This is a genomic window from Acrocarpospora phusangensis, assembly GCF_016862995.1.
In the GTDB taxonomy this organism is placed as follows: Bacteria; Actinomycetota; Actinomycetes; order Streptosporangiales; family Streptosporangiaceae; genus Acrocarpospora; species Acrocarpospora phusangensis.
The window spans coordinates 56320-113070 of the sequence record NZ_BOOA01000018.1 but is presented as its reverse complement, the minus strand read 5'-3'; the positions used below and the strand labels follow the sequence as shown (position 1 = coordinate 113070).

Here is a 56751-nt window from a genome sequence, read left to right as displayed (position 1 = left end):
GTGACCCTGACGCTATGACGAGCCTCGACACAACCCCCCGCTCCGGCGCCGACACCTTCGCCCGCTACGCCATGGTCGCCGGAGCCTTCCTGTCCCCCCTGCTCATCGCCCTCGCCCTGCTCCTGTCCCCCATCCCGATCGGCGTCGAGGGCGAACCGTACGTCCAGGAATTCGCCGCCGCCGTCGACAGCTACCCCACCTCGGCCTGGCTGGGCGCGCTGAGCGCGGTCCTGCTCGTGCCCGGCCTGCTCGGCGCGGCCCGGGTGGCCCGGTCGGGCAAGCCGGTCCTGGGGCTGGCCGGCCTGATCCTGGCGTTCACACTGGCCCTGCCGACCGGCAACAGCGACGACGTGATCTACGCGGCGCTGAAGAGCGGCGTCGACCAGGCCACCACGGTCAGGCTGCTGGACGCGTACGAGAACGCCCTGCCGACGTCCGTGCTGGGCGCGAGCTTCTTCCTGGGCCTGATCGGCGCGGTCCTGCTCGGGATCGCCGTGCTGCTCGGCCGGTCCGCGCCCGTCTGGGCGGGCGCCACGCTGGCGGTCGCGCCGATCCTCATCCCGGTGGCCTGGTTCGCGGGGCTGCCGACGATCGCGGCGGTCATCCCGTGGGCGCTGTTCGCGATCGGCCTCGGCGGGGTGACGCTCCCGCTCCTCGGCGACCGGCGCCGATGACGCGGATGAGCCCGCCGGGCCGGGGCATGATGGGAGACCTATGGAACTCATACTGCTGCGGCACGGCGAGACCGAATGGAGCAGGGCGGGCCGGCACACCGGCCGGACCGACCTGCCGCTGACCGAGCACGGCGAGGCGCAGGCCAAGCTGCTCGCCCCGCTGGTCGAGGGGCGCAGGTTCGACCTGGTCCTGGTCAGCCCGGCGCGGCGGGCCCGGCACACGGCCGAACTCGCCGGGTTCGCCTCCTACGAGGTCGAGCCGGACCTGTGGGAATGGGACTACGGCGGCTACGAGGGCATCACCACGGCCGAGGTCAGGCAGTCCCGGCCGGGGTGGTATCTCTGGCGGGACGGCGTGGTGCCGGGCGACGAGGCCCATCCGGGCGAGGACATCGAACACGTCGGGCTGCGCGCGGACCGGGTGGTCGCCCGGGTGCTGGCGGCGATGCGGACCGGCCACGGCGAGCCGGGTCCCGCCATCGCGGTCGTGGCCCACGGCCACCTGCTGCGCGTGCTGGCCGCCCGCTGGCTCGGCCTGCCGCCCGCCGACGGGCGGCTGCTGCGCCTGGACACGGGCACCTACTCCACGCTCGGCCTGGAGCACGACCAGCACGTGATCCTGCGCTGGAACGCCCCGGCCGGCGGCTGAGGCGCCTGGTTCGAGGGGATGTGCGGAGCTACGCGGAGGCGACGGGCACCGGGGGCGCGGGCTGCGGACCCCGGCCGGTGAGCCACTCCAGGACCTTGCGGTGCCCTCGGCGGGCGTCCTCGAAGTGACCCCAGTGCCAGTACCTCGGCTGATCCCGCACACCGGTGACCCAGGTCCGATAGGCCACCGGTCGCGGCCGGCCGTCGCTCGGCTCCGTCGCCGACGCGACGCCGTACGTTCTGATCACGACGCGACCGCCGGGCGCGAAAAGCACGTCGTCCGCCACCGGGTACAGGGTCATCTGGTCCAGCATCACAAGCCCCCTCTTTGAGTGGGGTCTACTCTGCCGGATCCGTGTTACACCCCTCGCCCCGACGGGTTACGCGCGTGCGCGTCGTGTAAAAACGGCGTTACACGAGCAGGGTGTCGAATTCGCCGTCCTTGACCCCGAGCACCAGGGCGCGGATCTCGTCCCGGGTGTAGATCAGGGCGGGACCTTCGGGGAAACGGGAGTTCCGGACGGCCACACCGCCGTCGGGAAGCTCGGCGAGCTCCACGCAGTTGCCGGTGGAGTTGCTGTAGAGGCTCTTCCGCCATAGGACGCCGTAGAGGTCGTTCGACGGCATGCCGTTATATGTCTGCATACAAGTTCTCTCTCAGAAGATCTTCGAGCAGATCCCGGGTGCCGCCCGGCGTGGTGCTCTCCACGCACAGCTGTTCCATGGCCGTGAGGTACGGATCGATGTCCTCACGTTTGTCCAGGTACAGAGCACCCCAGAGTTGCTCGACATAGACCACGTCCGACAGGTCGGACTCCGGAAAGCGCAGGATCGTGAACGCCCCGCCTTCGGCAGCGTGCATCCCGAAGCGGAACGGCATCACCTGCAGCGTGATGTTGGGCAGCCTGGCCACCTCGAGCAGATGCTCGATCTGCTCGTGCATGATCTTCGGCCCCCCGATGGGCCGGCGGAGCGCCGCCTCGTCGATGACCGCCCACAGTCTCGGCCCGTCCTTCATCTTGAGCCGTTCCTGTCGCTGCATGCGCAGATGCACGCGCTGTTCGATCGTGCTCTCCGGGGCGTCCGGAAAACCGAGCTGGACGACGGCTCGCGTGTACGCGGCGGTCTGCAGCAGGCCGGGCACGAACTGCACCTCGTAGGTGCGGATCACACTCGCCGCCTCCTCCAGTCCCACGTACGTGACGAACCAGTTCGGCAGCACCTCGCCGAACTTGTGCCACCAACCCGGCGTGTTCGCCTCCCGGACCATCTCCAGGAGGCCACGTCGATCGGCGTCGTCTAGGACGCCGTACAGCGTGAGCAGGTCTTCGACATCACGTGTCTTGAATCCGACCCGCCCGAGCTCCATTCGACTGATCTTGGATTCGGAGGCGCGGATGTGGAATCCGGCCTCCTCTCGGGTGAGGTCCCGCTCCTCGCGCAGCCTCCGCAGGCTGGCGCCCAGCATGATGCGCCGAACAGTGGAGCCGGACCCCGGCGGATCGATGGACACGTGATCATTCCTCCGGTATGTGGACTGAACACCAGTCTGTCAAAGATCGCCCCCTCCGTCCCAGGGTCGTTTTGGTAAACCGTAGCGCGTGCCGCGCCCATATGCACGTGCATTCGCTATTGCACATGCACGGGAGCTTGCACCATCATGATCTCGTGCACTCCATGCTTCAGTGGTCCACGCTCGACTGGTGGCCCCCCGTGGGCTGGTGGCCGCACCCCGCGCGGGACCTGCTGGCCGGCGGCACGGGGTGTACGGCCAGCGCCACGTTCGTACTGCCCCCGCGCGCCGAGTCGATTCACTCGGCCAGAAGCTTCGCGATCGGCACCCTGACCGGCTGGGATCTGGCCGATCTGGCCGACAACATGGAACTCGTCGTCTCCGAACTCGCCACCAACGCGCTCCGCCACGGCATGGAGCTCGGGGCGCCCCGCCGCCGCGAGGTCATCCGTCTCTCCCTGGTCCGCCGCGGCTCCCTGGTCACGTGCGCCCTCACCGACCCCGGCTCCGCCGAACCGGTGATGCGCGACCCGTCCCCCTTCGAAGCCGGCGGCCTCGGCCTCCACATCGTCGAATCCCTGAGCGTGCGCTGGGGCTGGTGCCCGCTCACCCCCCAGGGCAAAGCAGTCTGGGCGGTTTTATCCGCATCTTTATCGGCATCGTAGCGGGATCATCCGCCGAGGGGCGTTCCCGTGCGGCCCGGACTCCACGGGAACGCCCCTTGGCGGATGAGACGGGTGTGGCGGATGGGGGTTTCCTCACGGGAATTCCCGGGCGTATATCCGGGAATCCCTTCCGATCGCGTCCTGGTGTGCTGAGGTGGAGTCGAGCACGCTGCGGGGAGGGAGCGGGAGAACAGGAGAATGACCTTTTCGGAGCGAACTGCGCAGAATATCTTGATCTCAAGTGCGTCTCCACCACCGCGGCTTCCCGATGGCCTGAGAGATCTGTGATGGACGATCACCTAATCGCCTGGCTGACAACTCTCGACGAAGATCGACTCGCCCGCGTCCTGGCCAACCGCCCGGACGCCATCGCCGCGCCCTGGCCCCGGCGGCTGGACGCGCTGGCGCACCGCCTCGGCAACACCTTCGCCGTCATGGAGGTCATGCGCGGCCTGCCCCTGCCGCCGCTGGAGCTCCTGCAGGCCTGCCTGGTGATCGGCGGCCGGCCCACCGAGGACGAGCTGGCCCGCTTCCTCGGGGTGAGCACCTCCGAGGTGATCCCCTGGCTGGACCGCCTGTACGACTGCGCGCTGGCCTGGCCGGGACAGGACGGCCGGATCCACCTGGCGGAGGCCGTCGCCCGCTGGTGGACGGCGCCCTGCGGCCTCGGCGAGCCGCTCTCGACGTACCTCGACTCCTGGATGCTCAACACCGAGGGGCTGCGGCGGATCTGCCGCACGCTGGGCCTGGCCCCGCAGGGCGGCAAGCGCCAGATGGTGGCCCGCGCGACCGCCCTGCTGAGCGACCCCGAGCGCCTCACCGAGCTGGTCTCCGGCGCGCCGGACGGCACGGTCGGCGTGCTCGACGACTTCGCCTGGGACGGGCCGGTCCGCAGCGTGGACGGCAACCGCTTCCTCAACCCGGGCACGCCCGAGAAGTGGGCCGCCGACCGGGGGCTGCTGTTCCGCACGCAGTGGGACGTGGCCGAGATGCCGCGCGAGGTGGCGCTGGCGCTGCGCGGGCCGGAGTATCACGGGCCGTTCACGCCGTACCCGCCGGATCTGGCCACCATCGGGGTGGACCGGGACGCGGTCGAGTACGCGATGTGCCTGGCCGCCCCGCACGTGCTGGACCGGGCCACCGCGCTGCTGGAGAACACGGACAAGACGCCGCTGCCGCTGCTGAAGAACGGCGGGATCGGGGTGCGCGAGGTGCGCCGGGTGGCCAAGGAGACCGGCTGCTCGGAGGAGGAGACCCGGCTGCTGCTGGAGGTCACGGCGGTGGCCCGGCTGATCGCGCTGGACGAGGCGGCGGGCGGCCTGGTCCCGACCGACCGGTTCGACGCCTGGCGGCTGGAGGACGCGCCGGCCCGGCTGCGCACGCTGCTGGCGGCCTGGTGGCGGATGGAGCGCTCGTCGCTGCGCCGCACCGAGGGCCGTTACCCGGCGGTGCTCGGCGACGACCCGTCCGGGGAGACCATCGCCCGCATCCGCTGGGCGGTGCTCGGCGCGCTCACCGAAGTCCCCGCCGGATACGCCTTCGCCACCCTGCAGGAGCTCGTGCAGTCGGTGCACTGGCGGGCCCCGCTGCTGGACCGCGAGCTGCTGGCCGAGTGCGCGCCCGGCATCCTGGAGGAGGCCCGCCTGCTCGGGCTGGCCGCGCACGACTCGCTCACCGATCTCGGCCGCGCGCTCGCCGCGCTCGGGCAGGTCGCCGGGAACGAGAACGACGACCTGGTGCCCGAGGTCGAGTACGACCCGGTCCTGGCCGAACGTTCCATCCGCGCCCTGGCCAGCGCCCAGCGCACCGCCCTGTTCGGCGCCGACCTGACCGCGGTGGTCACCGGGCCGCCCGCGGCCGAGCTGGCCTCGCTGCTGGACCGGGTGGCCGACCGCGAGTCCAAGGGCGCCGCGTCGGTCTGGCGCTTCACCCCGGCCACGGTCCGCCGCGCGCTCGACGCCGGAGCGGGCGCGGACACGCTCCTGGACCAGCTGGCCCAGGTCGGCACGCTCCCCCAGCCGCTCGTCTACCTGATCAGGGACGTGGCCCGCCGCCACGGCGAGGTCACGGTGACCACGGTCGGCTGCATCATCCAGGGCAGCGACCCGGCCCTGCTGGCCGAGATCGCCGGTCACCGCCGCCTGGCCAAGCTCGGCCTGCGGCTGCTCGCCTCCTCGGTGCTGGCCAGTTCCGCTCCGGCCGACCGTACGCTCGCCGCGCTGCGCGAGGCGGGCTACGCGCCGGTCCCGGTCAACGACACCGGTGAGATCGAGATCCGCCGCGAGCCGCAGAGCGGACGGCTGATCCTGCTCCCCGGCGGCCGGGTGGCCGAGCTGGACCCGCTGCCGATGCTGACCGAGCCGCCGCCCGACCCGCACGAGCACGCCAAACGCCTGATCACCACCCGCGAGGAGGCCAGGCAGAACGGCCAGACCTGGGCGCTGATCGGCCGCATGGCCACCCGCCTGCCCACCGCGGAGCAGTCCCTGCTCGGTTTCGTGGTGGATCGCGGCGTCCGCGCGCTGATCACTCTCTCCGACGGCGTCACGGCCACCGTCAGCCACGGTGAGCTGCACTCCGGCGTCCTGGACGCCTGGTGTGAGGAGGCGGGCGACTACTTAGAATTCCCGCTCAACGAGATCGCCTCGGTGACCGCCTCCACGTAGCTTCCCGGCTCAGGGGTGCAATGTGAGGGTCTGGGTGGCCGCGGCCTTGACGGCCTTTTCGGTGGACGGCCACGGGGTCGTCTCGCCGTTCGCCCAGAGTTCGGCCTGGTCGGCGTAGTTCGGGTGGTAGGCGTGCCCGGACGCGCCGGTGAGGTTGACCCAGCGGGACCGGTCGAGGTCGGCCAGGTCCACGACCATGCGCATGGACGGGACCCAGTTGACGGCGTACCCCTCGGTGCTGTCCCAGCCGGTGGCGTTGACGGCGTCCTTGCCGCCGGAGGCGCTGAGCGGTCCCCGGTTGAAGAGGGCCTCGATGGGGGCGATGCCGGAGGTGCCGAAGGTCTCGTGGGTGAGGTCGAGGGTGTGCAGGTCGCCCCAGCGCCAGCCGGCGGGGTCGTCGCCGAGCAGCTCGCCGATCTCGGCGTCGGCGTCGGCGAGGGCCGCGCGCAGGATGTCGTCCCTCGTCTCCACCCCGTTCTTGGTACGGACGTCGTCCCACCAGGCCGAGTCCTCGTCCTCCAGCAGGGTGCGCATGATCTCGAACCAGCGGTCGCCGCCGGTCGGGCGGGCCCCCTCGGGCAGCTCGTCGTCGAAGACGCGGGCGAGCAGGTTCTTCCAGACGACGTTGAAGTAGGCGGCCGCGGCCGAGTCGCGATCCTGCTGGAAGTGCCAGCTCTCGAACAGCTCGGTGCCCCGGCCGACGAGGCGCGTCAGGTGCGGCACCAGCAGGGGCGCGAACCCGTGGGCGGAGTCCATCTGGATCTCGCCCATCTTGGCGGCGGTCATCTTGCCGGCGGCGAGCGTGTCCTCGATGCGGGTCACGATGCGCTGGGAGCGGTAGCCGTACGCCCAGTCGGAGGTCAGGAAGGGGCCGTTGCCGGGGGCGATGGCGGCGTTGTTGGCGGTGGCGATGAAGCCCTCGGGCGGGTTGTACGCGTACGGCAGTTCGGCGAACGGGATGTAGCCGGTCCACTCCTGCTCACCGGTCCAGCCGGCGGCGGGCCACTGCCCGTTGCCCTCGCTCCGCACCGGGATCTTCCCCGGCGCCTGATACCCGATATTTCCATCGACGTCGGCATATATCAGGTTCTGGGCGGGGGCTTCGAACAGGGCAGCGGCGGCCCGGAACTGGTCCCAGTTCTCGGCCTTGTTCAGCAGGACCATGGAGTTCGCGGTCTGCCCGGGGTCCAGGGCGGTCCAGCGGAGCGCCACCGCGTGCTCGATTCCCTGGTCGGCGGCCGGTGGCCGGGCGAGGCTCCGTACCGCGCCGGACAGGGCGTCGGTGGCGCTTTCGTACACCTCGGAGATGATCGGCCCGTGCTTGGTGGACCGCACCTTCAGGTCCACCGGGGCTCCCCCGGCGACCTTGATCCGCTCGGTCCGGGTCTGGAGGGGCGTCCAGGTGCCCTCGACCTCGTAGGTGTCCCCCTTGACCCGCTCGACGTACAGGTCGGAGACGTCGGAGCCGAGGTTGGTGAACCCCCACGCGATGCGGTGGTTGTGCCCGATGACGACCCCGGGCAGCCCAGAGAACGTGTACCCGGACACGTCGTAGGGACAGGCCGCCGACCTCGTACGGCAGTGCAGCCCCGCCTGGTACCAGATGGACGGGATGCGCGGCCCGAGATGCGGATCGTTGGCGAGCAGCGGCTTCCCCGTGTCGGTGTGCTCCCCGCTCACGACCCACGAGTTGGACCCGATGCCCTTACGGTCGGTCCCCTCCGTCCCGATCAGGGAGGGTACCTTGCGAAGGGCCTCGGAAACCCGCCGCAGCGCCGACGTCGCGGCCACGGTCGGCGCGCCGGGATCGAACTCCCCGTCCTTGACGGACCCCGTGCCGACGATCGGCTGGTGCCGGTCGAAGGGGTAGGCGGGGAAGAGCTGGTTGACCCGCTCCACCGGGAGCACGCTCGCGTCCAGGGCGCGTTCGAGCTCCTCGTCCATGTTGGAGCGCAGGTCCCAGGCCATGGCCTTCAGCCAGGCGAGCGAGTCGGCGGGCGTCCACGGCTCGGGCGTGTAGTCGCCGTTGGTGAGCGCCAGCACCGCGTACTCCAGGCTCCGCGAGCCGAAGCCGTCGTGCTGGGTCAGCCAGGCGTTCACGCCCGCCGCGTACGCGTCCAGGGCGCGCCTGGCCTCCGGGGTGAGCAGGGCGAGCTCCTGCTCGGCGACGCGCCGCCAGCCCAGCGTCCGTACGACCTTGTCGATGTCCAGGGTGGCGGAGCCGAACAGCTCCGACAGCCGCCCGGCGGTGGTCTTGCGGCGGAAGTCCATCTCCCAGAAGCGGTCCTGGGCGTGGGTGTAGCCCTGCGCCCGGAACAGGTCGTCGGGGGTGTCGGCGAAGATCTGCGGGATGCCATGGGCGTCGCGGTACACGGTCACCGGCGCGGTCAGGCCGGGCAGGGCCAGCTGCCCGTCCGTCTGCGGGAACGACTGCCGGACGACCCACGTCCCGGCGCCCGCCAGCACGACGGCCAGGACCAGCAACACGGTCAGCACCCGGAACAGCCAGCGGATCGGCCAAGCAAATCGTGCAAAGGGCGCAAACTTGACCATTCCCTGACCTTTCCTGGTAGTGCGGGTCACAGTATCCAGGTCTGGGATGTGAGCTTGATTACCCGGGGGTAGCTATTCGGACACGAGCGCGCGGGCCAGCAGCACGCTCTCGGTCCTGGCCCGCTCCGGCCCGGCCTCCGACAAAACCGCCGCCGCGTGCTCGGCCCCGAGCGGGGCCAGCAGGGCGTGCGCGAGCAGCGTCGGATCGTCGGCCGGCCGCGCCTCGGCCAGCAGCATGCGCAGATGCGCGTGCCAGAACCGGTAGACGCCCACCCGGTACCGCGCGCCGGGGCTGGAGGTCTCCGAGACCCGCAGCAGGTCGATGTTGTCGAACAGGTACGCCGCGTACGCCTCCACGAAGGCGACGATCCGCTCCTTCGCCGGGGCCCCGGGCCCGACCGGGGGCGGCCCGGACAGGACCGCCTCCTGAAGGATCTTCTCCTTGTTGTCCAGCAGCGCGAAGACCAGGCCGGACTTGTCGCCGAACCGCCGGAACAGCGTGCCCTTGCCGACCCCGGCCTCCGCGGCGACCGCGTCCATGGTGACGTTGTCCACCCCGTGCTCCCGGAACAGCTTGACGGCCGCCGCCAGCACCTTCTCGCGGTTCCTGGCCGCGTCCGCCCGCTCCTTGGGCGGCTCCTCCCGGAAGATCTGCAACAACCGCGGCTCGTCCATGCACGGACTCTAGCCCCGCGCGGCAGGGGCGTGTCAGTGGTCTGTCAGCGCACGCCGCACCTGCGCAGGACCAGCAGCGCCAGCGCGCGCGTCACGTCCCGCAGTTCGCCCAGGTCCACCTGCTCCCGCGGCGCGTGCGCGAACCGTACGTCACCGGGGCCGTAGTGCAGGGTGGGGATGCCCGCCCCCGCGTAGATCCGCAGGTCGCTGCCGTACGGCGCGGCGGTCGTGCCGGGCCGGGCTCCCGTGACGTCCTCGACCGCCTGGGCCGTCTCGTCCAGCAGCGGATGGCCGGCGGGAAGCCTGCCGCTGGCGAACCGGCCGCCCGGCCAGGTGACCGTGACGGGGTTGTCGCGCAGCCACGGGTCGTCGATGCCGGCCAGCGCCTCCTCCAGCGCCGCCGCCGCGTCGGCGGGATCCTCGTCCAGCCGGACCCCGAGGCGGCCCTCGGCCACCAGCAGGTCCGGCACGCTGCTCGCCCAGTCCCCGGCCCGCACCGTCCCCACCTCGATCGGGTACGGCGTGGCGTTCCCCGCGAACAGCCGGTCGGGATCGCGGTTGCGCTCGGCCTCCAGCCTTCTGATCGCGGTGAACACCGGCCAGAACGCCTCCAGCGCGTTGACCCCCTCGTGGCGGGTCGCCCCGTGCGCGGCCCGGCCCGCCACCTCCAGCCGGAACGTCAGCGATCCCGCGTTGGCCGTGATGATCTTCCCGCTGGTGGGCTCGGTGATCACGGCCGCCTCGCCGGTGTGGCCGCGCAGCATGGTGGCGAACGCACCCAGGCCGCCGTCCTCCTCGCTCACCACGCAGTGCACGGCGAGCGGGCGGGCCAGCCGTACGCCGGCGGTGCGCAGGGCGGTCACCACGGCCAGGTTGGCGGCCAGCCCGGCCTTCATGTCGCAGGCGCCGCGCCCGTGCAGGGTGGTGGCGGTGATCCGGGCCCCGAACGGGTCGTTGCCCTCCCATTTGGCCAGATCGCCGGTCGGCACGACGTCCACGTGGCCCTGCAGGATCAGCGCGGGTTCGCCCTCGCCCTCGGTCGTGGCGACGACGCCGTATCCCTCCGCGCGGGGGGCCTCCGCCCCGGGGTAGTCCGGGTGGGCGCGCAGCGTATCCAGGTCCAGCTTCCACAGGTCCACGTCGAGCCCGAGCTCGCCCAGCCGCCGGGCGCACTCGTTCTGCAACTCCGACTCGGCGTCCCCGCCGGTGACGCTCGGCACCCGGACCAGGTCGGCCAGCGAGCGCACGGTCGCGGCCTCGTCGATGGCGTCCAGAACACGCGCTTCCACACTCATGCGCAAACTTTACGACCCAGGGACAATTCGGTTATTTCAGGCCCGGGCTGACCTCCAGGGCGGCCTGGCGGGCGGCGGCCAGGCTCTCGTCCAGGGCCTCGCGCAGCTGGTCGGCGTTGCGGGACAGGCGCGCCAGCTCGCCGATGGCCAGGTCGTCCCGGACCGTGCCGGCGAGCAGGTCGCGGTACTCGTCGGCCTGGTCGGCCAGGGCGCGGAGCTGGTGGTGGGCCTGGAACAGGCGGTCGGCCTGCTGGACCTTGGCCGCGTAGCGCTCCAGCGCCTCGATCCGGGCGGTCACCGAGGCGACCACGGTGTCCAGGGTCTCCCGCATCGGCGCCAGCGCCCGCTCGACCGGGTCCGCCACGCCGCCGGCCACCAGCTTGGCCTGGTCGGCGCGCAGGCTCGTCACCTTGCTCAGCGCCTTGGCGATCTCCCACTCCTCCCGGGGCAGCATCAGCTCGTGGTCGGCGACGTCCAGGAGGCCCTCCCGGTAGACCTCGGCCTTGCGCACCCGGCGGACGGCCTTCTGGGCGCGGACCACCAGCGCCCGGCAGTCGTCGTCGAAGTCCTGGTCCACGCGGAACCAGTCCGGATTGGCGCGCGCGAGTTCGGCCAGCCGCTGCCGGGGCGCGCTCCGCCTGCGGCGGATCCCCGACAGGGCGGCGATCCCCAGAATGATCAGCAGCACGGTCCCGAGCCCGCCGAGCTGGGGCCAGGCCCAGGAGACGACCATCATGAGGGCGACGAAGAACCCCGGCAGCCGCCAGCCGTCCTGCCGGGCCGACCCGTAGCGGGACCACGGGCTGCCCGTGCGGACGTGCCGGACGAGCGCCATGTCGGCCTGGAGGGCCTTTCTGGTCTCCGGGGGAATGTCCGGGTCCAGCACGGTCCGTACGCGCTTGAGCGGGCGCACGGGCTTACGGTCGCCCGCCGAAGGGAGCCGGTCGCGGCGCACCACGACCCGCACCCAGTCGGCGGGCATGTGGCTGTCGAAGGCGGTGTCGTCGGGCTCGATGACGACCGCCACCTCGCCGGCCCCCTGGTGGCGGGTGGTCACCGGGCCGACCATGGAGGCCGGGTAGCGCACCCAGTAGCCCTCGCCCGGGCTCCGGCACGTGTACTGGCCCGGCGCGACGTCGACCCCGACGACGTACATGCCGTCGCCGGGAATACGGTCCTGATATTTCACCGCCACCCGCAACGCCCCCTTTAACGTGACTTTACCCAGCGCCACGCGGGAACACGCGGATCGCTCAGCTGATCGACACCTTCGAGAAACGCACCTCGAATCCCTTACCCACGGGGGCCGCCGCCATGGCTCCGGCGAGGGCGGGAACCTGCGGCGGGAAGTACGCCAGGCGGATCATGTTGGTGGGCTCGGCTCCGTCGAGGCCGTACCGGACGGTGACGGCGTCGCCCTCCCGGTGCAGGTCGATGGTGACCGAGGACGGGGAGCCGGGGGCCGGCTGCACCGACCAGTCCGACACCTCGCGGGTGACGACCACGCTGATCTGCAGGGCTCCGTCGACGAACTCGACCCCCGCCTTGATCCAGTTCTTCTCGTCGATGCGCAGGATGGCGCCCGCCTGGTCGTACTGCTCGGCGTAGTCGGCGTCGAAGGTGACGGTCACCCGCAGGTCGCCCTCGACCGTGCGGCCGTACATGGGGGCGTTGTCGAAGGAGTAGCCGTAGTGGGTCTGCTGCCACAGGTCGGTCTTGGGGTCGACGTGGACGGTCAGGGTGTCGTCGGCGGCGGTCCAGGAGTTAGGTTCGTTGATCCAATCCATGGTCCGAATTGTCCCATGAGAGCGCTCTCAGGCGCATCCCTGGGGCGGATGGCACGGGGTCAGCGGGCGATCAACGGGTGAGGGACGCGTCGCCCCAGACCGCGCCCACCGCGCTGCGGGAGCCCTCGCCGCCGACCCGCGTCGCGGCGATGCGGAGTTTGACGTTGCCCTCGACGGGGACCGAGATCTTGACCTGCTGGGCGTACTTGACGCGTTTCTTCTCCAGTTCGCGGCCGTTGCCGAGGACGGTGAACTCGACCACCGTGTCGGTGCTCATCACGTCGTTGACGCCCAGGGTCGCGACCAGGGTCTTGTACCGTCCGTCGACCGTGTATTCGGCCCAGTGGGTCGAGCCGATGTCGTAGACGCCGAGGCCCACGCTGTGCAGGAAGGACTGGCCGTTGACGGGGAGCGCGTCGTAGTCGGCCTGCCCGTTGTACTCGCTCATGTCGAGGCTGGTCAGGTAGTCGCTGCTCCCGAGGGGGCCGGCGCTGGCGACGTCGTCGCCGGTGGCCGTCGCGGCCGGGGCGGGGGTGGTCTCGCCCGGCAGCGGCGCGATCACGGCCGGGGACGGCGAGATACTCGGTGAAACAATCATCGTCTCGGTGGCCGTGGCGGTCACGGTGACGGTCGGGGCGGGCGCCGCGGCGGCCGTCTCGATCCCGGCCGTCCGGACCGGGCCCCAGAGGTACATGCCGAGCCCGACGGCCACGGCGGTCACCACGACGGCCACGATGATGGCGATCTTGTTCAGCCCGCCGGATTTGGGGGCGTCGTCCCTCTGATAGGGAACCGGCAAATTCGCGGTCACCGTTCACATCCCATTCCTCGCGGCGAGTACGACGAACGTAGCCGCGCGGACAGGGAACGCGTCCCCCAATTATCCAACCCGTTATCCGGACATAAATCCCGATATCACGAAATTTCGTGAACTAGTGGGTGGGTGTGAGTCGGGGCCGGGGGTTAATTTGAAGCCCCGATCTCCTTTTTCGTCACGACCTCAAGGGCGCGACCCCGAGGCGTGGCCGCGATCACGCGTCGAGAGGCAGAGCCGCCGCCAGCTGCCGCCACGCCTCCCGGGGCAGATCGTGCTCAGGATCCTCGCTCACCACCTGAATGGCGATGTGGTCCGCTCCCGCCGCCAGGAATTCCGCCGCCCGTACGGCCACGCCGTCCGCGTCCCCGATCGCGAACAAGGCGTCCACGAGCCGGTCGCTCCCCCCTTCCATGAAATCCGTATCATCGAATCCGATTCTGCGGAGATTGCGGGTGTAGTTCGGCAGTCCCAGATAGAGACTCAGATACTGCCGCGCGAGGGCGCGCGCCTTTTCCGGATCGCCGTCCAGAACCACCATGAGTTCCGGCGCCAGCAGCGCCTCCGCCCCGAGGATCTCCCGGGCCCGCCGCGTGTACCCGGGCGTCACCAGGTACGGATGCGCCCCCGCCGACCGGTCCCTGGCCAGCGCCAGCATCCTCGGCCCGAGCGCGGCCAGCACCCGGTCCGCCGCCGGCACCGGCTCCGCCGCCTCGTCGAGCGCCGTCAGGTAGTCCCGCATCGCCTCGTACGGCCGCGCGTACGCCTTGACGAAGCCCTCGTGGCTCACCCCGAGCCCCAGCACGAACCGCCCCGGGTAAGCGCGCGCCAGTGCCGCCCGGTCCGCGGCGACCTCGTCCGGCGGATGGCTCCAGATGCTGCAGATGCCGGTCGCCACGGTGATCCGGCGGGTCGCTTCGAGCACCGGCGCCGCGTACGGGACCGCCGGGCTGGCGCCGAGCCAGAGGGTGCCGAACCCGAGGGCGTCCAGTTCGGCGGCCGCGGCGGCGAACTCGGGCCCGAGCCTGCCCTCCTCACGGTGGGCGTTGGTCCAGGCCGCGCTCCATATCCCGAATGTGCCGAACCGGCTCCGCTGTGCCATGAGTGCCTCACTTCGCTCGAGGGTCTCTCCTGAGCCGACGCCCGGGTGACAGTCCGTCATTCCGGGCGGCGCGCGGGCGTGCACGGTTCGCGGTGAGGTCTTTGCCGCCACTTTGAGACGACTCACGCATCGCCGCCGGACGGTTCCAAGGGGTCACGACCACCCCAGGCGCTCGTAGTACGGCGGGAGGTCCTGCCACGGGTTGGGGCAGGCCCCGCTGGTGACGAACCCGCTTCCGGTCAGCCGGGCCGTGCTGCGCTGGACGAGGCGGCGGGCCCAGCCGGGCACGCCGTACACCAGATGGCAGGATTTCTCCGGCGGGCGGGCCCAGGCGGGGACGGCGAGCGCGCGGTAGGCGGCCCAGGGGCCTTCGAAGGTGACCAGCAGGTCGGCCACGGCGGCGTAGCCGGGGTCGGGGTACACGCCGGGGTTGAGGACCAGGCGGCCGGACTCGCGCAGGGCCGCCGCCGCGACGCGGTAGTGGGAGAGCCGGTCCTGGCCGGCGGCGGCCTGGTCCAGGAAGACGCCGGTGACGCCGTACCAGGAGCGGTAGCGGCGCGCGTCCACCACCAGCTCCCGGATCGGCCGGTCGCCGTAGGCGGTGTCGAGGTATCCCAGGACCTCGACACCGGCCGCCAGCAACGGCTTCAGGACGTGGACGAAGTCGGGGTCCCTGGCCGTGCCGGGTCCGCTGTCCACGTTCAGCACCACGGTGCCGGGCGGGCGCGCGGCCAGCCGCCGCCACGCGCCCTCCTGCGCGACCGGATGGAAGTACGCGGGGACGAGCAGGCTCACGACGGAACCGCGTGCCACGCGTCGGCCAGCGAGTCCCGGAGCTTGGTGGTGGCCCGCCAGCCGAGCGCGGCCTCGATGGCGGAGACGTCGGCGCACGACCACGGCAGCGCAGACTCGCCCTCGGCGGCGAAGACCCGCCCCTGCCAGGAAGCCACGTCGATCATGAGGTCGAGGAGTTCGCGCACCGGCACCGGGCGTCCCCTGGCCAGGTTGAGCACGGGCGGCAGCCGGTCCGGGGCGAGGGCGGCGGCGATGATCGCGTCGGCCGCGTCCCGGACGTCCAGGAAGTCCCGGACGTCCCCGGTGACGCCCAGGTGCAGCTCGTGGCCCGCGCGCATGCCGGCGATCAGCCGCCCGAGCAGGCTGGCCGGTGGCGCGCCCGGCCCCACGGGGTTGAACAGCCGGAGCACGACGCCGTCGAGCCCGTCCCCGGCCGCCGCGCGGACGAGCGCGGTCCCGGCCAGCTTGCTCACCCCGTAGTGGCCGACCGGCCGGCATTCGGCGTCCTCCGCCACCGGTCGCGCGTGCGAGCCGTACTCCCCCGCGGAGCCGACGTGGACCAGGCGCGCCTCGGGGGCCGCCTCCCGCATGGCCGCGACCAGCCGCGAGACGGCGACGGCGTTGGCCGCCACCAGGCGGTCCGCGGACCCGAGCACGGCACCGGCGCAGTTGATCACGGCCCGGGGGCGCACCTCGGCCAGCAGGCGGCATATGTCGGCGTGCGGCGTCCCGACCAGATCGAGCGGGGTTCCGGCCGAACGCCCCGCGAGCGCGAGGCCGGTCCCGGCCGGGAACCGGTCCCGCACGTGACGCCCGACGAAGCCCGAAGCGCCGACCAACAGAACGGGAGCCATCTCAGGCGCCTCGCAGGAGGACCGGCCGGAGCACGTCGAACTCGGCGTTGGCGCGGTCGTAGTCGTCGGGCCTGCCGATGTCCAGCCAGTGCCCGCCGAAGTCGTACTGGGCGGGATGCCTGCCCTTGCGGAGGAGGTCGAGGACGAGTTCGTCGAAGCCGAGCGGCAGGCCGGGCGGGTAGTCGTACAGGCACTGCTTGGAGATGGCGTAGACGCCCATGCTGACCCGGTAGTCGATGGTGGGCTTCTCGGTGAACTCGACGATGCGGCCGTCGTCGGCGGTGAGCACGCCGAAGTCGATTTTGACCTCGCGCCGGTAGGTGGCGATGGTCAGCGGGGCCCGGCCCTGGCAGTGGCCGGTGAGCAGGTCGCCGAAGTCGAGGTCGGTGAGGATGTCCCCGTTCATGACCAGGAACTGGGCGGGCAGGCCGTCCAGCATGGTGAGCAGCGGGCCGATGGTGCCGAGCGGCGAGGTCTCCAGGGCGTAGTCCACGCGCAGCCCCCACTGCGCGCCGTCCCCCACGTACGCCCGGATGAGATGCCCGAGATGCCCGATCGCCAGGGTCGCCGAGGCGAACCCCCGCTCGCCCAGCTGGCGCAGGATGATCTCCAGGATGGAGTACTGCTCGCCGATCGGCACCAGCGGCTTGGGCAGCGTGGTGGTGTACGGGCGGAGGCGGACCCCTTTGCCGCCCGCCAGGATCACTGCGTGCACGAAGGCCTCACACGTTGTAGATGGTCGTCTTGTACCGGTCGAGGTTGGCCGGGAACCAGGCCGCGCAGGCCGCCAGCCCGTCGTCGAGCGTGTGCGCCGGGGCCCAGCCGCGCGCCCGCAGCCGGGAGCTGTCGCAGACCAGGCGCATGACCTCGGAGTTCTCCGGGCGCAGCCGCTCGCTCTCGCAGGTGAACTCGACCGAGGCGCCCATGATCTTGCTGATCTTCTCGGCCAGGTCGCCGACGGAGATCTCCTCGCCGGTCCCGGCGTTGAACAGCTCGCCCTCGACGCCCTCGGCCGTGCCCAGGTGGGCGAAGGCGGCGGCGGTGTCCTTCACGTACATGAAGTCCCGGGTCGGGGTGAGCGCGCCGAGCCGGATCGAGCGGGCGCCGGCCGCGATCTGGCCGATGATCGTCGGGATGACCGCCCGCGCGGATTGGCGAGGCCCGAAGGTGTTGAACGGCCGGAGCGTCACCGCGGGCAGGCCGAAGCTGAGGTGGTAGCTCTTGACCAGCTTGTCCGCCCCGGCCTTGGAGGCCGCGTACGGCGACTGCGCCTGCAGCGGGTGCTCCTCCGAGATCGGCACCGAGAGCGCCGTCCCGTACGTCTCGCTGGTGGAGGTGTGCACCAGCCTGCCGATCCCGGCGTCCTTGACGGCCTCCAGCACGTTGAGCGTGCCCAGCACGTTGGTCTCCACGTACGACCGGGGCGCCGCGTACGAGTACGGGATCGCGATCAGCGCCGCCAGGTGGTAGACCACGTCGGCCCCGGCCACCAGCTGCCGTACGCTGCCGGGATCGCGGACGTCGCCGGGCACGACCTCGACGGAGTCCAGCACGGCGGGGTCGAGCGTGTCCAGCCAGCCCCAGCTGCCGAACGAGTTGTACTGGGCCATCGCGCGGACCCGGTGGCCGCGCTCGACCAGGAGTTCCACGAGGTGGGAGCCGATGAAGCCGTCGGCTCCTGTGACGGCGTGGATGGGCATGGGTCACCTGTTCTCTAGATGTGCAGGGACGTTCGCGCGACCGCCGGCCAGGCCAGGCCGGTGAGCGCGCACAGCAGCGCGACATGCGCGAGGAGCTGGATCTGCGGGGTGCCGGGCGTGAGCAGCCCGGCGGCCAGGGCCGTCGCGAACAGCGCGAGCACGGGCCGGCTGATCCCGCAGGACTGCAGGATGAGCGCGACCAGCACCGCGCCGCCGAGCGCGAGGTTGGCCGCCAGCCGGAGCGTCTCGCCTGCCCCCGGGCGCACGGCCAGCCAGGCGAGCGCGGTGAGCACGAGCAGCACGGCCAGGTAGCGGCCGAGCGCCCCGAGCAGCTCGAGCCGGACCGCGCGCCCGAACCGCCGCGCGGTGGCCGTCCGGCCGAGCAGCAGGTGCCCGCCGCGCCGGAACCGGAACACCGCCCATTCGGCGGCGCCCATGCTCAGCGAGAGCGGCACCATGACCAGCGCCCCGTTCTGGGCCGGCGCGCTCACGGCCAGCAGCCCGCCGCAGAGCGCTCCGAACAGGGCCGGCGGGACCGCGCCCGGCAGCCGCCGCAGCCCGGTGGGCCGGGCCGGGCTCCGGCTGACGATCTCGGCCAGGACGACGGCCTCGGCCACGGAGAGCGCGCCCGCCGCCCAGACCGCCCACGGCGCGGGCCAGCCGGTCACCAGGTGCACGGCGCTGACCGCGCACCCGGGGATGAGCACGGCCAGCAGCACCAGTTCCCCGTCGGCGACCAGGATCACCCCGGCCGCCAGCAGGTACGCGGCCTGCCCGAGCGCCAGCGCGATCCCGGCCGGGGAGGCCGAGGTGAACATGCCGACCGCGACGATCACGGGCGCGAGCACGGCCAGCCCGACCCGCAGCGCGCGCCGCGCGACCGCCAGCCCGGCGTCCCGGTCCCCGTGCCCGATCGCCACGTACGCCAGGTAGGCCGCGCCCTGCCCGTACGCCCAGGCCAGCAGGAGCGAGACCACCAGCACGGCCGTGGGCCCGGTCACCGCCTGCGCGGCCGTGACGTAGCACAGGCCGGGCAGCCCGAACAGGATGCCCCGCACGGCGTGCCGCCCGGGGTGGCCGCTCCACGGGACCGGCGTCTCCTGGCTGGGTTCGGCCGGTTTGCGCGGCACGCTCCGGTAGAGGGCCTCGGCGTAGGCGAACACGTCGCTGTGCCCGTGCCGCGCCGCGCCCTCGTCGGTGAGCCCGCCGAACTCCAGCCCGGCCGCGATCTCCAGCGGATCGACCGCGTTCGCGCACAGGTCGCGTACGTGATCGTCCACCGGTTCCGGCAGCACCGTGGCCGCGCTCACGCCGCCACCAGCCGCGGGTAGAGCGTGCGGAAGCTGTCCACGGCCCGGTCCACGGTGAAGAGCCCGAGCGCGCGCTCCCGGGCCTGCGCGCCCATCCGGGTGCGCAGACCCTCGTCGCCGAGCAGGGTCAGGCAGGCCTCGGCCATGGCCCGCGGATCGCGCGGCGGCACCACCAGCCCGGTCCCCGCGACCGCCTCGCGCACCCCGCCCACGTCGGTGGAGACGGTGGCCCTGCCGGTCGCCATGGCCTCGATCAGCGTGTACGGGAAGCCCTCCGAGATGCTCGACAGCACCACGACGTGCCCCGCCGTGTACGCGTCCCGGATGTTGTCCACCCGTCCCTCGAACGCGACCGGCAGGTCCCCCGCCAGCTCCTTGCAGCCGGCCAGGTACCCCTCCCGCCCGGCCGGGGTGCCGCCGAACACCCGCAGCCGCGCCTCCGGCAGCTCCGCGTGCACCAGCCCGAACGCCTGGATCAGGGTCTCCAGGTCCTTGATCGGGTCGATCCGGCCGGCCCAGCTCAGCGTGGGCACCTCCGGCTCGGACCCGGCCGGCTCGAACTGGCCGGGGTCCACGCCGTTGTAGACCGTGCGCAGCCGGGCCGGGTCGGCCCCGCAGCGCACCTCCCACCGGATGTTGTACTTGTTGCCCGGCGTGATCAGGCTCGCCTCCAGGTACGCCGCCGCGCACAGCAGCCGCAGGAAGCTCAGCAGCAGCGCCTTCACCGGCCACCGGTACGGCGAGTTCCGGAAGCCCAGATACCGCTCCCGCAGGTACACGCCGTGCTCGGTGAGGACGAACGGCGTGCCCTCCGTCCACTTCGCCGCGAACGCGGGCAGCACGGCCAGCCCGTTGGCCACGACGTGCGTGACGTCCGCGCCGGGGGCCGGGCGCAGCAGCGGCCGCAGCGAATGCTCGATCAGATCCACCGCCGTGACCGCGTCGTGCACGGTCGGCGTCACCCCGATGCTCTCGAACTCGGCCCGCCGCGCCTCCCAGACGTCCAGCACGCAGCGGACCGAGGTGTCGCCGCAGAGCGGGACGCCGAGCCGCTGCAGCTCGCGCAGCACCGCGCCGAAGCGGGCCGCGGACCCCTGCCAGGGGTCGAGCATCAGGTCGAGCATCTCGCGGAACAGCTCCTCGAAGCGTCTTCTGGCCCGGCCCCGGGGCGGGCGCCCCGGGGGCGTGCCCCACAGCGGGATGGGCGTGACGGTGGCGTTGCCCGGCAGGTCCCAGGCGAGGCTCTCCCGCCCGGTGCCGGTGATGGCGTGCAGGTCGAAGCGGTACTCGGGCATGCCGCGCACCAGCTGGTCGCACCAGACGCTGACGCCGCCGTGGTGGTGGGGGTAGGTCCCCTCGGTGACCATCGCGATGCGCATGGGTGTTACGGCAGCAGCAGCTTGATCGGCTGGAGCAGCGCGTTGCGCTGGTAGGCCGACAGCTCGCCCGCGTACGCGGAGCCGAACGGGCTGCTGCCCAGGTTGAGCAGGTTGGGGATCCGGGTGCCGGCGGGGGCGGTCAGCGGGACGTCCAGGTTGTCGGGGGCGTCCACGTAGACGACGCCGTTCTGGATGTAGCCGCTGACCTGGTTCATGTTCTGCTTCCAGGTCTGCGTGCGCTTGATCTCGGCGCCGATGGCCGAGGTGCGCAGGTTCACGATCGGGGCGTTGGCGGCGTACAGGCTGCGGTACTGGGTGAGGAGCTCGCCCAGGACGGTGAGGAGCAGGCGGTCGCCGGTCAGGTTGGACTGGTGCGCGTAGTGCGGCCAGGGCAGGCCGCCGAGCACGTGCCGCAGCGCGTTGCGGACCTCGATGGGCACGATGTACTGGCTCCAGCCGGTGGCCGGGTCCAGCGGCGGGATGCAGGTGGTGGTGGCCGGGTTGTCCTCGCAGATGCCGGATCCGCCGTCGGCGCGGCTGTTGTAGATCCAGTTGTACTCGTCCACCTCGTCGGCGGCGGTGGCCACGTTGTAGAAGACGTTCATCGGGTAGCGCGGCACGGTGAGCGCGCCGCCGACCGGGCGCTGCACCGGGTCGCGGGAGGCGTCGCTGCCGATCCACTTCACCCCGGTGCTGTTCAGCGCCGGCGCCAGGTTCGGGTTGTCGACCGGCTGGCGGGGCTGCAGGAACAGGCCGGAGTGCTCGCCGGTGACCAGTTCGGTGGTGTCGTCGGCCAGGCCGTGCTGGTTGGCGAACTGCTTGTTGCGGTTGATCTCGTCCTCGATGGTGGCCCGCGAGGCCCAGACGATCTGGCCCTGCGGGTTGGTGGCGCAGCGCCACGGGATGACCGAGAAGTCCTGCGCGCAGCCGAGGAACGGGTGGGTGTAGGTGTGGTTGGCCCAGCGGAACTGCGCCTTGTTGGCCTTCAGGCTGGTCAGCAGCGGGTCGGAGCCGCCGTGCTCGGCCGCGTGGAGCACGCTGCCGCCGCCGTTGTAGTAGAAGTCCATGGTGAGGCCGTTGGCGTTCTGCCACTGCACGGCGGCGGTCACGTCCGCGGGCGTCATCCGGATGCCGGTCTCCGGCACGTCGGGCGGGCAGTCGCTGGTCGGCGTGCAGTTGCGTACCGGGTCCCACTTGGTGTCGTCGCCGAGCACGTCGTCCACGTGCACGGCGAAGTAGTTGCGGTCGTAGCCGAAGTGCACGCCCTTGGTGAGCCAGCTGAGGACGCCGTGCGAGATCATCTGGAACTGCTTCTGGTGCTGGTTGAACGCGGCGGTGACGACCATCTCGCTCCGGCCGTCGTGCGTGTGAACGCCGGCCACCACGCCCTGGGTGGCGCTGTTCGGCACCGGCATGGTGATCAGCGGCTGGAAGCTGCGCCCCGCGGCCAGGTCGTCCGGCAGCGGCGTGCCCAGGTAGCCGTAGCTCTCCCCCACGACGGGTGACTCGTCCTCGAACGGCACCTGCCCCGTCAGGTACGGGAACGGCCCCCCGGGCACGACGCTCGCGGTCATCCCGTCCAGCGGCCCGTAGTATTCGGGGTAATTCAGGCCGACTTCCGGGCTCGCGTACACGTACGCGCTGAGCTGGCGGATGCCGAATTTCTTCTCGAAGTTCACCAGGGCCGTCATTTCCGCCTGATCGGCGAAAGGATTGGCGTTCGGCAGGATCACCCCCTGGAACTTCGCCCGCTCGGCCGGCCCGACCGTGTCCGCGAGGAATCCGGCGGTGATGACCGGCCTTCCCGGACTGGTGAGATCCACTTTCTGGTACGGCACGCCTTCGGAGTCCATCGCGTGCGCGATCGCCTCGGTGGACGGAGTGCCGTCGGACACGAGCAGGATCCTCATATTGATCATTGGTTCCACGGCGTGCGCCGCGGTGCCGGGGATCAGGACGAAGACCGAGGTCAGACCGAGGACGGTCGGACCGAGTCTGCGGACGAACGCCACCATGCCTCCTATCAGGGGATTCAGACATGTGCCATATTTGCTGCCTTTTCCTAATGAAGGCGCGAAATGGCTATCTGGTGAGATCGCAAGGCATAGTTATAGCGGCGAATTCGCGATTGACGGGGAGTCTCAGGAAATTCCACAGCCGTTGACGTCATGACAAAAAGTCAGGACGTTCCATCGAATTCGGCATTGTGGGCATATCCCTGCGATTTACGCTGGGACCCCAGAAGGCGTGCGCCTTAAATCATTTCAACGCGAAAAATCCGGATATATGGGCGGGGGCGCGGGGGGCCAGGAACGGCCACATCGCGGGAGCCTGTCCGGGTTTAAGGGGCTTGCGATGAGCGGCTACTGCTCGTCGGATCGCCAGTAAACTGCGGAATGTGGGCGACCCGAAGTTCGAGATCCAGATGCTGCACGACCGAGTCATGATCAAGGTCGAGCAGGACAACGAGGAACGACGCAGCACGGCGGGCATCGTCATCCCGGCCACCGTCAAGACGCCCAACCGCCTCGTCTGGGGCGAGGTCACCGGGGTCGGCGCCAACGTCCGCACCGTCAAGGTCGGCGACAAGGTCCTCTTCAGCCCGGACGAGCAGCCCGAGGTCGAGGTGCAGGGCCAGACCTACCTGGTCATGCGGGAACGCGACCTGCATGCCGTGGCCACCCCGCAGACCGACCACGGCACCGGTCTCTACCTCTGAGCGCGGGCGCTCAGGCGCCGGCGGCCTCGCGGGCCCGGCGCGCCTCGCGGCGCTCCTCGAACCTGGTCGCGGTGAGGTCCAGCTGGGTCATGAAGGTGTCGAGCTCCTCGCGGGCCTTCTCGCCCTCGGCGTCCAGGCCCTGGATCTCGTTGACCTTCCACTGGCGCAGCACCGGCGCGAGCACCTCGTCGCAGTGCAGGCGCAGGTCGTAGATGCCGGCGTGCGCGATGGCCATCGACTTGCGGGCGAAGCCCTGCATGCCCGCGCCCGGCATCTGGAAGGACGTGACCACGTCGGTGACCGCCCGCATGGTCTGGGACGGCGACAGCTCGAAGGCCGCGCCCAGCAGGTTGCGGTAGAAGAGCATGTGCAGGTTCTCGTCGGCGGCGACGCGGGCCAGGATGCGCTCGCAATCGGGGTCGCCGGAGACGCGGCCGGTGTTGCGGTGCGCGATCCGGGTGGCCAGCTCCTGGAAGGAGACGTACGCGAGCTGCTGGAGCATCGTGCCGTACTCGGTGGCGAAGCCGTTCTCCATGTGGGCCATCCGGGCGCGCTCCAGCGCGATCGGGTCCACGGCGCGGCTGGCCATCAGGTAGTCGCGGATGACGACGGCGTGCCGGCCCTCCTCGGCGGTCCACCGGTGCACCCAGGTGCCCCACGCGCCGTCCCGGCCGAACGTGGTGGCGATCTCGTGGTGGTAGCTGGGCAGGTTGTCCTCGGTCAGCAGGTTCACCACGAGCGAGACGCGGGCGGCCTCGGGGATGGCGGAATGCTCCGGGCTCCACGCCTCGCCGCCAAGGACGCCGTCGTAGGTGCGGGCCTCGTCGTAGGGGATGTACTCGTGCGGGAACCACTCCTTGGCCACGCCGAGGTGCCGGTTCAGGTTCTCCTCGACCACGGGCTCCAGCTCGACGAGGAGCTCGGTCTGGGTCAGTGCACGCGACATTTCCACCCCTAACCTGCGATTTCTTAACCTACGGTACCGTAAGTTCGTGCGCCACACCGGGAGCGAAATCACAGAGTTCCACCGCGGTTCTTGTGGGACCTCGACTACGGCATTCACCCTTTCGCACGATTAGGGTGGCTGGGCCTACCTTCGTGATATTCGAGCGAACTAGTCTGCGCGCATGCCCAAGAGAGCGCGTTTCTGGATCGTCGTGGCCGTCCTCGTCCAGGCCCTGTGGAGCCTGCCGCTGGGCGCCTTCTTCGCCTACCGCTGGCTGGTCCTCGACAACGCCGACGCGGGCTTCACCTGCCGGGACCTGACCGGTAGGTACACCACCTGCCTGGAGGGCGAGACCGCCAACATGGTCCTGGCGCTCGTCTTCTCGTCGGTCGGCTCGATCATGCTGGGCGTCGCCGCGTACCTGGCGGTGCGCTGGATCAGGCGCGGCAGGCGGGAGGACTACCTGCGCGAGCACGGCGTGCCCGCGCGGGCGGTCGTCGCGCACGCGCGGCCGACGGCCTCGCGCGTCAACGGGAACCAGGTCTACCGGCTGACCGTCCAGGTGCCGGACGTGCCCGGCCTGGAGTTCCGCTACCGCACCCTGACCCCGCTCCCCCAGGGCACCGCGCTGACCGTCGCGTACGACCCGGACAAGCCCGACGACCCGGTCATCCTCGACGACCTGCGCGCCCTGTCGGCGAGCCTGCGCCACCCGCGCACCGAGGTGGACGCCCGGATCCAGCGGCTCACCCAGCTCGACGCGCTGCGCGCCTCCGGGGCGCTGACCGAGGAGGAGTTCGACCGGCTCAAGGACGAGGCGCTCAACCAGGGCTGACCGGCACGACCACCACCCCGGTCGCGGTCGTCGCCACGATCGGGGTGTCCAGGGCCTCCGCCGCCGACTCCGACAGGTCCGGCCTGGCCCGGCAGACCACCCGCGCCTCGAACGCCAGCGTCCTGCTCCGGTTGCCGACCCTGGTCACCTCGGCGCTCACCTCGATCACGTCCCCGGCCCGTACGGGCGCGAGGAACCGCACGTCCGAGTAGGACGCGAACAGCCCTTCGTCCCCGTCCATCCGGATGCACACCTCGGTGGCCACGTCCCCGAACAGCCCGAGCACGTACGCGCCGTCCACCAGCGCCCCGCCGTAGTGCGCGTGCGAGTACGGCACGTACCGCCGATGGGTCACCCTCATTCCGGGCTCCTTCATTCTGGGCTCCAGGACGGGACCAGCGCGGCCACCAAATAGCTGGCCACTTCGCCCGGGGTGGTGCCCTTTCCGAAGATGCGGTCCACGCCCAGGTCGGCGGCCCTCACGGTGTCGAACCTCGGCCCGCCGGCCACCAGCAGCGGCCGGCCGAGCCCGCCGGTCACCGAGGTGGGGTAGGCGTCCGCGAACGCCGCCGCCATCTGCTTGGTGTTGTGGATGTGGGCGCTCTTCTGCGTCACCACCTGTGACACGAGCACCGCGTCGGCGTCGGCCTCCTTGGCCCGCGCGACGAGTTCGGCCACCTCGACCTGCGCCCCCAGGTTGTGCACCTCGATCTCCCGGTAGTACTCCAGGCCCTTCTCGCCCGCGAAGCCCTTCACGTTGAGGATGGCGTCGATGCCGACCGTGTGCGCGTCGGTGCCGATGCACGCCCCCACGACCACGAGCTTGCGCCCGAGCACGCTCTTGATGGCCAGGTTGACCTGTTTCGGGGTGAGCAGCGGATATTCGCGGCCTTCGGGGACCACGATGCCGGCGTAGTCGATGAGGTGGGTGGCTTTGCCGTACACGATGAAGAAGGTGAAGTCGGGGCCCATCGGCTTGCTGTGCACGACGGTGGCCGGGTCCAGGCCCATCTTGCCGGCCAGTTGCAGGGCGGCCGACTCGGCGCGGGGGCCGTGCGGGACGGGCAGGGTGAAGGACACCTGCACCATGGCGTCGCCGGTGGTGTCGCCGTAGGGGCGGATGATCTGCTTGATCGTGTCGACGGAGACGGTCACGGGCGCTCCTGGAGGATCTCGGTGGCCGGGTTGTAGTAGCCGTCGGCCTGGACGATCACGCCGTCCAGGCCCTTGCCGCGGTCGGCGGGGCGGCGGGTCACCCCGAAGACGCCGTCGGCGATGGCGTTGAGCAGGCCGTCGTCGGCGACACGGTCGAGCAGGTCGACGGTCTCGGAGAGCACCCGCCGGGCGCGTTCGACGATGAGGCCGCCGGGCGCGGGGTGGAAGTCCTCGGCGAGCGCGCCCGCGGCCCGCCGGACGTAGCGCACGTTCTCCAGGGCGAGGTCGCGGTCGGAGAGCCAGGGCGTGTGGATGCCCTCGGTCATCATGCCGATCAGGATGATCGACTGGCCGGTCAGCACCCCGGCCAGGTTGAAGAACGCGTCCAGCAGGTAGCCGGCGAAGATGTTGCCGGTCATGTGCTTGGTGGGCGGCATGTACTTGAGGGGGGCGTCGGGGAACAGCTCCCTGACCAGCTGCGCGTGGGCCAGCTCCAACCTGAACGAGTCCGGCAAATCCGGATTTATCTCGAAAGCGTGGCCGAGGCCGAGCTGGGCGTCGGCGAGCCCGGCCTCGTGGCCGAAGCGCTCGTTGAGCAGCTGGGAGGCGATCACAGTGTGCGCGGCGTCGACGGCGTCCGCCGTGGTCAGGTAGTTGTCCTCGCCGGTGTTGATGACGATGCCGGCGCGGGCGTGGATCTGCCGGGAGAAGCGCTGGTCGATGAAGGTGCGCTTGGGGTTGATGTCGCGGAAGATGATGCCGTACATGCAGTCGTTGAGCATCATGTCGAGGCGTTCGAGACCGGCCAGGGTGGCGATCTCGGGCATGCACAGGCCGCTGGCGTAGTTGGTCAGGCGCACGTACCGGCCCAGTTCGCCGGAGACCTCGTCCAGCGCGGCGCGCATCAGCCGGAAGTTCTCCTGCGTGGCGTACGTCCCGGCGTACCCCTGCCGGGTCGCGCCCTCCGGCACGAAGTCCAGCAGCGACTGACCGGTCGAGCGGATCACCGCGATCACGTCCGCGCCCTCCCGGGCGGCCGCCTGCGCCTGCGGGATGTCCTCGTGGATGTCCCCGGTGGCCACGATCAGGTAGACCCACGGCGGGTCCGGATCGCCGTGCTTGCCCAGCAGCCGGTCCCGCTCGGCCCGGTTCGCGTCGATCCGCGCGATCCCGCGCGCCACCGCCTCCCGCGCCCTCTTCCCGGCCCGTACGGCATGCGCCCCCTCGGGCACCTCGAACCGCGCGCGCACCAGCTCCCGAGGGTCCTGATGCTCCCGGAGCGCGTGGAACACCGGCAGCGCGACCCCGTGCTCCAGCCCCACCTGCTCCCGTACGGCGTCCGCGATCCGGTTCACCCACGGGGTGCCGTCCGCGTCCGCGCCGGTCACCCCGGCCAGCCGGAGCACGGCGCGCTCCACGGACACGGTGGTGTGCGTCCTGGCCATCTCGATGATCGGTTCGGCCGCGCGCGCCGCCAGCCGCCTGGCCTTCGCCACGACCGCCGGATCCAGGCCGAGCTTGCTCACGCGTGCCTCCCTTCGAAGAGCCGGCGCACCCCGGGCTCGGCGCGGAACAGGTCCAGGGCCAGGTCGGCGTGGCCGGGGGCGTATCCGTTGCCGACCAGCATGGTGACGTCGGCGGCGAGCCCCTCCGCGCCGAGCGCGGCGGCGCTGAACGAGGTGGCCATCGAGAAGAAGACCACGGTTCCGCCGTCGCGGGTGGCCAGGATGGAGCCGTGCTCGCAGCCGGGCACGTCCACGCAGACCACGGTCACGTCCGCGGGCGTGCCCACGGCCGCCGCGAGCGCGACCGGGTCCCGCGCGTCCGCGACGACCACCTCGTCGGCGAGGCCCGCCGCGGTGAGCGCGTCGGCTTCGCGGGCGTGCGGGACGACTCCGATGAGCTTCGCGGCTCCGGCCCGGCGGGCGGCGGCCAGCGACAGCGAGCCGCTCTTCCCGGCCGCCCCGATCACCGCCACCACCGATCCCGGGGTGACCACCCGCCGGGTGAGGGCGGGCGCGCCGCACACGTCCATGACCGACAGCGCCAGCGGCATCGGCAGGTCCTCGGGCAGCACGGCGGCGATCGAGCGGGCGAACAGGATCGCGTGGCCCTCGGCGGGCACCTGCTCGGACCTCCCGTCCCAGCGGGCGAGGCCGTCGGTGATCCGCAGCGGCGTGAGCGTCAGCGACACCAGCGTCGCGACCCGGTCGCCCGGCTTCAGCCCGAGCGGCGACTCCGGCGTGACCTCGTCCACGACGCCGACCAGCATGCCGCCGGAGCCGGTGACCGGGTTGTGCATCTTGCCGCGCGCCTCGATGATCGCGAGGACCTCCGCGCGGACGCCGTCGCCGTATGTCTCGGACAGTTGCCGGAAGGAGGCCGCGTCCAGGTTGAGGCGTTCGACGCGGATGCGTACCTCGCCCGGCCAGAGTCCCGGTGAGGCGTCCAGCCGCTCCGCCGCCTGCGGCAGCACGCCGGCCGGGGACAGCACCCGGTGCAGCCCGACCGGCGAGGCGGTCCACCCGCCGTCTTCGCGGGGAACAGCCATTGGCGAATCGCCCGGCTCTCGCATGCTCACCGTCCTCCAGCCCGGGGGGAAAATCCGATTCCTGAGTCGAGACTCAGGGAAACATCTTGTCCCACCCCATCGCAAGCAGGCAATATCTGGCACATGACTGCCGCGACCCTCATCACCGTCGCCCCCACCGGAGCCGAGGCGGACAAGGCCGTGACCCCGGCCCTGCCGGTCACCCTGGACGAACTGGTGTCCACCGCCGTCGCCTGCGAGGCGGCCGGCTCGGCCGTCATCCACGTGCACATCCGCGACGACGACGCCCGGCCGACCCTCGACCTCGGCCGCCTCAAGGACACGGTCGCCGCGCTCCGGGAGCGCACCTCGCTGATCGTGCAGCTCTCCACCGGCGGCGCCGTCACCGACCCGTACGAGGACCGCCTGCGCGTCCTCGACGCCGGGCCCGACGCCTGCTCGCTCACCTGCGGCACGGTCAACTTCGGCGACGACGTCTTCATGAACCCGTGGGGCTTCATGACCGAGCTCTACCAGGCCACCCAGGAGAAGGGCGTCGTCCCCGAGTTCGAGCTCTTCGACCTCGGCCACATCGCCACCCTCCACCGCCTCCTCGCCGCGTACGGCCCGCCCCACGGCGGCCGGATCCACTGCGACCTGGTCATGGGCGTGCCCGGCGGCTTCGGCGGCGACCTCCCCACCGTCGCCGCCGCCATCCGCGCCCTCCCGCAGGGCGCCACCTGGTCCGCCACCGGAATCGGCCGCACCTCGCTACCGGTCCTCCTGGCCGCCCTCGCCGCCGGCGGCCACCTGCGCGTCGGCATGGAGGACACCCTCACCTTCGCCAAGGGCCGCCCGGTCAAGGACAACGCCGAACTCGTCACCCGCGCCGCCACCGCCGCCACCCTCGCCCAACGCCCCCCGATGACCCCCACCGCCGCCCGCACCTTCCTCGGCCTCCATTCCGAATGACCCCGGCACCTGAAGTGACTTCCCGCCCGCTGTGGCACCCGCCGCCGATCGCCATGGCGGCCAGCGCGAGCGCCCGGCGCTCGACGTGACTTCCCGCCCGCGGCGGCAGCGCCCCCGCCACCGGCGAGTGCCCGGCCACGCGCACGGCCGGCACTAGACGTGACTTCCCGCCCGCGGCGGCAGCCGCCGCCGATCGCCATGGCGGCCAGCGCGAGCGCCCGGCACTTGACGTGACTTCCCGCCCGCGGCGGCGGCCGGTGATCGGAGCCGGGCATGGCTTCGCCGCCACCGTGACGGCCGGTGACCGCCACGCGGGATGCGCTCGGCGGGCTCCACGCGAGGAAGTCAGGGCTCCTGCCCCGTCTCTGGAACGGCTGTGATCGCGGGGCTGGACGTGGCGGGGGTGGGTGCGTTAATGATCGGCTTGTGCGGATTCCGCGGGCCCGGCTTCTGATCGTCGCCGCAGTGGTCGCAATGATCGTGACCGCTGGGGCGGTAGCGGTCTTCCGGCTTCCCCTGCCCCAGGTGACCGAGTCCGCCGAGCCGGAGGCGGAAGCCGTACCCGACTCCGAAGCTTCCCCCGATCCGCTGGTCATGGACGTGAGACCCGCGAAGGTCGTGCAGGGTTCCGAGATTACGGTGAGCGCGGAGTGCCGGCAGGGGATGGCGACGGTGGTGTCGCAGGCCCTCTCCTACTCCATCTCACTGGGGGAATCCGGCAGGCTGGCCACCGGAACCATCGAACTCGACAGCAGCGTGCCGCCCGGTGTCTACGAGGTCCGCGCCAAATGCGCGGTGGACGGCAGGACCGGCCGCGCCACGTTCGAGGTGGTCCCGCCGAAGGGCGGGATTCCGCCCGCCCGCGGTCTCTCCGCCGTCACGCGAGTGACCGTGACCACCCTGTCGAGAGGTGCGGTCCAGGAGGAGTTCCGGGCCCGATCGGAGGAGCCCGAAAGCGACATCAACGTCAGGATCGCCGTTACCCACGAATGGCGGCTGCGTGCCGACGACCCGGATGTGACCCTGCTGCGCACCGGCGCGGCCCTGACGGAGCCGACCGATTTCGTGGCGGAACGCCTGGGCGAGGTGGATCCCTTCTCCGACGGCGCGTACTATCCGATCGAGTTCGACATGCCCGTCCTCCGGTCGGATCCCGACTCGGGCCAGGTCGTCGTCACGGCGACCGGCGTCGGCTACTCCGAATCCGGCTGGGAGGGTGACCGGATCTTCCGGCTGACCTTCTGGCCTCCCACGCCCGACGGCGAGGTCTCCCGCCCGGCCACCCACGACGTCACCGTGACCGCGCCCGGTCTGACGCTGACGGGAGTCACGGGTGTCACGCCCACCGCGCTGGACCGCGAAAGCCTGCGCTTCGACGGAACGCGGATCGCCCGTGCCGTCTTCGGCGACGGCCCGTCCAGCTCCGGGTATCTGGCCGCCGCCTATCTCGCCGGGGATCTGCTGGGCGACGTCATCACGGATCCCGACAGACCTGATTTGTATGCGAGTTCGCTGCCGTGGCCGGTCGATGCCGCGACCGGGCTGCTCAGCTTTCTGGCGCTGCTCATAGTCGCCTGGACGTTCGCGCGGTCGCTCGGAGCGGCTTGGTGGCGGCGCTGGGACAACCGTTTCCTGATGATCTGGGCCGTGGTCCTCTATGCCGTCCTTCTCCAGATCTGGGATCTGTCGCTGGAGTCGGTGCTGTTCCTGAGCCTACTGCTGCTGGGGTGCCTGCCGGCCCTCGTGCTCACCATGGCGGCACGGCGGATCGGCCCTCCTCCCTGGCCTGGTTCAACGTTCACGCTGCTGTCGATCGCCGCCGGGCTGGCGGGAGCCGTGCTGACAGGGTCAGGTCTGCTCCTCGTGACGCCGGTTCCCTGGTGGGTTGCCGTCGTGTTGGCCGTCGCGGCCGGTGCGACGGCGTTGCGGCGGCTGCGCCCGTACGCTCCCGCGGTCGCGGCCGTTTCCCTGGGCGCGGGAGTACTGCTGACCGCCCGGGCCGCCCAAGGCGGGCTCGCTCCCGGTTACGTGGCCCTGGCCATGCTCGCGGGCCTGGAAGTGGTCGTGCTCGTGTTCGGCGGCCTGTCGGTGGCGACCGGCCGGTGGTCGACGCGTACGCTCCTGTGGTCGGCCGCGGCCCTGATCCCGCTCCTGGGCGTCAGCCTGACGGGGGTGCGATCGACGTTCTCCCCGGACCGCACCACCTCGGAACAGTTGCCCTCCCTCCTCGAGTGGTACGTCAGCTCCGTCCTGCTGCTCCATTTCGCCCTGCTCGTCGTGATGCTGGTGCTGCGGCTCAGACGGCTGGGGCAGGTCCCCGCCGCCGTCTTCCTCGGCGAGGCGTACGCCACGATGACGCTGGCGCTGTTCCTGTCCCAGGTCACGCCCGGATTCGCGAGCGACCTCACCATCGTGATCATGTGGGGCGCCGTCCTGTGGCTGCTGTCAGGATCTTCCTCGCGCCGCGCGAAGAATGAGCCCGACATCACGCCGGAACAGCACCGATCGCTGGTCAGAGCGCTGGTGGGCCGCCGCTTCGCCCGGCTCGCCCTCACCGACCTGCTACGTCAGGGCCGCAGCCGCATCGCCACCGGTGAGATGTCCCTGGCGGTCTTCGAGAAACAGCGGCGCACCCTGCTCAGGGCGAGCGACGACGTCACCGGGCCGATCGACTCGGACCTGGCTCTGGCCACCGCCGCGGGCCGTACCCCCTGGGAGGCGGCCGTCATCGCCTTCGGGACCGGGCTGGTGCTGTCCGTCCCGTTCACCACCGCCAGGGCGATCCAGACGAACTCGGGCGAAGAACTGCTGTCCGTCCTCGCGACCGCGGCGATCGCACCCCTGATGTGCGCGATCTTCGGCTTCTTCTATCCCCGGGTCCGCGGCGACCAGCCGCTGAGCAAGTCGCTGTTCCTCCTGCTCGCCGCCGTGGTCGTCACGCTCCCCACGCACCTGTACTCGCTCGTGATCACGCTGACCGCCGACCCGGCCGCCTTCTCCACCCCGCTGCCCACGCCGGTCGAGGTGGTCATCGGCGCCCTGCTCTCGATGGGCAACCTGGCCGTGGTCTGCCTCGGGCTCGGGCTCTTCTGGGAGTGGCGGCTGCTGCGCCTGGCCGACGAGCCGTGGGGGCGGGTGCGCAGTGTGCGGAGCGCCCGCGCCGTCGCCGCGCCGCTGACCGCGGTGGTGATCGCCGCCGGGACCGCGGTGACGACGGCGCTGGTCAACAACGCGATCGCGCCGCTGCCGACGATCAGCGAGACGGCTCAGCCCACGCGGCAACCCTGACCGGGGGATATCACCGAACGTAATCGTGCGCGTACACTGGATGACCGTCGGGCTCCTCCAAGGAAGGACGCTGCGCGTATGAGGGATCTCCCCGCTCCCGCCTCCGCCGACCTCGTCGCGGCGGGTGCTCCCCAACCTGACCCGGGCGTACGGGTCTCCCCCGATCTGGTGGCCATGGCGACCCACGGGCTCCCCGGCGGGGCCGCGCCCAAACGGGTGCTAGTGATCGGCGCCGGGATGGCCGGGCTGGTCGCCGCATACGAGCTGGCCGGTCGCGGGCATCAGGTGACCGTGCTGGAGGCGCAGCACCGGGTGGGCGGCCGGGTACACACCCTGCGCGGCTTCGCCCCGGGGCTGTACGCGGAGGCCGGCGCCATGCGCGTCCCCCGGGTGCACGACCTGACCCTGGAGTACTGCCACCGGTTCGGGCTGGAACTGCGCCCGTTCGTGATGGACAACCCCCACACGCTCGCCTACATCCAGGGCAAACGCCTCACCATGGGCGAGCTCAACGCCGACCCCGACCTGCTCGACTTCGACCTGGCCCCGCACGAGCGCGGCCGCACCTACGCGGACCTGTGGCGGGAGGCCACCGCCGAGATCCACGAGCTGTACGCCCAGGAGGGCGAGCACGCCCTGGACCGCCTCTGCGCCGAGTACGACCGCTACTCCATCCGCGCATTCCTCCGCGAACGCGGCTTCTCGACCGGCGCCATCGAGCTCTACGGGATCATGAGCTTCCGCGAGGCCAACCTGAACGCGGCCGTCATCGAGCAGTTCCGGGAGATCATCGGCCGCGCCTTCGAGGACATGCAGGAGATCACCGGCGGCTCCGACCTGCTGCCGACGGCCTTCTACCGGGAGATCAAGGACCACGTGCGGTTCGGCCACGAGGTGCACGCCATCGAGCAGGACGACCGGGAGGTGCGCCTGCACGTGCGTACGACGACCGGCCAGACCACGCTCACCGCCGACTACGCGATCTGCACGGTGCCGTTCTCGGTGCTCCGCGACATCGAGATCAGCCCGGCCTTCTCGCGGGGCAAGCAGCGCGCCATCCGCGAGCTCCACTACAACGCCTCCACGAAGATCCTCTTCCAGGTGCGCCGCCGCTTCTGGGAGCGCACCGACCGGATCGTCGGCGGGACCACGGTCACCGACCTGCCGATCCGCCGGATCTGCTACCCGTCCCACTCCGACCCGCGGGAGGACCGCGCGATCCTGCTGGCCAGCTACACCTGGGGCCAGGACGCGCTCCGCTGGGGCGCCATGTCGGAGCAGCGCCGCATCCAGCAGGCCCTCGAAGACGTGGCCAAGGTCCACCCGGAGATCAACGACACCTTCGAGTTCGGCGTCAGCCACTCCTGGTACGACGACCCGTGGGCGGCCGGCGCGTTCGCCCTGTTCGAGCCGCAGCAGCAGTCCGGCCTGCACGAGGACATCCTCAAACCGGAAGGCCGCATCCATTTCGCCGGCGAGCACTGCTCCCTCTGGCACGCCTGGATCGAGGGGGCGCTGGAGTCGGGGCTGCGGGCGGCGACAGCCGTACACGAGTCGGCGGAGTGAGCCGCTAGGAGTCAGCTAGGAGTCGTGGAGCAGGGAGGGGCATTCCTCGGCGACGATGCGGGTCAGCTCGACGCGGGAGGCGATGTCGAGTTTGGCGAAGATCCGGCGGAGATGGGTGGAGACCGTATGCCGTGACAGGAACATGCGCGCGGCGGCCTGGCGGTTGGTCATGCCCTGGGCGATCAGCCCGGCCACCGCGCGTTCCGTGTCGGTCAGGCTGTTCCAGCCCGCGGCGGGCCGCTGCGGCTGCGCCCAGTGGCGGCGGCGTACGCCCAGCCCGCGCAGCCGGGCGCGCACGCGGGCGGCGTCCCGGAGCGCGCCGACGTCCAGGTAGCCGTCGAGGGCCCGGTCCAGCCAGGTGACGGCCTGCTCGCGGGTCTCCGCGCCGGTGGCCAGGAGGGCTCCGAGGTCTTCCGCGCAGGAGGCGCGCGCCCACGGTTCCGGCTGGTCGGCGGCGGCGGCCAGCGCGTCGGCGTCGCCGTGGAGCAGGCCGCGGGCGTGGGCGGCCGTGACGGCGATGGCGGGGTAGTCGGGATTGTTCCTGGCCAGGGACTCGGCCGTGTCGACGATGGTCTGCGCGTACGGCCGGTTGCCCGTGGCCAGTGCCAGCCGGGTCATCCAGGCGGCCATGAGCGGCGTCGTGATGAGCGCCCAGCGCCGCTCCTCCTTGTCGACGTAGATGGTGTGGAGGATGTCGACCGCCCGGTCGGGATCCCCCTGGGACTCGGCCACAGTCGCGATCACCCACCGTTCCCAGACCGACCCGAACAGCATCCCGGGCGCGGCCTTGATGGCGTGGTAGCGCTCGATGTACCTGGCCGCGGTGTCGATGTCGCCGCGCCGCATGGCGATGAGCGCGAGCATGGACACCCCGACGCGGACGAACCCGTGCGTGCCCAGCTCGTCGGCGATGGCCAGCCCGGCCTGCGCCTCGGCGGCGGCGTCGTCGAGGCGGCCGGCGGCCAGGTTCAGCACGGAGCGGAACAGCGCGGGCTGGGCGGCGAGCACGGTCAGCCCGTGGGCCTTGATCTCCTCCTCGGCGGCCCGGATGGCGATGTCGGAGTCCTCGAACTGCCGCATGGCCCGGCAGTTGAGGCTCAGCAGCAGCCGCGCGTACGGAGGCTGGATGGCTTCGACGGCGCCGCCGCCGGCGACCCGCAGGGCTTCGTGCAGGTGCTCGAACGACTCGGCGACCCGCCCGTCGACGATGGCGAGCCGGGCGAGCAGGAGGAGGGCGCCGACCACGGCGGCGTCGCCGTGCCGCTCGCGGTCGGCGAGCACGGCTTCGGCCCGCCCCCGCCCCCTCCGGTAGTCGTTCAGGCAGATGAGCCCCCAGAACATGGCCCATTCGGCGATGCCGCGCGGGTCGTCCAGGATGTCCTGCTGGGCGAGCAGGCTCTCCGCCTCCGACACCGCCTCCTCCGGACGTCCGCTGAGGAGCAGGATGTTCGCCAGCGCGCAGCGCAGCCGGGGGGCCTCGGCGGGCGGCGCCCTGGTGAGGGCGGCCCGGGCGAGGTCGGCCGCCTCCGGCAGCCGCCCGATGGCCGTCAGGGCGTCGACCGCCGTGGTGGCCCGGCCGAGCCAGCCGGGGTCGTCGGGGTCGCTGAGGTCGAGCGCCCGCTGGGCGAGGTCGGCGGCGGTCTGGGGTGAGGACCGCAGCACCTCGCACGCGGCCCGGTCCAGTCCGAGCAGCGCGGACTCGTCCCCCCGGCAGGCGCCGTGGATGAGGTGCGCGGCGGCGGGTACGGCGGAGCCGCCGCGTTTGAGCAGCATCTCCCCCGCGTCGCGATGCAGGGCCTGCCGTACGGGGGCGGGGACGCTCCCGACCACGGCCTGCCAGAGCAGGTCGTGCCGGAAGGCCAGCTCGGGCCCGGCGGAGACGACGACGCCCGCCGCCATGGCCTCCTCCAGCATGGGCAGCAGGCCGCTGGTCGGCTCGCCGAGCATCTCGGCCAGGTCCTTCACCGAGAACGACCGGCCCAGGACGCCGGCGGTCTGGAGCAGGTTCCTGGTCCCGGGGGACAGGTCCGCCAGGCGTTCCCGCGTCACCGCCTGGGCCTGGGGCAGCCGCGCCGAGACCATCCGCGCGTGGCCGTCGGCGATCTGGAACCCGCCCTCGCCCCGGAGTCTCTCCAGGAGCTCGGTGAGCAGGAAGGAGTTGCCGTCCGCAAGGTCGGCCAGGGCCAGCACGTCCGGGTCGGGCGGCGCCCCGAGCACGTCGGTGACGACGTCGGCCACCGCGTGCTCGTCCAGCGCGTCCAGCGTGATCCGCGTCGCGCCGTCGTGTTCCAGCACCTCGAACAGGCGGTCGAGTCGGGGGCAGTCGCCGCTGCCGCAGGTGCGGGTCAGCATCCAGACGAGCGGGTACGAGGCGAGGTCCCGTGTGATCGACCGCAGCGCCAGCAGGGTCATCGAGTCGGCCCACTGCACGTCGTCCAGCAGCAGGAGCAGCGGCCCCCGGGCCACCCGCCGTTCCAGGGGTTCCTGGAGGTTCTCCAGCAACAGCAACCGCTGGTCGGCCGGACCGGCCAGTTCCTCGGCGGGGAGGACACACCCGGATTCCATGAGCGCCGACTTCAGGGGGGCCAGCGGTATCAGCTGCGTCAGCTCGTCGGCCACGCCCTTGGCGACCTCCAGGCCGGCGTCCTCGGCGGCGGAGGCGGCCACGTCCAGCAGGCGGCTCTTCCCCGCGCCCGACCGGCCTTCGACCAGCAGGACTCCACCCCGGCCGACCTGAGCCGCCCGGATCAACCCGACGACGAGCCCCCACTCCCGCGAACGGCCGCGCCAGCCGGGCCACGACCCCGAGGAGTCAGGCCCACCAGCCCCATTCGGGACATGGTGGGATACGTCCCCCATACGTCCATTAGACACTAAACCCTGAGGTCAGCCCGCCGAGGGCGGGCCACCAGGTAGCTCGCGCCCGCGCTGCCGGAGAGGATCAGGAGCATGGCGAGGGCGCTCAGCACGGTGGCTCCCGGCGTCACCTCGGGGTCCGGCAGCTGGTCGATGTCGGTCGAACAGTCCACCGGTCTGCTCAGATCGCCCGCGTACACGCAGGCCGTGGCCGCCACCGCCGAGCCCGGATCGCCCTCCAGGACGCCGGTCACCCGGTAGGTGTTCTCGCCCGGCGGCATCATCACCATCCAGGAGGCGTGGCTGTCGCCGAGCTCCGCCCCGGCGGCCCTGACCTCGCGCAGGCCGGGCGGGAACGCGATCCGGACGTTGGCCGCGAGCGGTGTCGCCTCGTGGTTCACGGCCCTGATGACGTAGGTCGTGGTCCGGTCGATCTCGGTGACCCGGTTGTCCAGCCCGACCGAGACCTGCGGCGCGGCCAGCAGGACCACGCTGAGAATCGTGATCATCGTCTCCCCCCGGCAACCCAGGATCGCAGGCCGCCGCCGGTTTGGCGCGGCGCATTGCCGGGACGCCCGCGAGTCCCGCAGGATGAGGCATGGACATTCAGGACGAGCTGGTACGCCTCCGCCACACCCTTCACCAGGAACCCGAGCTGGGCCTGACCCTGCCCAGGACGCAGGAGAAGCTGCTGGCCGCACTGGACGGCCTGCCCCTGGAGATCTCCACCGGCACCCGGCTGTCCTCGATCACCGCCGTGCTGCGGGGCGGGCGGCCGGGCCCGACCGTGCTGCTCCGGGCCGACATGGACGCGCTGCCGGTGCAGGAGCGGGTGGCGGTGCCGTACCGGTCGCGGATCGACGGGCGGATGCACGCCTGCGGGCACGATCTGCACATGGCCATGCTGGTCGGCGCGGCGCACACGCTCGCCGCCAGGCGGGAGAGCCTGGCCGGAGACGTGGTGTTCATGTTCCAGCCCGGCGAGGAGGGCTACGAGGGCGCCAAACTCATGATCGAGGAGGGCGTGCTGGACGCCTCCGGCTCCCGGCCCGTCGCCGCGTACGGCATGCACGTCTTCGCCACCATGGTCCCCACCGGCCTCTTCCTGACCAGAGGCGGCCCGATCCTGGCGGCGGCCGACACCTTCCGGGTGACCGTACGGGGACGGGGCGGCCACGGCTCCGCGCCGCATCGCGCGCTGGACCCGATCCAGGCCGGCTGCGAGATCGTGTCCCAGCTCCAGACGTACGTGACGAGGAACTTCGACGTGTTCGACCCGGTCGTGGTGACCGTCGGCCAGTTCCACGGCGGCACCGCCGACAACGTCATCCCGGACGACTGCCACTTCGACGCCACCATCCGCTCCTTCTCGGCCGACACCCGGGCCCGCGTCAAGGAGGGGGTGACCCGGCTGGCGCGGGGCATCGCCGAGGCGCACGGGCTCACCGCGGAGTGCTCGTTCGGCATCGGCTACCCAGTGACGGTGAACGACGAGGCGGAGGCCGTGTTCGCGGCCGACACCGTGCGCGAGCTGCTGGGCGAGGAGCGCTACTTCCCGATGCCGCAGCCGGCGACCGGCTCGGAGGACTTCTCGTTCGTGCTGAACGAGGTGCCGGGGGCGTTCCTGGTGCTGGGGGCCTGCCCGTCCGGGCAGGATCCGGTGGGCGCTCCGTCGAACCACTCCCCCGAGGCGGCCTTCGACGACGGCGTGCTCGCCGACGGGGCCGCGCTCCTGACGGCGCTGGCGACCCGCCGCCTGGAGGCGGCCGCCACCATGCCCGCCGGGGGGCTGGGGGAGCTCAGCGAGCTCACCAGTTGAGGAAGGCCCGCCCTTCCTCGATCAGGTCGATCTTGAGGGTGAGCTTCAGGAAGAACCAGACGATGGCGCCGGCGACCAGGAAGGTGAGGCCGCCGGCGAGGATGCGGACGAACCAGTTCTGCCGCTTCAGCCAGCCGGTCGCCGCGCCGACCACACGCTTGGCGAAGTCGAGGACGTTGCTGGCCCAGTGGAACTCGGTGGCGAGCACGGCCAGGCCGCCGAAGACGACCAGCCAGCCGGGGCCGGGGAACGGGACCATGATCAGGCCGCCGATCACCATGGCACCGCCGATCACACCGACGACGATCTTCAGCGTCAGCCGGCCGGCCCGGGTGGAGCGCACCCGGTCGAGCCATTTCATCGGCCCCCTGGCCTCGCCCTGGGCCGTGTATTCGGCGTCCTTCTCGTTGATCTCGCCCTTCCCCGCCGTCTGTCCCGCTGTTTCCGTGTTCTCGGTAGTCGCCACGACTCACCCCCTGCACCTACGATAACCAGGGCGATCTTCCGGGTTCTCCTCAGTCCGGAGGATTTCTCACTACGCCGTCAGTATTGATGGTCTGTTCGGCGATCTCCAATTCCTCGTCCGTCGGGATCACCAGGACCGCCACGCCGGAACCGTCCGGCGAGATGGCCCGGGCGTGTCGCGCGGGGGCGGCGTTGCGGGCGGGATCGACCGCGATGCCGAGCCGGCCGAGCCCGGCCAGAGCCCGCTCCCGCGTCCTCGGATCGTTCTCCCCTACCCCCGCAGTGAACACGATGGCATGAACCTCCCCCAACACGGCGTAATAATTGCCGATATATCCGCGTATGCGGTGGATGTAGACGTCCATGGCCAGGCGGGCGGCGGGGTCGCCCCCGTCCACGGCGCGCCAGACCTCGCGCAGGTCGTTCTCCCCCGCAAGGCCGCGCAGGCCGCTGTCCCGGTTGAGCGCCGAGTCGATCTCGTCGAGGCTCAGGCCCAGACTCCTGGCCACGTACGGCAGCACCCCCGGATCCACATCCCCGGAGCGGGTCCCCATGACCAGCCCGGCCAGCGGCGTCAGCCCCATCGAGGTGTCCACGCTCCGCCCGCCCCGCACCGCCGCCACGCTCGCGCCGTTCCCCAGGTGCAGGACGATCGTGTTGACCTCCCCGTACGGCCGGCCCAGCAGTTCCGCGGCCCGGCGCGAGACGTACGCGTGCGACGTCCCGTGGAACCCGTACTTGCGCACGTTCCACTCGGGCGGCACCGCGTACGTGTACGCCTCCGGCGGCAGCGTCTGATGGAACGCCGTGTCGAACACCGCCACGTGCGGCAGATCGGGGAAGACGCGCCGGGCCACCCGGATGCCCTCCAGGTTGGCCGGGTTGTGCAGCGGCGCGAGCGGGATCAGCTGCCCGATCGCCTTCTCCACGTCGTCGTCGATCAGAACGGGCTGGGCGAAGCGGTCACCGCCGTGCACCACCCGGTGGCCGACCGCGACCACCTCGTCCAGGGCGGGCCCGCGCTCGGCGAACGCGTCCAGGACCGCCCGAAGCCCGGCCTCGTGGTCGGCGAACCCGTCCGTGCCCACGTCCTCGCCGTTGTGCACGAGCCGGCCGGACCGCTCCCCGATGCGCTCGGCCAGGCCGGTCGCCAGCCGCCGCCGGCCGCTCATGTCCAGCAGCTGGTACTTGATCGACGAGGAGCCGCTGTTGAGCACCAGGACGTGCATCATTCCCCCTGGGCCTGGATCGCGGTGATCGCCACGGTGTTGACGATGTCGTGCACGGTCGCCCCGCGGGAGAGGTCGTTGACCGGTTTGCGCAGCCCTTGCAGCACCGGCCCCACCGCGACCGCCCCGGCGCTCCGCTGCACGGCCTTGTAGAGGTTGTTGCCGGTGTTGAGATCCGGCACCACGAACACCGTGGCCCGGCCGGCCACCGCGCTGCCGGGCATCTTGGTCCTGGCCACGCTGGGCTCGGCGGCGGCGTCGTACTGGATCGGGCCCTCCACGGGCAGGTCGGGGCGGACCTCGCGGACCATCGCGGTGGCCGCGCGCACCTTCTCCACCTCGGGCCCTGCCCCGGACTCCCCCGTCGAGTACGACAGCAGCGCCACCCGGGGCTCCACCCCGAACCTGGCCGCCGTGGCCGCCGAGGAGATCGCGATGTCGGCGAGCTGCTCGGCGGTCGGGTCGGGGACCACGGCGCAGTCGCCGTACACCAGGACGCGATCGGCCAGCAGCATGAAGAACACGCTGGAGACGACGCCGACGCCGGGCCGGGTCTTGATGATCTCGAAGGAGGGGCGGATGGTGTGGGCGGTGGTGTGGATGGAGCCGGAGACCATGCCGTCGGCCAGGCCGAGACCGACCATCAGAGTGCCGAAGTAGGACACGTCGGTCACGGTGTCGCGGGCCCGCTCCACCGTGATGCCCTTGTGGGCCCGCAGGCGCGCGTACTCGACGGCGAAGCGTTCGCGCAGGTCAGGGTCGAAGGGACTGAGCACGCGGGCCTCGCCGAGATCGAGACCGAGCCGGGCCGCCTGGGCGCGGATCTCGCGTTCGTCGCCGAGCAGGGTCAGGTCGGCGACGCCGCGGCGGAGCAGGATGTCAGCGGCGCGCATGATGCGCGGTTCCGCGCCCTCGGGCAGGACGATGTGGCGGCGGTCGGCGCGGGCGCGTTCGAGCAGGTCGTATTCGAACATGAGCGGCGTGACGGCGGTCGCCGGGGTGACGTGCAGGCGGTCGAGCAGGGCGGAGCCGTCCACGTGCGCGGCGAACAGGCCGAGCGCGGTGTCGATCTTGCCTTCGGCGTCGGGGGTGAAGCGGCCTTCGACGTGGGAGAGGCGGGTGGCGGTGGCGAAGGTGTCGCCGGGCGTCGTGATCACCGGGAGGCGGATGTCCATGCCGGTGAGCAGCCGCAGGACCGGCTCGGGGAGCGGCATGCCGCCGTTGAGGATGATCGCGGACAGGGCCGGGAAGGTGTCGGCGTGGTGCGCGGCCAGCAGACCGGGCAGCAGATCGGCCGCGCGGTCGGCGGGCGCGATCACGGCGACGCCCTCGGTGAGGCGGTCGAGGATGTTGGGCAGCGACATGGCCCCCACCATCAGCCCGCCCACCTCGCGGCCGAGCTGCCGCTCGTCGCCGAGGAACAGCGTGCCGCCGCAGCCGGCCAGCAGGTCCGCGACCGTGGGCGCCGACAGCCGCGCCACCTCCGGGACGACCCAGACGGGCGTCGGGCAGTCCTGGACGGCCTCCGCCACCTCGGCCAGCAGGCCGGGATCGACCCGGGTGATCATGACGGCGATGCCGAACGCGTGCTCCTCCGCGAGCTCCTTGGCGGACAGCTCGACGGCCGCGGCGATCTCCTCCGGGGTCCGCTGCAGGCCCGTGACCACGTTCAGCACCGGCGTGCCCAGGTTGGCGGCGACCTGGGCGTTGAACTCGAACTCGGTGGGCGCGCCCACGTCGGTGTAGTCGGTGCCGATCACGACGACCGCCGCGCAGCGCGCCGCGACCGCGCGGTAGCCGGCCACGATGTCCTCGATCGCCTGCCCGGGATCGGCGTGCACGTCCTCGTACGTGACGCCCGCGCACACCTCGTACGGCAGGTCCATCTTGAAGCGGGCCCTGGCCGTGTTGACCAGGTTGTCCTCGACGCCGGCCCGGACCACCGGGCGGAAGACGCCGACCGCGCCCACCTGCCGGGAGAGTAACTCGATCAGCCCGAGGGCGACCGCGCCCTTGTTGCTCCTGGCATCGCTCGCCGCGACGTACACCCCGATCGCCATGCGGGTATGGTACGGCTCCCGCCGCTGGGCGGGCGGCGGAAGCCGTACCGGCTGGAGGCCGGAGGAACCTCCAGGATCTAGAGAGCGGTGCAGGTCACGGGGCTGGGCACCGCGTTGGTGCCCGGCGCGGCCGCGTTGAAGCCGAACGTTGTCGTGGCGTTCGGGTTCAGGTTGCCGTTGTAGTTCATGTTGTTCACCGTGACGTTCGCCCCGCTCTGGGTGTGCTGGCCGTTCCAGAGCGACGAGATGGTCTGGCCGTTGGCGTAGGTCCAGCGGACCTGCCAGCCGGTGATCGCGGCGGTGCCGCTACTGCGCACGGTCACCGTGGCGCTGAAGTTGCCCGGCCAGTTGTTCGTGATCGCGTACGTCGCGGTGCAGGCCTTGCCGCCGCTCGGGCTGGGACTCGGGCTCGGGCTTGGGCTTGGCGACGGGGACGGGGACGGAGATGGGGAAGGACTGGGGGACGGGGACGGGCTGGGTGAGGCGCTCGGGCTTGGCGACGGCGACGGGTTCGCGCCGGTACGGTCGCCGTAGATGATGCCGCGCCCGTTGGTGCCCAGGTAGACCCGCCCGTACGTGCGCGGGTCGCCGGTGATGGCCTCGCCGATGTTGCCGTACTGGTGGGCGTCGTCGTTGATCCGTACCCAGGTGCCGCCCGTGTTGTCCGACCGGTACACGCCGCGCACGTTGTCGATCTTGGCGACGGTGAACAGCGCCGGGTAGCTCTGGCCGGGAGCCGCCCGCCCGAAGCCGATGTTGTCGGCCTCCTGGACGTTGGACAGCTTGGTGAACGAGGCGCCCGAGTTGGTGGAGTGCCACAGGCCGTAGGTCGTGCCGGTGCCGCCCGCCAGCCAGATGTCGCCCTCGCGTCCGGGCACCGCCTTGAACCTGGCGGTCGTCGGCAGGCCCGTCGCCGCGGTCGCTGTGAAGGTCGCGCCGCCGTTCGTGCTGACGTAGAACCGGCCGTTGGAGAAGGCGTAGAACTTCTGCGAGTTCACCCGGTCCGACTCGATCCGCGAGTTGGCCGGCGCGCCCGACGAGGTCTGCCACGAGTTGCCGAACCCGACCGAGTAGACGACCTGGATGCCGCTGTCGCCCGGTGCCCAGACGAACCTGCTGCCGTCGGCCGAGGCCGCCACCGTGCCGCCGTTGTTGACGCCGCCCGGCTCACTGCCCTGGAACCAGTTCGCGCCGCCGTCGGTGGAGAAGGCCACGTGGCTGTCGTTCGGCCGGTCCGCGTCGGTGAAGTTGCCCGCCCGTACCATCACGCTGGGGTTGGTCTCCGCGTAGTCCAGCGAGGTGGTGGAGGTGAAGGTGGGCGAGGTGAACATCATCGGCGGGACCGCGTCCAGGTTGGTGTGCCGGAAGCCGCCGATGTCGCCCAGGCCGCTGACCAGGGGCGCAGACCCGGACGGCGGACTGATCAGGTCCAGTACGGCGGTCTCCTCCAGCCCCTTCACCATCGGCCTGATGGTGAACTGGCCGCCGGTGTCCCAGAGTTTCAGGTCGGTGCTGCCGTAGATGGTGGCGCCGGTGCCGTACATGAAGCGGTTGCCGTCGAACGGGTCGATCTCCATCGACTCGGTCATCCAGCCCAGCTTGGGCGTGACCTCGGGAAGCTGCGGGTTGCTGCCGAAGGTCAGCCACGGCGCCGAGGAGATGTCCATCTTGTAGCGGTAGGTGCGGTTCGGGTACGAACCCCAGTCCCACACCCGGGTCCAGGTCGCACCACTGTCGGTGGACCTGAAGAAGATCACATCCGGCCACCAGGACATCTGGGTGGCGACCATGATCGTGCCCGGGTTCTGCCGGTCGATGGTCAGGCCGCTGTAGCCGAAGTAGTCGTCGGCGCTGCTGGACGGGATCGGGCTGATCTGGGTCCAGGTGCCGGTGGCGGTGGCGTAGCGCCAGACGTCGCCCTTGGCGCCGTCGTACGGGCCGCCGGTGTCGCTGGTGGCGATGTAGAGGTAACCGTTGACGTGGTCGAGCACGCCCTTGTGGGCGATGTAGCCGGTGGGCTGCCCGGCCACCCGCTCCCAGCTGGAGCCGCCGTTGGTGGTGCGGTAGATCGTGTTCTGCTTGTCGGCGACGCCCACGTAGATGGTCTGGGTGGCGTTTCCGCTGGTCCCGGTGCGCTTGTCGAAGGTCACCCAGACGACGCCCGGCTGGTGGGTGCCGTAGCCGTTCGGATCGCTCGGGTCCGGCGCGTAGTTGCCGGCGTTCGGGAACGAGGTCACCTTCGCCCAGGTCGCGCCGTAGTCGAGGCTGCGCCACAGGCCGTTGCCGTTGGGCGCGCCCAGGTAGAGGGTGCTGTTCCGGTTGGGGTCGATGGCCAGCCGCTCCCCCATGCCGCGGCCGGGCATGTTGCCGCCCATCTTGAAGGGCAGCGTGGTGATCGACCACGAGTCGCCCTTGTTGGTGGAACGCAGGATCGCGCCGTTGTTGGGGTCCCAGCTATTGGTGTACATGCCGACGGCGGCGTACACGCGGTTCGTCTGCACCGGGTCGGTGGCGATGCTGTCGACGCCGTTATAGCCCCAGTTGGTGAAGCCGACCCAGTCGAGCAGCGGCTTCCAGCTCTGGTTCGACTGGTCCCAGCGGTACATGCCGCCGATGTCGGTCCGCGAGTAGATCAGATTGCGCTCGGTCTGGTTGAAGACGATGCCCGGCACGAAGCCGCCGCCGTCGATCCGCACGTTCTTGAAGTTGTACGGGTCGGACGCCGCGGCGCCCGCCGGAGCGTTGCGCACGACCGCCGTGACCAGCGCCACGGCCACGATCGCGAGCACGCTGAGGAGCTTTCTTCGCATGGACGGTCTCCCTCGTGAATGGTTAACCGCCATGCACGATCAGGTGGGGACCCTGACCGTCCGCCCAGCGCGTGCATGGAACTGCCGAGAGGTTCACACAGCCGCCGAGCCCTCGTCAATAGTTTGAACGGTAAACGAACTTCTGTTCCCTGGGGGGTGGATAGGTTGCCGCCGAATCGATCGTGCTGAACGCTTGATCGGAAGTTCTGGGGGACTTTTACTTTCGATTCATGGGCTTGGACAGCACCGATCGGGCGATCCTGCGGGAGCTCCAGCGGGACGGGCGGATGTCGTACGCGGGCCTGGGAGCGGCGGTGGGGCTGTCCGCGCCCGCCGTACGGCAGCGGGTGCGGCGGCTCACCGAGACGGGCGTGCTCCAGGTCGCCGGAATCGTCGATCCGCTCGCGCTCGGCCGGCCCGTCATGGCCCTGCTCGGCATCCGGGCCGGCGGCGATCTCCGGGCGGTCGCGGACGCGCTGGCGGAACTCGGCGAGGTCACCCGGGTGGCGGTCACCGCCGGCTCCTTCCAGCTCTTCGCCGAGGTCGCCTGCGTTTCGGCCCGCGCCCTCCTGGACCTGGTCGAGGACCGCGTCAAATCCATCGACGGCGTGACGTCCTGCGAACCCTTCCCCTATTTCTCCCTGCACCACCACACCCCCCAAATCCCATAACCCCCATACCGGAAATATCACGCAATAAGCCCCGGATTTCGGCGGACCACTTGCTTACCCAGCGTTCGTATGTAGAGTTCTGCCTATGAGCGATCCGCGGATGACCTTGCAGATACAGGCGGTCCTGCGCGCCGCGCTGAGCGAACCCACCCGGGAGTGGTACGGCCTGCAGATGTGCGACGCGACCGGCCTCCCCTCGGGCACGATCTACCCGATCATCTCGCGCCTGGAGTCCTCCGGCTGGCTGGAGAGCCGGTGGGAGGACCCGCACGAACTCGCCGGCGAGGGCCGGCCACGGCGCCGCTACTACCGCCTCACCGAGGACGGCGCCGAACGGGCCCGCGTCGCGCTGGCGAAGGCCTACCAGCAACGCCCGTCGTCGGCACGCCTGCCGCTCGGTTCCACCCCCCGCCCGGCCACCCCTGGAGCCTCCGGATGACCCGCCGTCTTCACACGACTCGCCTGCTGCGAGCCGAGGAGACCTTCTCCCGTACCGCAGCGGAGCTGATCAGCGCCGACGCGGGGACACACGGACCCGCCTCCGCGGCCCGGCGGGCGGCGGCCGCCGCCGCGGACGCGGCGCGCCGGGCGGCTCAGGCCTCCGATCCGCGCAGCCGCGTCGCCTACGCGGCGGGCGCGGCCCAGGAGGCGGCGGCCGTGGCACGGGAGACCAAGATCCTGGCCATGCGCGCGTTACCCGCGTCGGAGGCCTCGCGCAAACGCCTGGTCGCGATCGCGGGCAAGGCCGCACGCGCGGAGTCCCGCGCCGCCGCCGCGGCCAACCGGGCGCTGAGCGTGTCCGGCTGGGTGGGTCCGCTCCGGGCGGGCAAGGTCGCGAGACAGGCCGGCGCGGCGGCGGCCGGCGCGCTGGAGGAAGCCCAGCGCACGCTGTCGGCCCTGACCGAAACCCTGGCCCAGAACCCCGAACAGGCGAAGGCCGCCAGGAAACCGTGGCTACGCCGGGCCGCCGCGTCGCGACACGTCCTCGGCATGGCCGCCAGCCTCCTCCCCGCCGCGCAGCGTGACCGCTGGCGCGAGGAGTGGATCTCCCAGCTCACCGAGAAGGCCACCCGCTGGGAACGCGCCAACTGGAGTCTCTCCCTCCTCCTGAACGGCGCCCCCCGCATGGCGGTCACCCTCCGCCGAAAAGTCTCCCGAACCATCCGCTGATCCCGGCCACACCCGGCATCACCGACATTCCCCGGACGCAGCCCGACCGGCTGAGCAATACCCTGCGAAACCCGGCATCGCCGAGGTTCTCGCGGTCGCGAATCGAACTGGGTCGTACCCCGCGAAAACGGCAGCGTTCGCGTTCTCGCGGATATGGATTGACGGGGCTTTACCCGCGAAACGGGCATCACCGGCGTTCTCGCGGTTGAGGATTGAGGAGTTCTGGTGAGACTCTCGCTGGGTCCAGGCCCGCTCATATTCGCCGGCCTCGTCGTGGTGCTCGTCACGATCCTGGTCATCACCGGCAACGGCGACGGCGTCACCGAAGTGGTCGGCGCCGCCACCACCATCCTGGCCATCTTCATCGGCCGCGGCGGCAACGGCCCCCACGACTCCCACCACTGCCCCTCAACCGCCCCTGCTCAACCGCATCCGCCCGTCCACCAGCCGGACCCCGATCGAACGCGACCGGCCACCCACCAGACAGACCGTGACCGAACGCGACCAGCCACGCATCAGCCCGACCCGACCGAAGACGAACATCTACGTATCGTCTTATAACGTCCAACAGAATGAACCGGCCCCTTCTTGGCGCCGGTACGGCGAGAAGCGTCACCTACGCAAACGGCGCCGGATAATGGCGAGAACCCAACGCACAATCCATTCCGAGCAGCCGCTCTTACTGACGCATACTGTCAGCATTTCAGGTCAGTATTTCGCCCATGGACGACATCCGCGAGATCAACGCCAAGACCATCGAGGACTTCCGAGCCGCCAAGGGCGGCGGCGCATTCACCGGCCGCCCCCTCCTCCTGCTCACCACCCGAGGCCGCATCACCGGCCGCCCCCACACTACCCCGATGATGTACGTCCAAGACGGCGACGACCTGATAGTCCTCGCCTCGAACGCCGGCTCCCCCGAACCCCCCGACTGGTACCGCAACCTCCTCGCCGAGCCCAAAGTCACCGTAGAAGTCGGCCCCGAGGTCTACATCGCCACCGCCCACCCCACCGAAGGCGCCCACCGCACCCGCCTCTGGTCATCGATCACCACCCGGTACTCCTTCTTCCTCGACCACGAACAGAAGGCAGGCCGAACGATCCCGGTCGTCGCCCTGTCCCGGGTTCTCTGACAATTCCGGCTACCGTCGAACCGTGCCCGAAATCGTGATACCGCCCGCACTGGCAGCCCTGCACGCCCGGCACGAGCAGGACGCGGGACCCGCGTGGACCGCCGCGTTGCCCGCCCTGGCCAGACGTTCCCTCGACCGCTGGGACCTGCGCCTGGACGGCGCCCCGATGCACGGGATCATCTCCCTCGTCCTCCCCGTGGTACGACCCGACGGAACCCCGGCCGCACTCAAACTCCAGCCCGTCACCGAGGAGACCCGGAGCGAAGGGCCGGGCCTACGGGCCTGGGCGGGCGACGGCGCGGTACTGCTCCTCGACGCGGATCCGGCAGGCGAAGCACTGCTCCTTGAGCGCCTCGACGGCGAACGGTCCCTGGAGAACGTGCCGGACCCGTGGGAGGCGCTGGAGATCCTGACGGGATTGATGGCCAGGTTGATCGCCGTACCCGCGCCACCGGGGATGCGAAGCCTGGCGGACGTCGCCACCGGCATGCTCGCCGACGTACCCGCCGCCATGACCGCATCCGACGACCGCCGATGGCTGGACACCTGCGCGGGAGCCGTACGGGACCTGGCCGGGGAGCCGGGCGACCGCCTCCTGCACTGGGACCTCCACTACGGAAACGTCCTCGCCGGGCACCGCGAGCCGTGGCTGGCGATCGACCCCAAACCGCTCGCCGGAGACCCGGGCTTCGAACTGCTCCCCGCGCTCCACAATCGCTGGCACGACGTAACAGCCACCGGAAACATCCGCAAATGTGTGCTGAAACGCTTTGATTTCATGACCGAAATGCTGGACCTGGATCGAACCCGCGCGATCGGCTGGACCCTCGGCCGAATCCTGCAGGACGCCCTCTGGGACCTCGAAGACGGCCACTCAGCCATGGACCCCATCCGCCTCGCCATCGCCGACGCCCTTCTCTCCCGCTGAACCCCGGCCGCCCTCGGGACGGAGCACGGCAGATCGAAGATGCCGGTTCGAAGTCCCGTCCCCGGAGATTTCTCCACCGCCTCAGGCGAGGCTCGTACAGACGCGTGAAACCCAGGCCAGACCAGGCCAATGCGTTCTCATGCGAGGGAGGCGGCGGGTCGGGCTGCTTGCGGAGATCCTTCCCGATGACCGTCCGAGTGTGGTCGTCATCGATGAGGTTCCGTATCTCATGAACCGCGTCGACGCCTTTGAGGGTGTACTCCAGCGGGCCTGGGACCGCCTGCTCAGCCGCAAGCCGGTACTCCTTCTTCTGGTCGGATCCGACCTCTCGCTGATGGAAGCGCTGAACAGCTACGACCGCCCTTTCCATCAGCGGGGCCGGGAAATGGTCATCGGCCCGTTGAACCCGGCTGACATCGGCGAGATGCTCGACCTTCCGCCGGCGGCCGCCTTCGACGCCGCCCTGATCACAGGCGGTCTCCCGCTGATCTGCGCCGAGTGGCGGACCGGAGCCGACGTCTGGGAATTCCTTCGCGACTCGCTGGACAACCCCATCTCGGCGTTGCTGGTCTCCGCCGAGCGCTCGCTGGCCGCGGAGTTCCCACCGCAGGCGACGAGCAGGGAGGTCCTGCGGGCCATCGGAGCCGGAGAACGCACCTTCACCAACATCGCACGCGCCGCCGGCGGCATCGCCCACACCACGCTCATTCGAGCCACGGATGTCCTGATCGAGAAACGGGTGGTAGCGGCCGAACTGCCGCTCTCACTGCGGCCGTCGAAGGAACGCCGTTACCGGGTGGCCGATTCCTACCTGCGCTTCTGGCTCACGTTCCTGGATCCGCACCTGGCGGAGATCGAGCGGATGCGGGGAGATCTCACTCTGAGCCGGATCAAGGAGCAGTGGACGAGCTGGCGGGGCCGCGCGATCGAGCCCCTCGTCAGGGAATCCCTCGCCCGCCTACTGCCAGACGCGCACCTGCCCGCCGCCCCGGCGATCGGCGCGTACTGGACCCGGAGCAATGACGTCGAGATCGACTTGGTGGGCGCGGACCGGCAACCGGTGGCAAAGCAGTTGCTCTTTCTCGGCTCGATCAAATGGCTGGAGAACTCCGCGTTCGACAGCCACGACCTGGCCGTGCTGCAGAAGCACCGGGCGGCCATCACCGACGAACCGGTACCGCTCGTGGCGGTCTCCCGCAACGGGACCAGCTGTTCCGGGCTCCAGGCGGCGTACGGTCCCGGGGAACTGCTCAGCGCCTGGCGCAGGACATGAGCAGACCAGGCTCCCGCTCGGTAAATGCGTTGCGGGGTCTGGGACGGGCGGGCATGCTGGGTTGATCGAGCGGCGGTGAGCGCTGCCTGGACTAAGGAGGGCTGACGGATGGCCATCACTGTGCTGCGGCATGTCCGCATCAGTCCCACCTCTTTGTTCAGGAGCACATCCCTTGTCTTCCGAGTACGAACTCTCTGATTCCTATTCCGACCCCGATTCCCGCGGGTCCGATTTCACCGGTGACGAGTCTTCATCAGATCCGGCCGACGCCTTCGTCTTCGATTTTCATTCGGTCGACGAGGAGCTGGGCCCGGATCAGCGGTGGTCCACCTGGCTGGAGGTCGAGCGCGGTTCTCGCGGCCCGGAACCACGCCCCTCGTGGGTCGTGACGGACCAGGCTGCGATCGACACCGAGCTCGGCATCCTCAAGACCGGGAAGGAAGCCGACGTCTTCCTGCTCGAACGGGCCGTCGAAGCCATCGGCGACAACCCGGCGAAGTCCTCGCTGCTGGCCGCGAAACGGTACCGCACCGAGGAACACCGGTCCTTCCACCGCAGTACGTCGTACGTCGAAGGCCGCCGTACCCGCAACAGCCGCGACAGCCGGGCGATGGCGAAGAAGACCGCGCACGGCCGCAGCGTCGCGGCCGGTCAGTGGGCGTACGCCGAATGGGACGCCCTCAACCGGTTGTGGAAGGCCGGCGTCCCGGTGCCGTATCCCGTGCAGGTGGACGGCACCGAGCTGCTGATGGAGTTCATCGACGACGGCGAGGGCGGTGCCGCGCCCCGGCTCGCCCAGGTCCGGCCGTCGAAGGAGCTGCTCGGCGTGTACTTCGAGCAGCTTCGCGACGGCATGCGTGAACTGGCCCGCGCGGGGCTCGCGCACGGGGACCTTTCGCCGTTCAACGTCCTCGCGCAGGCCGAGCGGATCGTGATGATCGACCTGCCCCAGGTCGTCGACGTCGTGGGCAACCCGAAGGGCATGGACTTCCTGATGCGCGACTGCCACAACATGGCCACGTGGTTCACGAACCGCGGGCTCGAGATCGACGAACAGGAGCTGTTCGCCGACCTGCTCGCGATGGTGTTCTGACCGCCTTCCGGTAGAACGCATCTGGACCACGCTCAAAGACGTTCATCGCCAACACCGCCGTCAGCTGAGGCTTCGATCGGCGAAGTGAGGCGGAACCCATCCCTGGACCAGCGGTCTCGTTCCGGGTGGGCCGGGGCGACCAGCGCCCCGGCCCACCCCGGTGATCAGCGAGTGGTGTAGCGGATGACGTCGGTGCGCATCACGTCGCCCGAAGCCTTGACCGCCTTGAAGGTGTGCTGCTGGTTCCTCAGTCCTGAGACGCTGAACACGGTCTGTCGCGTCGCCCGTACGGCACTGTGGGTGTCGACCCGGCGGATGAGCTTGCCGTCGATGTACACGTCGACCAGCCCCTGGTCGGGTGCGGTGGCGGTGATCCAGTCGACGCCGGTTCCGGTGAACGCGTACGAGACGGAGTCGCCGTTGCGGGTCGTGGCGTGGACGTCGTCCAGGTAGTCACCGCGGAACGCGAAGTCCAGTTGCGCCGCGCCGAGCGGAAGGCCGGCGAGATAGGCCGAGCGCAGGGTCACGGTCGAGCCGGACAGGATGTAGTCCCGGTCCCGTTCGAGCGCGGTGCCGCCGCGCGAGACGCCGGTGAACTCGCTGCCGTCGCGCAGGAGCTTGACCTGCACGTCCGCCGGCGCCTTCCGGTCGAACGACGCCGTGAACGGGTCGATCAGGCTCGGCTGGAACACGTCGATGCGGTCGAGCAGCATGAAGAAGCCCGACTTCTTGACCACGCGGAGCGTGTGGCTGCCGTTGGGCAGGTCGTTCACCGTGAAGACGGCCTGCTGGGCGAGGCGGGGCTGGCCCTGCTCACGTCCGGTGTTCACGGTCTTCACGAACTGGCCGTCGAGGTAGATGTCGACGTTGCCCTGGGAGACGTCCATCTCGGTGACGTACGAGACGCCGGTTCCGGTGAACGTGTACTCGAACGCGTCGCCGTCGCGCTCGGCGTAGTGCACGTTGTCGTTGTAGTCGCCGAGCCCCCGGCCGGTGCTCTGCGACCAGTTCCCGATGTACGCGATGCCCGGGTCGGTGTTGTCGTGGATGACCGTGCGGACGGGGCCGGTCGTCGACGGCGGGGCGGGGGTACCGGTGTCGGTGACGGTCACGGTGAGCGGCTGGGAGGTGGCGGCGACCTCGTTCCCGCCGTTGCGGGTCCAGTCGCCCTCGTACCGGACGCGCAGGGCGTCGTCGTTGACGGCGACCGCGGCGCCGCGCTGCGGCGTCACCTTGAGCAGGCGTACGCCGTGGATCGGGACCGTGGCGGCGGTGAACTTGCCGTCGAAGCGGCCGAGGTCCCTGCGGGCCCACAGGTCGCGTACGGTGGCGGCGCCGGTCAGCCCGAGGTCCGACCAGTTGGCGGTGATGTCCTTGTCGGTACGGCCGAGGTTGAACAGCGCGACCGTGTAGCTGCCGTCGGCGTTGAGCGAGTACCAGACCTGCTGCTGCGCCGTCGTGGAGACCGGGCGCGCCGGAGTGCCGGCCTGGTCGACCGCGATCACCTCCGGGTTGGTGAGCAGGCTCAGGCCGTACGCGTCAAGCTTGGTCAGGTCGTTGCCGGTGTACAGCGGTGCGGCGGAGATCGCCCACAGCGTCATCGCGGTCTGCCGTTCGTCGCGGGTCAGGCCGTCCATGGTGCCGTTGCCGATGTTGAGCGAGTCGAGGTCGTTCCACCCGCCGTTGCCGCCGTAGCGCCACCAGGTCGACACGAGCGGGAAGAGCCGGGCGATGCTCTGCCACTGGGTGAGCGCCTCGTTGGTGCAGTAGCACTCGACGTCCCAGTCGATCCGCCAGCCGTTCGCCTTGGACCGCCAGTAGTCGGCGTACTTCGGGTCGAGCGCCCAGGACAGCTCGAACCAGATCTTTCGCGCCTTGAGCGCCGCCGACCAGGCGGCGACATCGTCGCGGGCGTCGAGCGACAGGTCGCTCACGCCGGATCCGGGCGTGACGCTGTCGAACTTGACGAAGTCGACGCCCCACTCGGCGAGGAGGTCGGCGATCGAGTCGATGTACTTCTGGGAGCACGGATTCGAGAAGTCGATCCGATAGCCGAGGTGCCAGTAGTCGGAGGGCCGGAGGGGCTGGGCGGCGATGTCGTGCGTGGTGCAGCCGGGCGCGCCGGCGATCGGCAGGCTCGCGTTGTAGACCTCGGGGCCGACGCCGGGGATCAGGTAGAGCCCGAACTTCTGGCCGTTCGCGTGGACGTGGTCGATGACCTTCTGCAGGCCCTGCGGGTAGAGCGTGGCGCTGGGTTTCGGACGGCCGTTGGCGTCGATCCCGTCGTTCCATCCGGCATCGACGTTGATGTACTCGTAGCCGTACTTCTGGAGCTTGGCGCGCATCGCGTCGGACTGCTTGATGATCTGGTCGGCCGTGATCCATTTCCCGTTTCCGGAGTAGACCTGCATGCTGTAGCTGCTCCACCCCATGTACGGCCGTACGGCCCAGGGGTCGGGGGTGGAGGCGGCCGGCCCGTTGGCCCCCGCGCTGGACGAGCCGGGTGCGGGCGCGATGGCCCGCGCGTCGAGTGGCGGGCTCGGCTTGGGGCCGGTGGCGGCCGCCGACTCGGCGATCGGCGACAGGAGCAGTGCGGCGGACAGTACGGCGACGGCGGCGCGGGTTCGCCGACCGGATAAATGTGCGGCGACGCGTAATGGTGACCTCACGGTCACACCTCCTGGTGGAAGTACCGATCCTCGAACGGCAGGCGTCGAATGGGCGGCGACCGCCGGCGTGCGGCACCCGAGGCCCGGCGCTCGAAGCCGGTGCGGATGTGCGGTTCGGGCAGGTCGCGGACGGCCGATGATCGGCATCGAACGACATGGGCGCGAGGCCTCGGCGCTGGGTGGGAGACGAGCACAGAGTGCCGCCGAGCGTAGGGCCGATACCGGCAGCAAATCAATACTTGACGAAGGAAATTATTGGGCTTACGTTTCGGCCATGTTTCTAGAAATCGGCGCTCGGCCGGGTGCCGCCACCCTCTCCCGCATGGAGGAGGTTCGACAGCTCGGCCTGCTCGTCGTCCCGCAGGCGGCTCGGGCGGCGGTCTTGGGCGTGAGTGCCGTTCCAGCGCGAACCGGTCCATCCGACCGGAAGCGGGCGGCCTGATGTCGACCACCACTCCGCATCCGGTTCGCTCGCCGAGCGCGAACGAGGGTCCGGCCAGGCCGCCGCGGCGCCCGGCCGCCGCGGCGCGCCGGCGCAGCCGCTGGTCCGAGGCGAAAAAGTCCTGGCGCCTGCACTGGCAGCTGTACCTGCTGGCGAGCGTGCCGATCGCCTATTTCATCATCTTCAAGTACATACCGATGGCCTTCAACGTCATCGCCTTCAAGGACTACAGCCCCGTGCTGGGTCCGTGGGCCAGCGACTGGGTGGGGCTGCAGAACTTCGAGCGGCTATTCAGCAACCCGGTCTTCGTCGACCTGCTGAAGAACACCCTCATCCTGGCCTTCTACCTGGTGCTGGCGAGCTTCCCGATCCCGATCCTGCTGGCGCTGGCGTTGAACGAGATCCGCAACGGCTGGTTCAAGCGCACCGTGCAGATGGTCACGTACGCGCCGTACTTCATCTCCACCGTGGTCGTGGTCTCGATGACGATCCTGGTGCTCTCGCCCCGGATCGGCATCGTGAACGAGGGGCTCAAGCTGTTCGGCATCGGCCCGATCGACTTCCTCGGTGAGCAGGACTTCTTCCGGCACATCTATGTGTGGACCGACGTCTGGCAGACCGCCGGTTACGGGGCCGTCATCTACCTGGCCGCGCTCGCCGGCATCGACCCGGCGCTGCACGAGGCGGCCAAGATCGACGGGGCCACCCGGCTGCAGCGGATCCGGTACGTCGATCTGCCGGGAATCATGCCGACCGCGGTGATCATGCTGATCCTCGCCGTGGGCAACATGATGGCGATCGGGTTCGAGAAGGCTTACCTGTTGCAGAACAATCTGAACCTCGCGCAGTCGGAGATCATCCCGACCTACGTCTACAAGACCGGCCTGATCAACGCGGACTTCAGCATGGCCTCCGCCGTGGGCCTGTTCAATTCGGTGGTCAATCTCTGCCTGCTGCTGGTGGTCAACTTCGCGGCCAAGCGAATCACTGGAAGAGGACTGTGGCGATGACGACCACGCTTGCGTCCAAGCCGCGGCGCACCCGCCCGGCCGCGGCGAAGGTCCGCGAACCGCTCGGCGACCGGATGGTCCTGATCGTTGTCAAGCTCATGCTGGCGGTGACGCTGGCGCTGGTGCTGCTGCCACTGATCTACATCGTGGCCAGCTCGCTCAGTAGCCCGGCCGCGGTCAATTCCGGCCGGGTGAGATTCTGGCCGGTCGAATTCTCACTGGAAGCCTACCAGTCCGTCCTGAGCAATTCAGAGATCTTGCAGGGGTACTACAACTCGCTGATCTACGCCGTCGCCGGCACGCTGATCAGTGTCACGCTGACGGTGGCCATCGCATATCCGCTGTCCCGCAAGACCTTTTTCGGACGCAACGTACTGATGACGCTGCTCATCTTCACGATGCTGTTCTCCGGCGGCCTGATTCCGACGTACATGGTGGTCCAGGACATCGGGCTGCTCGACACGCGCTGGGCCCTGCTGCTTCCCAACGCGATCGGCGTCTGGCAGGTGATCATCGCCCGTACGTTCTTCGCCAACTCGATCCCCGAGGAGCTCTATGAGGCGTCGATGCTGGACGGGGCGAGCGGACTGCGGACTCTGTGGTCGGTGGTGTTGCCGCTGTCGAAGCCGCTGCTGGCCGTCCTCGCGTTGATGTACACCGTCTTTCAATGGAACACCTATTT

At 70.7% G+C, this 56751-nt stretch carries 49 protein-coding genes (1 of these 49 only partly in view); 20 read left to right on the top strand and 29 right to left on the bottom strand.

Annotated elements, in window-relative coordinates:
- The first annotated feature begins 14 nt into the window (after positions 1-14).
- The gene (locus tag Aph01nite_RS13600; RefSeq protein WP_204041209.1) at positions 15-674 is read left to right on the top strand and encodes a hypothetical protein; all 660 of its coding nucleotides are present in this window, start codon (positions 15-17) and stop codon (positions 672-674) included.
- A 40-nt stretch (positions 675-714) separates the two neighbouring features.
- Complete coding sequence (locus tag Aph01nite_RS13595) at positions 715-1323, top strand: histidine phosphatase family protein (RefSeq protein WP_204041208.1); 609 nt, start codon at positions 715-717, stop codon at positions 1321-1323.
- Between the two features lie 28 nt (positions 1324-1351).
- Here Aph01nite_RS13595 and Aph01nite_RS13590 read toward each other — a convergent pair whose 3' ends face one another.
- The 3 genes from Aph01nite_RS13590 to Aph01nite_RS13580 all read right to left on the bottom strand — a co-directional run bounded on the left by Aph01nite_RS13590 (position 1352) and on the right by Aph01nite_RS13580 (position 2790).
- Positions 1352-1636 (bottom strand): hypothetical protein, encoded by a 285-nt coding sequence (locus tag Aph01nite_RS13590; RefSeq protein WP_204041207.1) that lies wholly within the window; start codon positions 1634-1636, stop codon positions 1352-1354.
- A 97-nt stretch (positions 1637-1733) separates the two neighbouring features.
- The gene (locus tag Aph01nite_RS13585; RefSeq protein ID WP_155347234.1) at positions 1734-1967 is read right to left on the bottom strand and encodes a DUF397 domain-containing protein; all 234 of its coding nucleotides are present in this window, start codon (positions 1965-1967) and stop codon (positions 1734-1736) included.
- Positions 1954-2790, bottom strand: coding sequence for a Sco1979 family transcriptional regulator (locus Aph01nite_RS13580; RefSeq protein ID WP_204041225.1), 837 nt, complete (start codon positions 2788-2790; stop codon positions 1954-1956). The genes Aph01nite_RS13585 and Aph01nite_RS13580 overlap by 14 nt, the downstream gene beginning before the upstream one ends.
- A gap of 209 nt (positions 2791-2999) precedes the next feature.
- On the opposite strand from Aph01nite_RS13580, the gene Aph01nite_RS13575 reads away from it, so the two are divergent.
- Together Aph01nite_RS13575 and Aph01nite_RS13570 are read left to right on the top strand one after the other, a co-directional pair.
- Entirely contained in the window at positions 3000-3500 is a 501-nt protein-coding gene (locus Aph01nite_RS13575; RefSeq protein WP_204041224.1) for an ATP-binding protein, read from the top strand.
- Positions 3501-3787: 287 nt separating this feature from the next.
- Complete coding sequence (locus Aph01nite_RS13570) at positions 3788-6166, top strand: helicase-associated domain-containing protein (RefSeq protein ID WP_204041206.1); 2379 nt, start codon at positions 3788-3790, stop codon at positions 6164-6166.
- A 9-nt stretch (positions 6167-6175) separates the two neighbouring features.
- Here the strand turns inward: Aph01nite_RS13570 and Aph01nite_RS13565 are convergent, their stop codons facing one another.
- From Aph01nite_RS13565 to Aph01nite_RS13500, 14 genes are all read right to left on the bottom strand, one after another.
- Positions 6176-8719 (bottom strand): penicillin acylase family protein, encoded by a 2544-nt coding sequence (locus Aph01nite_RS13565; protein WP_204041205.1) that lies wholly within the window; start codon positions 8717-8719, stop codon positions 6176-6178.
- Between the two features lie 72 nt (positions 8720-8791).
- A complete protein-coding gene (locus Aph01nite_RS13560) occupies positions 8792-9394 on the bottom strand; it encodes a TetR/AcrR family transcriptional regulator (RefSeq protein WP_204041204.1) in 603 nt (200 codons plus the stop codon).
- A 44-nt stretch (positions 9395-9438) separates the two neighbouring features.
- On the bottom strand, positions 9439-10689 hold the full coding sequence (locus Aph01nite_RS13555; RefSeq protein WP_204041203.1) for an ArgE/DapE family deacylase: 1251 nt from the start codon (positions 10687-10689) through the stop codon (positions 9439-9441).
- Between the two features lie 31 nt (positions 10690-10720).
- A complete protein-coding gene (locus Aph01nite_RS13550) occupies positions 10721-11923 on the bottom strand; it encodes an Rv1352/Rv1906c domain-containing protein (protein ID WP_204041202.1) in 1203 nt (400 codons plus the stop codon).
- Positions 11924-11942: 19 nt separating this feature from the next.
- Positions 11943-12476 carry a DUF1349 domain-containing protein gene (locus Aph01nite_RS13545; RefSeq protein ID WP_204041201.1) on the bottom strand — a complete coding sequence of 178 codons (534 nt, stop codon included), beginning with the start codon at positions 12474-12476 and terminating at the stop codon, positions 11943-11945.
- 70 nt (positions 12477-12546) lie between these two features.
- A complete protein-coding gene (locus Aph01nite_RS13540; protein WP_204041200.1) occupies positions 12547-13287 on the bottom strand; it encodes an NPCBM/NEW2 domain-containing protein in 741 nt (246 codons plus the stop codon).
- 220 nt (positions 13288-13507) lie between these two features.
- Positions 13508-14392, bottom strand: coding sequence for an LLM class F420-dependent oxidoreductase (locus tag Aph01nite_RS13535; protein WP_204041199.1), 885 nt, complete (start codon positions 14390-14392; stop codon positions 13508-13510).
- 153 nt (positions 14393-14545) lie between these two features.
- Positions 14546-15187, bottom strand: a complete 642-nt coding sequence (locus Aph01nite_RS13530; RefSeq protein WP_204041198.1) for a spherulation-specific family 4 protein — start codon at positions 15185-15187, stop codon at positions 14546-14548.
- Positions 15184-16041: an NAD-dependent epimerase/dehydratase family protein gene (locus tag Aph01nite_RS13525; RefSeq protein ID WP_204041197.1), complete on the bottom strand. Its 858-nt coding sequence runs from the start codon at positions 16039-16041 to the stop codon at positions 15184-15186. The genes Aph01nite_RS13530 and Aph01nite_RS13525 overlap by 4 nt, the downstream gene beginning before the upstream one ends.
- A 1-nt stretch (position 16042) precedes the next feature.
- Positions 16043-16756: a sugar phosphate nucleotidyltransferase gene (locus tag Aph01nite_RS13520; protein WP_204041196.1), complete on the bottom strand. Its 714-nt coding sequence runs from the start codon at positions 16754-16756 to the stop codon at positions 16043-16045.
- A gap of 7 nt (positions 16757-16763) precedes the next feature.
- Positions 16764-17741, bottom strand: coding sequence for an SDR family NAD(P)-dependent oxidoreductase (locus Aph01nite_RS13515; RefSeq protein ID WP_204041195.1), 978 nt, complete (start codon positions 17739-17741; stop codon positions 16764-16766).
- A 14-nt stretch (positions 17742-17755) separates the two neighbouring features.
- Complete coding sequence (locus tag Aph01nite_RS13510) at positions 17756-19051, bottom strand: hypothetical protein (RefSeq protein WP_204041194.1); 1296 nt, start codon at positions 19049-19051, stop codon at positions 17756-17758.
- Positions 19048-20430, bottom strand: a complete 1383-nt coding sequence (pelF, locus tag Aph01nite_RS13505) for a GT4 family glycosyltransferase PelF (protein WP_204041193.1) — start codon at positions 20428-20430, stop codon at positions 19048-19050. The genes Aph01nite_RS13510 and pelF overlap by 4 nt, the downstream gene beginning before the upstream one ends.
- 5 nt (positions 20431-20435) lie before the next feature.
- Positions 20436-22445, bottom strand: a complete 2010-nt coding sequence (locus tag Aph01nite_RS13500; protein WP_204041192.1) for a hypothetical protein — start codon at positions 22443-22445, stop codon at positions 20436-20438.
- A 383-nt stretch (positions 22446-22828) separates the two neighbouring features.
- Between Aph01nite_RS13500 and Aph01nite_RS13495 the strand changes: the two genes are divergently transcribed.
- Positions 22829-23149 (top strand): GroES family chaperonin, encoded by a 321-nt coding sequence (locus Aph01nite_RS13495; RefSeq protein WP_204041191.1) that lies wholly within the window; start codon positions 22829-22831, stop codon positions 23147-23149.
- Positions 23150-23159: 10 nt separating this feature from the next.
- On the opposite strand, the gene Aph01nite_RS13490 is transcribed toward Aph01nite_RS13495, so the two are convergent.
- Positions 23160-24095 carry an acyl-ACP desaturase gene (locus Aph01nite_RS13490; RefSeq protein ID WP_204041190.1) on the bottom strand — a complete coding sequence of 312 codons (936 nt, stop codon included), beginning with the start codon at positions 24093-24095 and terminating at the stop codon, positions 23160-23162.
- Between the two features lie 181 nt (positions 24096-24276).
- Here Aph01nite_RS13490 and Aph01nite_RS13485 point away from each other — a divergent pair, with 181 nt between their 5' ends.
- Entirely contained in the window at positions 24277-24930 is a 654-nt protein-coding gene (locus tag Aph01nite_RS13485; RefSeq protein WP_204041189.1) for an SHOCT domain-containing protein, read from the top strand.
- Here Aph01nite_RS13485 and kal read toward each other — a convergent pair.
- Genes kal through kdd form a run of 4 tightly spaced genes read right to left on the bottom strand, consistent with a single transcriptional unit; the run spans position 24917 to position 28636 of the window.
- Positions 24917-25291: a 3-aminobutyryl-CoA ammonia lyase gene (gene kal, locus Aph01nite_RS13480; protein ID WP_239161652.1), complete on the bottom strand. Its 375-nt coding sequence runs from the start codon at positions 25289-25291 to the stop codon at positions 24917-24919. The genes Aph01nite_RS13485 and kal overlap by 14 nt on opposite strands.
- A gap of 11 nt (positions 25292-25302) precedes the next feature.
- Positions 25303-26085, bottom strand: a complete 783-nt coding sequence (kamE, locus tag Aph01nite_RS13475) for a lysine 5,6-aminomutase subunit beta (RefSeq protein ID WP_239161651.1) — start codon at positions 26083-26085, stop codon at positions 25303-25305.
- Entirely contained in the window at positions 26082-27611 is a 1530-nt protein-coding gene (gene kamD / locus Aph01nite_RS13470; RefSeq protein ID WP_204041187.1) for a lysine 5,6-aminomutase subunit alpha, read from the bottom strand. The genes kamE and kamD overlap by 4 nt, the downstream gene beginning before the upstream one ends.
- Positions 27608-28636 carry an L-erythro-3,5-diaminohexanoate dehydrogenase gene (gene kdd / locus Aph01nite_RS13465; protein ID WP_204041186.1) on the bottom strand — a complete coding sequence of 343 codons (1029 nt, stop codon included), beginning with the start codon at positions 28634-28636 and terminating at the stop codon, positions 27608-27610. Before kdd ends, kamD begins: the two co-directional genes overlap by 4 nt.
- Positions 28637-28759: 123 nt before the next feature.
- On the opposite strand from kdd, the gene Aph01nite_RS13460 reads away from it, so the two are divergent.
- From Aph01nite_RS13460 to Aph01nite_RS13450, 3 genes are all read left to right on the top strand, one after another.
- The gene (locus Aph01nite_RS13460) at positions 28760-29587 is read left to right on the top strand and encodes a beta-keto acid cleavage family enzyme (protein ID WP_204041185.1); all 828 of its coding nucleotides are present in this window, start codon (positions 28760-28762) and stop codon (positions 29585-29587) included.
- Positions 29588-30061: 474 nt separating this feature from the next.
- Positions 30062-32875, top strand: coding sequence for a hypothetical protein (locus Aph01nite_RS13455; RefSeq protein ID WP_204041184.1), 2814 nt, complete (start codon positions 30062-30064; stop codon positions 32873-32875).
- Between the two features lie 78 nt (positions 32876-32953).
- Entirely contained in the window at positions 32954-34441 is a 1488-nt protein-coding gene (locus Aph01nite_RS13450; RefSeq protein ID WP_204041183.1) for a flavin monoamine oxidase family protein, read from the top strand.
- 15 nt (positions 34442-34456) lie between these two features.
- Here Aph01nite_RS13450 and Aph01nite_RS13445 read toward each other — a convergent pair whose 3' ends face one another.
- Together Aph01nite_RS13445 and Aph01nite_RS13440 are read right to left on the bottom strand one after the other, a co-directional pair.
- Entirely contained in the window at positions 34457-37300 is a 2844-nt protein-coding gene (locus tag Aph01nite_RS13445) for an ATP-binding protein (RefSeq protein ID WP_204041182.1), read from the bottom strand.
- A gap of 14 nt (positions 37301-37314) precedes the next feature.
- Positions 37315-37806 carry a hypothetical protein gene (locus Aph01nite_RS13440; RefSeq protein ID WP_204041181.1) on the bottom strand — a complete coding sequence of 164 codons (492 nt, stop codon included), beginning with the start codon at positions 37804-37806 and terminating at the stop codon, positions 37315-37317.
- A gap of 89 nt (positions 37807-37895) precedes the next feature.
- On the opposite strand from Aph01nite_RS13440, the gene Aph01nite_RS13435 reads away from it, so the two are divergent.
- Positions 37896-39116 (top strand): M20 metallopeptidase family protein, encoded by a 1221-nt coding sequence (locus tag Aph01nite_RS13435; protein ID WP_204041180.1) that lies wholly within the window; start codon positions 37896-37898, stop codon positions 39114-39116.
- Here the strand turns inward: Aph01nite_RS13435 and Aph01nite_RS13430 are convergent.
- The 4 genes from Aph01nite_RS13430 to Aph01nite_RS42795 all read right to left on the bottom strand — a co-directional run bounded on the left by Aph01nite_RS13430 (position 39106) and on the right by Aph01nite_RS42795 (position 45680).
- Complete coding sequence (locus tag Aph01nite_RS13430) at positions 39106-39582, bottom strand: TIGR02611 family protein (protein ID WP_239161650.1); 477 nt, start codon at positions 39580-39582, stop codon at positions 39106-39108. The two genes, Aph01nite_RS13435 and Aph01nite_RS13430, sit on opposite strands and share 11 nt — an antisense overlap.
- A 49-nt stretch (positions 39583-39631) precedes the next feature.
- Positions 39632-40810, bottom strand: a complete 1179-nt coding sequence (locus tag Aph01nite_RS13425; RefSeq protein WP_239161649.1) for an acetate kinase — start codon at positions 40808-40810, stop codon at positions 39632-39634.
- The gene (gene pta, locus Aph01nite_RS13420) at positions 40810-42870 is read right to left on the bottom strand and encodes a phosphate acetyltransferase (protein ID WP_204041178.1); all 2061 of its coding nucleotides are present in this window, start codon (positions 42868-42870) and stop codon (positions 40810-40812) included. Before pta ends, Aph01nite_RS13425 begins: the two co-directional genes overlap by 1 nt.
- Positions 42871-42947: 77 nt before the next feature.
- Positions 42948-45680 (bottom strand): cellulose binding domain-containing protein, encoded by a 2733-nt coding sequence (locus tag Aph01nite_RS42795; RefSeq protein WP_204041177.1) that lies wholly within the window; start codon positions 45678-45680, stop codon positions 42948-42950.
- A 230-nt stretch (positions 45681-45910) separates the two neighbouring features.
- Here Aph01nite_RS42795 and Aph01nite_RS13410 point away from each other — a divergent pair, with 230 nt between their 5' ends.
- The 8 genes from Aph01nite_RS13410 (at position 45911) to Aph01nite_RS13375 (ending at position 51948) form a co-directional block, all read left to right on the top strand.
- Positions 45911-46351 (top strand): Lrp/AsnC family transcriptional regulator, encoded by a 441-nt coding sequence (locus Aph01nite_RS13410; RefSeq protein ID WP_204041176.1) that lies wholly within the window; start codon positions 45911-45913, stop codon positions 46349-46351.
- Positions 46352-46436: 85 nt separating this feature from the next.
- Positions 46437-46790 carry a PadR family transcriptional regulator gene (locus tag Aph01nite_RS13405; RefSeq protein WP_239161648.1) on the top strand — a complete coding sequence of 118 codons (354 nt, stop codon included), beginning with the start codon at positions 46437-46439 and terminating at the stop codon, positions 46788-46790.
- A complete protein-coding gene (locus Aph01nite_RS13400) occupies positions 46787-47521 on the top strand; it encodes a hypothetical protein (protein WP_204041175.1) in 735 nt (244 codons plus the stop codon). Before Aph01nite_RS13405 ends, Aph01nite_RS13400 begins: the two co-directional genes overlap by 4 nt.
- A gap of 225 nt (positions 47522-47746) precedes the next feature.
- A complete protein-coding gene (locus tag Aph01nite_RS13395; protein WP_204041174.1) occupies positions 47747-48082 on the top strand; it encodes a hypothetical protein in 336 nt (111 codons plus the stop codon).
- Between the two features lie 161 nt (positions 48083-48243).
- Complete coding sequence (locus Aph01nite_RS13390; RefSeq protein WP_204041173.1) at positions 48244-48654, top strand: nitroreductase family deazaflavin-dependent oxidoreductase; 411 nt, start codon at positions 48244-48246, stop codon at positions 48652-48654.
- A gap of 22 nt (positions 48655-48676) precedes the next feature.
- Positions 48677-49582, top strand: coding sequence for an aminoglycoside phosphotransferase family protein (locus tag Aph01nite_RS13385; RefSeq protein ID WP_204041172.1), 906 nt, complete (start codon positions 48677-48679; stop codon positions 49580-49582).
- Positions 49583-49781: 199 nt separating this feature from the next.
- Complete coding sequence (locus Aph01nite_RS13380; RefSeq protein WP_239161647.1) at positions 49782-50855, top strand: ATP-binding protein; 1074 nt, start codon at positions 49782-49784, stop codon at positions 50853-50855.
- Between the two features lie 385 nt (positions 50856-51240).
- Positions 51241-51948 (top strand): serine protein kinase RIO, encoded by a 708-nt coding sequence (locus tag Aph01nite_RS13375; RefSeq protein ID WP_239161646.1) that lies wholly within the window; start codon positions 51241-51243, stop codon positions 51946-51948.
- Between the two features lie 164 nt (positions 51949-52112).
- Here the strand turns inward: Aph01nite_RS13375 and Aph01nite_RS13370 are convergent, their stop codons facing one another.
- Positions 52113-54617 (bottom strand): X2-like carbohydrate binding domain-containing protein, encoded by a 2505-nt coding sequence (locus Aph01nite_RS13370; protein ID WP_204041169.1) that lies wholly within the window; start codon positions 54615-54617, stop codon positions 52113-52115.
- Positions 54618-55058: 441 nt separating this feature from the next.
- Between Aph01nite_RS13370 and Aph01nite_RS13365 the strand changes: the two genes are divergently transcribed.
- A complete protein-coding gene (locus Aph01nite_RS13365) occupies positions 55059-56069 on the top strand; it encodes an ABC transporter permease (RefSeq protein ID WP_204041168.1) in 1011 nt (336 codons plus the stop codon).
- Positions 56066-56751, top strand: the 5' portion of a protein-coding gene (locus Aph01nite_RS13360; RefSeq protein WP_204041167.1) for a carbohydrate ABC transporter permease. It continues 247 nt past the right edge of the window; 686 of the gene's 933 nt are visible here — the first part of the coding sequence; the start codon lies at positions 56066-56068; the stop codon falls past the right edge of the window. Before Aph01nite_RS13365 ends, Aph01nite_RS13360 begins: the two co-directional genes overlap by 4 nt.

What these genes read in the sequence shown, in the direction of transcription:
- Aph01nite_RS13600 (WP_204041209.1), top strand. Translation starts at nt 15, where the DNA reads ATGACGAGCCTCGACACAACCCCCCGCTCCGGCGCCGACACCTTCGCC.
- Aph01nite_RS13595 (WP_204041208.1), top strand. Translation starts at nt 715, where the DNA reads ATGGAACTCATACTGCTGCGGCACGGCGAGACCGAATGGAGCAGGGCG.
- Aph01nite_RS13590 (WP_204041207.1), bottom strand. Translation starts at nt 1,636, where the DNA reads ATGCTGGACCAGATGACCCTGTACCCGGTGGCGGACGACGTGCTTTTC.
- Aph01nite_RS13585 (WP_155347234.1), bottom strand. Translation starts at nt 1,967, where the DNA reads ATGCAGACATATAACGGCATGCCGTCGAACGACCTCTACGGCGTCCTA.
- Aph01nite_RS13580 (WP_204041225.1), bottom strand. Translation starts at nt 2,790, where the DNA reads ATGCTGGGCGCCAGCCTGCGGAGGCTGCGCGAGGAGCGGGACCTCACC.
- Aph01nite_RS13575 (WP_204041224.1), top strand. Translation starts at nt 3,000, where the DNA reads ATGCTTCAGTGGTCCACGCTCGACTGGTGGCCCCCCGTGGGCTGGTGG.
- Aph01nite_RS13570 (WP_204041206.1), top strand. Translation starts at nt 3,788, where the DNA reads ATGGACGATCACCTAATCGCCTGGCTGACAACTCTCGACGAAGATCGA.
- Aph01nite_RS13565 (WP_204041205.1), bottom strand. Translation starts at nt 8,719, where the DNA reads ATGGTCAAGTTTGCGCCCTTTGCACGATTTGCTTGGCCGATCCGCTGG.
- Aph01nite_RS13560 (WP_204041204.1), bottom strand. Translation starts at nt 9,394, where the DNA reads ATGGACGAGCCGCGGTTGTTGCAGATCTTCCGGGAGGAGCCGCCCAAG.
- Aph01nite_RS13555 (WP_204041203.1), bottom strand. Translation starts at nt 10,689, where the DNA reads ATGAGTGTGGAAGCGCGTGTTCTGGACGCCATCGACGAGGCCGCGACC.
- Aph01nite_RS13545 (WP_204041201.1), bottom strand. Translation starts at nt 12,476, where the DNA reads ATGGATTGGATCAACGAACCTAACTCCTGGACCGCCGCCGACGACACC.
- Aph01nite_RS13535 (WP_204041199.1), bottom strand. Translation starts at nt 14,392, where the DNA reads ATGGCACAGCGGAGCCGGTTCGGCACATTCGGGATATGGAGCGCGGCC.
- Aph01nite_RS13525 (WP_204041197.1), bottom strand. Translation starts at nt 16,041, where the DNA reads ATGGCTCCCGTTCTGTTGGTCGGCGCTTCGGGCTTCGTCGGGCGTCAC.
- Aph01nite_RS13515 (WP_204041195.1), bottom strand. Translation starts at nt 17,741, where the DNA reads ATGCCCATCCACGCCGTCACAGGAGCCGACGGCTTCATCGGCTCCCAC.
- pelF (WP_204041193.1), bottom strand. Translation starts at nt 20,430, where the DNA reads ATGCGCATCGCGATGGTCACCGAGGGGACCTACCCCCACCACCACGGC.
- Aph01nite_RS13500 (WP_204041192.1), bottom strand. Translation starts at nt 22,445, where the DNA reads ATGGTGGCGTTCGTCCGCAGACTCGGTCCGACCGTCCTCGGTCTGACC.
- Aph01nite_RS13490 (WP_204041190.1), bottom strand. Translation starts at nt 24,095, where the DNA reads ATGTCGCGTGCACTGACCCAGACCGAGCTCCTCGTCGAGCTGGAGCCC.
- Aph01nite_RS13485 (WP_204041189.1), top strand. Translation starts at nt 24,277, where the DNA reads ATGCCCAAGAGAGCGCGTTTCTGGATCGTCGTGGCCGTCCTCGTCCAG.
- kal (WP_239161652.1), bottom strand. Translation starts at nt 25,291, where the DNA reads ATGAGGGTGACCCATCGGCGGTACGTGCCGTACTCGCACGCGCACTAC.
- kdd (WP_204041186.1), bottom strand. Translation starts at nt 28,636, where the DNA reads ATGGCTGTTCCCCGCGAAGACGGCGGGTGGACCGCCTCGCCGGTCGGG.
- Aph01nite_RS13460 (WP_204041185.1), top strand. Translation starts at nt 28,760, where the DNA reads ATGACTGCCGCGACCCTCATCACCGTCGCCCCCACCGGAGCCGAGGCG.
- Aph01nite_RS13455 (WP_204041184.1), top strand. Translation starts at nt 30,062, where the DNA reads ATGATCGTGACCGCTGGGGCGGTAGCGGTCTTCCGGCTTCCCCTGCCC.
- Aph01nite_RS13450 (WP_204041183.1), top strand. Translation starts at nt 32,954, where the DNA reads ATGAGGGATCTCCCCGCTCCCGCCTCCGCCGACCTCGTCGCGGCGGGT.
- Aph01nite_RS13445 (WP_204041182.1), bottom strand. Translation starts at nt 37,300, where the DNA reads ATGGGGGACGTATCCCACCATGTCCCGAATGGGGCTGGTGGGCCTGAC.
- Aph01nite_RS13440 (WP_204041181.1), bottom strand. Translation starts at nt 37,806, where the DNA reads ATGATCACGATTCTCAGCGTGGTCCTGCTGGCCGCGCCGCAGGTCTCG.
- Aph01nite_RS13435 (WP_204041180.1), top strand. Translation starts at nt 37,896, where the DNA reads ATGGACATTCAGGACGAGCTGGTACGCCTCCGCCACACCCTTCACCAG.
- Aph01nite_RS13425 (WP_239161649.1), bottom strand. Translation starts at nt 40,810, where the DNA reads ATGCACGTCCTGGTGCTCAACAGCGGCTCCTCGTCGATCAAGTACCAG.
- pta (WP_204041178.1), bottom strand. Translation starts at nt 42,870, where the DNA reads ATGGCGATCGGGGTGTACGTCGCGGCGAGCGATGCCAGGAGCAACAAG.
- Aph01nite_RS42795 (WP_204041177.1), bottom strand. Translation starts at nt 45,680, where the DNA reads ATGCGAAGAAAGCTCCTCAGCGTGCTCGCGATCGTGGCCGTGGCGCTG.
- Aph01nite_RS13410 (WP_204041176.1), top strand. Translation starts at nt 45,911, where the DNA reads ATGGGCTTGGACAGCACCGATCGGGCGATCCTGCGGGAGCTCCAGCGG.
- Aph01nite_RS13405 (WP_239161648.1), top strand. Translation starts at nt 46,437, where the DNA reads ATGAGCGATCCGCGGATGACCTTGCAGATACAGGCGGTCCTGCGCGCC.
- Aph01nite_RS13400 (WP_204041175.1), top strand. Translation starts at nt 46,787, where the DNA reads ATGACCCGCCGTCTTCACACGACTCGCCTGCTGCGAGCCGAGGAGACC.
- Aph01nite_RS13390 (WP_204041173.1), top strand. Translation starts at nt 48,244, where the DNA reads ATGGACGACATCCGCGAGATCAACGCCAAGACCATCGAGGACTTCCGA.
- Aph01nite_RS13365 (WP_204041168.1), top strand. Translation starts at nt 55,059, where the DNA reads ATGTCGACCACCACTCCGCATCCGGTTCGCTCGCCGAGCGCGAACGAG.